Here is a 57,671-nt window from a genome sequence, read left to right on the forward strand (position 1 = left end):
CGCCCGGTTACATTCCGAACCCGGAAGCTAAGCCTTTCAGCGCCGATGGTACTGCAGGGGGGACCCTGTGGGAGAGTAGGACGCCGCCGAACAATTATTCCGGGAAAGCCCCGTGCCCTTGTGGCACGGGGCTTTTCTGCGTTCCAGGCCAGTTCTCCGAGCGGCCGGCTCGACCGGCCAGGACCGTACCCAGCGAAAGACGGCCGCTCGATGGCGACATCATGACCAGTTGACCGCGTGGGCCGGCCCTTGGCCGTGCCATGCGAGAGCCTCACCGCAGTCACGTCACCGCCCCGGAGCTTCTCCGCCAGGGGACGGTCCCGTAACTGCTGGTCACAGGCGGGTTGGCCCCGTTCACGAAAAGGCGGCCGCATGTTCCTCTCCGCTGCCTACGATGTGGGCATGCCATCGCCTGGGATCGCTCCGGAAAGCCGTCACGGGGTAAGTGGGGCCACTGGGCCGGCGCCTGCACGCGTGGATCGGATCCTCAGAGCACTGTCGTGGTGGTGGGCGTCGGCGCCTATCCTTCTGTTCGCCCCGGCGATCGCTCATGCGATGGGGTCGGACGTGCGGCGGGAGATCGGCTGGGTGCTCGGCCTGATGGCGCTGTTCACTGCCGCGCTCGCGCCGACAGCGGGCCTGGTGGTAGCTCAGGTCGGGGGCCGGCGAGAGGCGCGTGGACGATTCCTGGTCATGGCTGCGGTGTCCAGTGTGCCGATTCTCTTCTTCTTGTTCTTCGGAGTGCTGTTCCCTGAGTGCCCGGATGGTTACCACTGCTAAGGGCTGCCCTTTAGCTGCTGGTCATAGGCGTGATGATGTTGCCGGGTCTGGTGTGATCACGGCGTCAGGGCCGTCCTGGACAACCCCGTTCACTGGTCTGAACCCGCGCTGTCTGGAAGCTCGTGGCCGTACTGCGGCGCGAGGGTGCGGATGCGGTGCGCAAGGTCGGCCATGGAGCCTGCCGCTGGAAGGCCGGGCACTGCTGGTCGCGGCCTACTGGCGAACGAACTTCACGTTGCGCCAGCCCGCTCCGCCTTTCGGGGTGGTCCAAGTCGACAGCGGACCGCATCATCGACCACCTCGGGCTGACTTTCGTGCTCCAGCCCCGCAAACAGTTCGCCAAGGGCACCCTGCGCATCGTGGACGGGACCCTCGTCACCGGGGACCACGCGGTGGAGGAGCAGTCCAAGAACTACCGGTGCTGCACCAACCAGCAAGTCGTCATCGACGCCGAGACCCGGCTCGTCGTCGTGGTTGGTCGAGCGCTGCCGTCTTCGCCCTTGCGCCTGCGATGGGGCAAGGCGAGTCCCGTGCCGGGACAGCCGCCGTCTCCATTCGTGAGTGTTCTGTCGACGGCGGCCTTGGCGCCGGATTCCTCTGACGCCTTGCAGTCGTCCCGGTTCCCGGGGTCCGCGCCCGCCCGTGTCGAGCACGTCTTCGCCCGGATGAAGACCTGGAAGATCCTCCGCGACCGCAGCCTCAGGCGACGGTGTCCACCACGCCATGCCCGGTACGGCCCGCATGCACAACCTCACCCTCGCCGGTTGGGCGGGCGGATTGCACTGCGGCCGACCCTGCTCCCGGCAATTCGAAGGTCATTTACGGGAAAGCCCTTAGCCGGACGACCCCGCGGAGGACCTTTGCATCGGTGGCTCTGCTGACGCGGCCCGATGGAGCCACCCTGGCCCGACCTGACGGCGGATTCCCGACGACGGCCCATGAGGAGCATCCTCGGAATCGCCAGCGGGTCGGTCCAAGCGCGAGGCCATCGCTGCCTGGCCTTTGCACCGGCTCCCCCTACAGGCGGCCGGCTGCCTTCAGAGCGAGGTAGGCATCGGCCAGCGCGGGTGCGAGTTCGTTCGGCCCCGCATCGACGACGGTGACTCCGTGACGTCGGAGCAGGTCCGCGGTACGGCGGCGCTGAAGCTGTGTCTGCGTGCCGGCCGCAGCCTCGTAAGCAGCGTCGGCTGTGCCCCGCGCGCGGGCCATCGTGTCGACATGGGGGTCGGCGACGGCGGCCAGCAGCACCGTGTGGCGCTGGATGAGCCGGGGGAGCATGGGCAACAGGCCTTCCTCGACGGGAGCGGCCTCCAGACTCGTGAGCAGGACGATCAGAGAGCCCAGAGGAGCGTTTGCCATCGCTGCTGTGGCGAGACCGTGGGCGTCGGTCTCCACGAGTTCGGGCTCCAGCGTGGCCAATGCGCCGACCAGGGCCGGCAGCACGTCCCCCCGTGCAGTCCTGCCCTGAACCTGGGCGCGGACGCGGCGGTCGTAGGCGAGGAGGTTCACACGGTCGCCAGCGCGGGTGGCAAGGGCTGTGAGGAGCAGGGTCGCGTCCATGGCGGCGTCCAGCCGCGGCACGTCGCCCACCCTGCCCGCCGATGTGCGGCCGGTGTCGAGCACGACGAGGATGTGGCGGTCGCGCTCGGGACGCCAGGTGCGGACAGCGACCGCGGACTGGCGTGCGGTGGCCCGCCAGTCGATGGAGCGGGTGTCGTCCCCCGGTACGTAGGCGCGCAGGCTGTCGAACTCCGTGCCCTCTCCGCGGGTGAGCACACTGGTCCGGCCGTCGAGTTCACGCAGCCTGGCGAGTCGCGAAGGCAGATGTTTGCGGCTCGTGAAGGGAGGCAGGACCCGGACCGTCCAGGGCACACGGTGGTACCCCTGGCGGGCGGCGAGACCGAGCGGGCCGAACGACCGGACGGAGACGCGATCGGCCTGGCGGTCTCCTCGGCGGGACGGACGCAGCAGGGTGGCGAGACGGCGCCGCTCACCGGCCGGAACGGTGAATACGTGCCGGGACGCGACCTGTTCGGCTTCCGAGGACCAACTGCTGGGAGGCCAGGCGTCGCGGAGGTGGGCACGGAACCGGCGCCGGGACGGATTGGTTACGGTGAGTTGCACTGTCGCAGTGTCGCCGAGTCGAACGGATGTGTCACCGGATCGGGTGAACTGGAGCGTGCGTACTGGCGCGGCCAGGGCGTAGTCGCACAGAATTGCCAGTGAGAGCGGGACATTGACCGCGAGCATGCCCGTCCAGCTCGGGGCCAGGATGCCTACGGGGAGTGACCCCAATGCCGCCACCAGGGCGGCCCTACCGGTGAGGGCCATGGTCACCGCCTCACCGGGGGACGGGGACGTGGGCGAGGACAGTGGTGATGACGGAGTCGGCGGTGACTCCTTCCATCTCCGCTTCCGGCCGCAGCTGTATGCGATGACGGAGCGTGGGCAGTGCGAGGGCCTTCACGTCGTCCGGGGTGACGTAGTCCCGGCCGGTGAGCCAGGCCCATGCCCGCGCGGTGGAGAGCAGTGCGGTGGCACCTCGGGGGGAGGCGCCGAGGGTGAGCGAGGGGGATTCACGCGTGGCACGGCAGATATCCACGACATAGGCGGCGATCTCGGGTGAGACCGAGGTCTTGGCGACGGCGGTGCGGGCCGCTTCGAGCTCGGCCGGACCGGCCACGGGCTGTATACCCGCTGCCTTGAGGTCGCGGGGGTTGAATCCGTCCGCATGGCGGGTGAGCACGTTGATCTCGTCCTCGCGCGAGGGGAGAGGGACGGTCAGTTTGAGGAGGAAGCGGTCGAGTTGGGCCTCGGGCAGTGGATAGGTGCCCTCGTACTCGACGGGGTTCTGGGTGGCTGCGACCAGGAAGGGGTCGGGCAGGGGCCGGGGAGAGCCGTCGACGGTGACCTGACGTTCCTCCATGGCCTCCAGGAGGGAGGACTGGGTCTTGGGCGGGGTGCGGTTGATCTCGTCGGCGAGCAGGAGATTGGTGAACACCGGTCCCGGCTGGAAGGAGAACTCGGCGGTGCGGGCGTCGTAGACGAGTGAGCCCGTGACATCGCTCGGCATCAGATCGGGGGTGAACTGGACACGCTTGGTGTCGAGTGCGAGCGAGGCGGCCAGTGCGCGTACCAAGAGGGTTTTCGCGACTCCTGGTACGCCTTCGAGAAGGACATGGCCCCGGCAGAGGAGAGCGACGACCAGACCGGTGACGGCTGGATCCTGGCCGACCACTGCCTTGGCGATCTCGGAACGCAGGGCTTCCAGGGATGCGCGGGCGCTGTCGGAGTTCACCGGGACCACGGGGGTCCCTGCGACTGCCGCAGTCGCGGCCGCCTCCGGGATCGGGGCGCTCATGACGTGCGTACCTCTCTTTCGAGGGCGTCGAGTTGTTCGGTCAGGAGGACAAGTGCGGCGTCGTCGGCCGGTGCCGGGCCGAAGAGGAGAGTGCCGAAGTCGCCGCCGGGGGCGCCCAGGCGTGCGCTGACGGCAGGCAGCAGGACCGCGGGGGAGTCGGTGTCACGCGGGGACACTCCCAGGAGCGGAGAGATGCGGTTCCGCGTGGCGGAGCGCAGCGCGGATGCGGCACGGTCACGGGCGTCGGCCTTGCGGTAGAGGCGGGCTCGCCCTTCGGTGGATTCGGAGGCACGGATGGCCACCGGAAGCCGCTCGGTCACCAGCGGACCGAGACGGCGACCGCGCCAGACGGCGGCGAGGACGGCTGCGAGGGCGAGTTGGAGGGTGGCCCAGAGCCACCCGGAGGGGATGAGGCCGATGAAGTCGCTCTCGGTTCCGGCGTCATCGTCACCGCTGTCGTCCCGGTCTGCCGTACCCGTGCCGCCTCCGGCGGCGGAGGGATCATCGAGCGAGGGGAGGTACCAGACGAGATGCGGGTGGGAACCGAGCAGTTGAAGGCCCAGGGAGGCGTTGCCCTGCTGGTCGAGACGGTCGTTGTAGAGGATGTCGGGAGAGCCGAGCAGCACGGTGTCGCCGGCCGCGTGACCCGGCAGCACGAGGAGGGACGCGAGCCCGTCGGCCGGGTAGCAGGCGATGGCTTCGCGCTCGTCTGCCGCGTAGTGGATTCCGCCCATGTCGGTGGTTCCCGCGGCGCGGGCCGCGGGAAGTGCGCAGTGTGGGGGGCGGGCGGTCACGGGGCCGCGCGACTCCGGGCGTACGCCTGGGGCGAGCCGTCCCAGGGAGGGCTCGCCGGGGGCGATGAGGACGGTGCGGCCCGCCGAGCCGGCGGCTGTGGTGTGGAGGCGGCGCTGCTGGTGGGCCGTGAGCATGTCGGGACCCGTGACGAGCAGGGTGGTGTCGTGCCCGGTCGCGGCCGCGGCCTCGCCGAGGGTGGTGACGACGTCGACGGAAACGCCGCGGTCCTTGAGCAGTTCGGCGACTGCCCGGCTGCCTTGGGGGTCGGCGGAGCGGGGATCGAGCCGGCCGTGCCGGCCGTCGGAGCGGACAGCGGCGAACGCCACCCCGGCGACGAGGAGGACGAGGACGGCGAGCAGCAGGCCCCGGACGCGCACCCAGACCTGGTGGGGCGTGCGGGCCTCGGACGTGGTGGGAACGTCCGCGGTGACGGTCATCCGGTGGCTCCCCGGGCCGCGACGGTGGTCAGCAGGGGCTTGGCGGCCTGGAGATCCAGGTCGAGTGTGCACAGAGTCGTGTATGCGGCCTCGTCGGCGGTGCGGCCGCCGTATGTGACGTCGTCGAAGAGCCGGGCCGCTGTGCGGAGGCGGTCGGCGTGCGCGGGCATCAGCCGGCCTGCTTCGGAGGCCGCCTCGTCCGCGGTGCGGCCGGGGCGTGGGTCGAGGACCGCCCGGTCCTCCAGCGAGCGTACGAGGGCCCGCATCCGTTCCTGGACCGCTTCCGTCCAGCGTCGGTGTTCCGCGTGTGCGGCGGCCGCGGCGCGATGGTCTTCCGCGCTTCGGGTGGTGCTGTCGAAGAGCGTCTCCGGCGAGCGGGCCGTGCGCCGCGGTGTGCCGAGCCTCCACCACAGCGCGGCGCCCAGGGCCGCGAGGACCAGGACGAGTACGACGAGCCCGAGCGGCCCGCCGGGGGCGGCACCGGAGGCACCTGCGAAGAGGTCGCCGATCCACTCCCAGAAGCGGTCGAGGCCGCGCTCGAGGAGGTTCGGATCGTGCTCGTGGTACATCGGGTCGGACAGTTCGTCCCGTGCCGCCTCACGGGCGGGGAGGCGTGGAACGTCCACGGGTATGTCCTCCCCCGCCCGGATGAGTAGTCCTGCGGTGGTGCCCCCCGCCCCCGTCACCGCATCAGCTCCTGGGGGTGTCGTAGCCGGGCACGCCCGCGGCCCTGGCGAGGTCGAGGTCGAGCGCCTCGCGGCGGATGCGCTGGTCGATGTAGAGCAGAGCCATCACCCCGGCGGTGAAGGGGTAGGCGAGCGTCGAGATGATCACTTCGCCGATGCCCGTGATGATGAGGAAGGGCCAGCCGAACTCTGTCGAGCTGCTGTTCAGGAACTCGCTCAGACCGTCGCTGCCCACGGTCATGGCGATGATGCCGAAGGGGATGGCGATGATCAAGGTCAGGATGATGACCAGCAGGTAGGTGAGCGCCAGGATGCCGAACGTACGCCACCAGGCGCCCCTGACCAGCTTGGCGGACCGGCGCAGTGCGGTGAGTACGGACTGCCGCTCCAGCATCAGTGCGGGCGCCGCCAGCGTGAAGCGGATCATCAGCCAGAGCACGACGGCGCAGGACGCGATGAAGCCGAGGAAGGTCAGAAGGAGCCCGCCTGCCCCGTCACCCAGGGCCAGGCCCGGAAGCAGGCCCACCGCCATGATGGCGGCGCTCATCAGACTCAGCAGGAGGGTCAGTCCGAGCAGGGGGAGGAGCCGGGGACGTGCTTCGGACCAGGCGTCGGAGAGTGTCACGGTGCGGCCCAGCACGGAGCGGCTGATCACCACGGTGAGCACCGAGGTGGTGAACAGCGTGGCGATCATCGCGATGAGGGTGCTCGGGGCGCTGTTGACCAGCTGCGACTGGGCCGAGTCGGTCGCCTGGCGCAGAGCCTCCGCGCCTGTCGCGTTCGGATCGATCGACTTCTGCTCGGGCAGGAGGTAGCGCTGCACCAGGATCATCACGGTCTCGGCGATCACGGCGACGGTGAGGCTGATGCCGAGAACCGTGCGCCACTGGGAGCGCATGGTGGACACCGCGCCGTCGAGGATCTCGCCGACGCCCAAGGGGCGGAGCGGGATGACGCCGGGTTTCGCCGCCATGGGCGCGCGGCCCCATCCCTGTCCCTGCGGCGTGCCGCCCCAGCCAGGCGCAGGCGGGGGCGTGCCCGCGCCGTTGCCCGGGGCGCTCGGAGGGGACCACTGACCCGGAGGAGGCTGTGCGGGAGACCACTGTCCGGCGGGGCCGCTCCCGTCCACGGGCGAGGAGGGTTTGGGGATCCCCGTCTCCTGGCCGTCCGAGGGGGCGGATCCGGGCGAAGCCCAGCCCGGAGAGTCGTTCATCGTCGCTCCTTCACAGTCCTGTCCGCTCATCGGGGCGGCAGGTTGCCAGCCATCGTGCCACGCGCCGGTCCGGCGCGGGCCTGGCCCTGTATCTCGTTCTTGTCTTCGTGCCCCGGCGATTCAGCGGGCAGACTGGGCAGATGGCTGATCAGGACGCGCGCACGCCCGTTGATGCCGGGCCTCCGGCTCTCTCCGTACTCCGCTGGGAGGAGCCCCCGGAAGGACCCGCGGTGGTGCTCCTCGACCAGACGCGGCTGCCCGCCGAGGAGGCCGAGCTGGTCTGTTCCGACGTGCCTGCCCTGGTCCGGGCGATCCAGGCGCTGGCGGTGCGGGGTGCGCCCCTGCTGGGCATCGCCGGAGGCTACGGGGTGGCGCTGGCCGCCGCCCGGGGCGAGGACGTGGCCCGGGCAGCGGAGCTGCTGGAGCAGGCGCGCCCCACCGCCGTCAATCTCGGGTACGGGGCGCGGCGGGTGGCGCGGGGGTACCGGGCGGCCGTCGAGGGCGGCTCCGGTCCGGAGGCAGCCGCCGCGGCTGCCCTCTCCGAGGCGCGGGCTCTCCACGAGGAGGACGCGGCGGCCAGCGGCCGCATGGCGCAGTACGGTCTGGACCTGCTGGCGGAACTCCTGCCGGGAGGCGGGCACCGGCTGCTCACCCACTGCAACACCGGGGCGCTCGTGTCCGGTGGCGCGGGAACGGCGTTCGCGGTGGCTCTGAGGGCGCACCGGGAAGGCAGCCTGCGGCACCTGTGGGTGGACGAGACCCGGCCACTCCTCCAGGGCGCCCGGCTGACGGCGTACGAGGCGGGGCGGAACGGGATGCCGCACAGCTTGCTCACGGACAGCGCGGCGGGTTCGCTGTTCGCGGCGGGGGAGGTGGATGCCGTGCTCATCGGGGCGGACCGCATCGCGGCGGACGGCTCGGTGGCCAACAAGGTGGGGAGCTATCCGCTGGCGGTGCTCGCGAAGTACCACCACGTGCCGTTCGTCGTCGTGGCTCCGACGACGACGGTCGATCTGGAGACGCCGGACGGCACATCGATCGTCGTGGAGCAGCGCTCCGCGGCAGAAGTGACGGAGATCACATCCGTGTCGGCTGCTCCGGCCGGAGGTGCGGGGGGCGGGGCGGCCGTCGCACCCCCGGGAACCAAGGCGTACAACCCCGCATTCGACATCACGCCGCCCGAACTGGTCACGGCGATCGTCACGGAGGAGGGTGTCATTTCCCCGGTCACGGGGGTCGGACTGGCAGAACTGTGTGCCAGGTCATCGCAGGTAACGATTAGCTAATGGGATGATGTCGTTTATGAAAGGACGCGTCCTTGTCGTCGACGACGACACCGCACTGGCCGAGATGCTCGGCATCGTGTTGCGTGGAGAAGGTTTCGAGCCGTCGTTCGTAGCGGACGGCGACAAGGCACTGGCCGCATTTCGTGAGGCCAAGCCGGACCTGGTGCTGCTGGACCTCATGCTGCCCGGACGGGACGGCATCGAGGTCTGCCGGCTGATCAGGGCCGAGTCAGGTGTGCCGATCGTCATGCTCACTGCCAAGAGCGACACGGTGGATGTGGTGGTGGGCCTGGAGTCCGGGGCCGACGACTACATCGTCAAGCCGTTCAAACCGAAGGAGTTGGTTGCCCGGATCAGGGCGCGTTTGCGGAGGTCCGAAGAGCCCGCGCCGGAGCAGCTGGCGATCGGTGACCTGGTCATCGACGTGGCCGGCCACTCGGTGAAGCGGGAGGGGCAGTCCATCGCCCTCACTCCGCTGGAGTTCGACCTGCTGGTCGCTCTCGCCCGTAAGCCGTGGCAGGTGTTCACCCGTGAGGTGCTGCTCGAGCAGGTGTGGGGCTACCGTCACGCCGCCGACACCCGTCTGGTGAACGTCCACGTCCAGCGGCTGCGCTCGAAGGTGGAGAAGGACCCGGAACGGCCGGAGATCGTCGTGACCGTCCGTGGTGTCGGTTACAAGGCCGGACCGAGCTGATATGACCCTGGGCAGCGCTGCTCCGCCACCCGGGGAGCCCGGGACCCGTGCGGAGCGGGCTGCCGGTCAGGCTCGGAGGACCCCTCGTTTCGGCCGTGTGCCGCTGGGCGGCCGGTTGTTCAACGACCGGACGCCCGGCGGCCCCGTGCCGCGCCTGTTGATGCGGTGGATTCGCGGGCCGCTGCTCCCGGCCGTCCGGCTGTGGCGGCGGAACCTGCAGCTGCGCGTCGTCGCGGGAACCCTGCTGATGTCGATCGCCGTGGTGCTGCTCCTGGGCTTCGTCGTGATCGGGCAGGTCCGCAACGGTCTGCTCGAAGCGAAGAGCACGGCCGCGCAGACACAGGCGGCAGGCGGCTTCGCGGCCGCCCAGGCGAACGCGAACGCGCCGCTGGTCCCCGGGGACCAGAGCGAGGAGGGCGCCGACGGCGTGACGGCCAACACCTCCTGGCGCACCGAGCTCGTCGACCAGCTCGCCAGCGGCGGCACGAACGCCTTCAACGTGGTGGCCCTCAGTGCCGACTCCGTCGGACAGGGCACCAGCCGCGCCCCGCGCGGCTCGGGCAGCGTCGAGGCCTCGAGCATTCCGCAGCAGTTGCGGGACGACGTGGGCAACGGTGCCGGTGCCTTCCAGACGTACTCCTTGATCCGGTACTCGTACGGCAAGGACCCGGAGCCCGGCCTGGTCGTGGGCAAGCGGCTCTACGACGTCGACCACAATCCCTACGAGCTCTACTACCTCTTCCCGCTCACGCAGGAGGAGAAGTCACTGACCCTGGTCACGACGACACTGGCCACGGCAGGACTGTTCGTGGTCGTGCTGCTCGGTGCCATCGCCTGGTTCGTGGTGCGGCAGGTCGTCACCCCCGTGCGGATGGCGGCGGGGATCGCCGAGAGACTTTCCGCGGGCAGGCTCCAGGAGCGGATGAAGGTCACCGGTGAGGACGACATCGCCCGACTCGGTGAAGCCTTCAACAAGATGGCGCAGAGCCTGCAGCTGAAGATCCAGCAGCTGGAGGAGCTCTCCCGCATGCAGCGGCGTTTCGTCTCGGACGTCAGCCATGAGCTGCGTACCCCGCTGACGACCGTACGGATGGCCGCCGACGTCATCCACGAGGCACGTGTCGACTTCGACCCGGTCACGGCCCGGTCCGCGGAACTGCTGGGGGACCAGCTCGACCGCTTCGAGTCGCTGCTGTCCGACCTGCTGGAGATCAGCAGGTTCGACGCGGGTGCCGCGGCCCTGGAGGCCGAACCCATAGATCTCCGCGCGGTCGTCCGGCGGGTGATCGGCGGGGCCGAGCCGCTGGCGGAGCGCAAGGGCACCCGGATCCGGGTGGTCGGCGACGAACAGCCCGTGGTCGCGGAGGCCGACGCGCGCCGTGTCGAACGGGTCCTGCGCAATCTCGTCGTCAACGCCGTCGAGCACGGCGAGGGCCGGGACGTCATCGTGCACCTGGGCGTGGCCCAGGGCGCCGTGGCCGTGGCGGTCAGGGACTACGGCGTGGGGCTGAAGCCGGGCGAGGCGACCCGGGTCTTCAACCGCTTCTGGCGGGCGGACCCGGCGCGCGCCCGCACCACCGGCGGCACCGGCCTGGGGCTGTCGATCGCCGTCGAGGACGCCCGGCTGCACGGCGGCTGGCTGCAGGCCTGGGGCGAGCCCGGTGGCGGGTCGCAGTTCCGGCTGACCCTGCCGCGTACGGCGGACGAACCGCTGCGCGGGTCGCCGATACCGCTGGAGCCGGAGGACTCCCGCCGCAACCGGGAGGACCGCGAGCGTGCGGAGGCCGTGCCCGCGCCGGTGGCGGCCGACCACCGGCGGACATCGGTGCCGAGCCAGGGCGGTTCCACGGCCCGCTCGCACCTGAACGTGCCCGCCCACGGCCAGGCCGCGCCGCGTACGCCGGCATCGGTCCATCCGGCGGCCCTGCCGGGCAACGGCGCGCGTGTGGTGTCACGGCCGGCCGGGGGCACCGACCCGGAGACACAGGATCCCCAGCAGGAGGACACGACTCGTGGACACTGACCGCCGTCGGGGCGGCCACGGCCGGGCGGTGCGGTTGTCCGCGCTGCTCGGCTGCGGCGTCGTGGTGCTCGCCGGGTGCGGAGCGATGCCGGTCACCGGCGACGTGAAGGCGGTCGACGCCTCGCAGCCCGGCGACTCCCAGGTCCAGGTGTACGCCGTCCCGCCGAGGGAGGGTGCCGCGCCCATCGAGGTCGTCGACGGCTTCCTGGAGTCCATGACCAGCGACGACCCCGACTTCCGGACGACCCGGAAGTATCTGACGGCGGAGGCCGCCGACACCTGGCAGCCGAGCGAGGGCACCACGGTGCTCTCCAAGGCACCCAACCGCAACGGGCCCACGCTCCACGACAAGGCACGCAGGGCCGGCGAGACCACCTACACGCTGACCGGGGAGCAGGTGGCGGCGGTCGACGCCCAGAGTTCCTACCGGCCGCTGGCCCCGTCGGAGTACTCCCAGATGCTTCATCTGGTCCTGGAGAAGGGGGCGGACGGCAAGCAGGAGTGGCGCATCGACATCGTGCCCGACGGGCTGGTGCTCGGGCAGTCCGACTTCAAGCGCCTCTACCGGTCCGTGAACAAGTACTACTTCGCCGCCGGGCGCGCGGACGACGCGGCCCCACTGGTCGCCGACCCCGTCTACGTACGGAACCGTACGGATCCCGTGACCCGTATGGACACGGCGACCCAGACGGTACGGACGCTGCTGGAAGGGCCGTCGGACTGGCTGCGGCCGGTGGTCGACTCGAGCTTCCCCGCCGGAACGGCACTGGAGCGCGGGGTCACCTCGCTGGCGCCGGACGACCAGAACGTCCTGAAGGTGCCGCTGAACAAGAAGGCGGACAGGGTCGGGCAGGGGGCCTGCCGGATGATGGCGGCCCAGGTGCTCTTCACGCTGCGGGACCTGACGTCCGCCCGGGTGGGGCAGGTGGAGCTGCAGGGCGCGCGTGGGCCGCTGTGCTCCCTGGGTGCGGACGAGGCCGAGGAATTCGCCTCGGACAGCGGTTCCGACGGCCCCGACAGCCAGTACTTCGTCGATGAGAAGGGGCATGTGCGGCGCATCCCCGGGAGCAGCAAGGGCAGCGGAGAGCCGGAACCGGTGATCGGTCCGCTGGGCAGCGGGACGGTGGCCATGAGCGCCGTCGGAGTGGCCCGGGACGAGCAGCAGGCCGCCGCCGTCTCGGCGAACCAACAGCATCTGTACGTGTCCTCCCTCACCGAGGAGAGCGAGCCGGCCGCTCCCGTGGTGACGAGCCGGGCGAAGAAGGGCGCGGACCGGTTGTCCGCACCGAGCTGGGACGGCAGGGGCGATCTGTGGGTCGCCGACCGGAATCCTGCGGATCCCAGGCTGCTGCGGCTGGTGGACGGTACGGGCGAACCCCAGGAGGTCTCGGTGCCCGGCCTGAACGGCGGCCGGATCGAGGGGCTGCGGATGTCCGCGGACGGGGTGCGTATCGCCCTGCAGGTGTCGAGGGACGGGCACACGACGCTGAACATCGGCCGGGTCGAGCGCCATGGCTCGGGCGAGGCCGAGCAGGTCTCGGTGGAGGACCTGCGCCAGGCCGCGCCGCAGCTGGCCGACGTGACGGCTGTCTCCTGGTCCGGCCGCAGCCGCCTCGTGGTGGTCGGCAAGGAGGAGGGCGGTGTGCAGCAGGTGCGCTACGTGCAGGCCGACGGTTCGACGTCGTCCTCCGGAGTCCTGCCGGGCGTCAACCAGGTGACGACGATCGCGGCGGCCGACGACGAGCAGCTGCCCCTGATGGCGGACACCGAGGGCGACGGGATAGTGAAGCTGTCTCCGGGGGACAACTGGCAGACGGTGCTCAAGGAGGGCTCCTCGCTGGTCTACCCGGGCTGAGGCGGGCCCGCCGCGCGCCGGGAGCGCTGCCCGGGCCGTCACGCGCCGAGTGAACCCGGGCCGTCACGCGCGATGTGAACCCGGGCCGTCACGCGCCATGTGAACCCGCGCCGTCCACGGCGGGTTGTCCACAGGGCGTTCTCTCCGCTCTCCGGGTTTTCCACAGGGGTGGCCGGGTGTCCGGCGCACGAGCACAGTGGAACCGTGCGGGATTGGTGGCGGGAGATCGCGGGACTGGTGCTGCCGGTGGCCTGTGGGGGCTGCGGCAGGCCGCGCAGTGAGTTGTGCGAGGAGTGTGCCGCCGCGTTGGCGGCCGTGCCGCGCAGGGTGAGACCGGCACCCGAGCCGGCCGGGCTCCCCGTGGTCCACGCGGCGGCACCGTACGAGAACGCCGTACGCGCGATGCTGCTGGCCCACAAGGAGCGAGGGGTACTCGGCCTGGCCGGAGTGCTCGGCGGGGCGCTGGCGGCCTCAGTGCGGGCCGGAGCGGGGCATGCGGGGGACGAGGGGCCGCTGTTGCTGGTGCCCGTCCCGTCCGCACGGCGTGCCACGGCAGGGCGTGGTCACGATCCGGCGCGCAGGATCGCGCTCGCGGCGACGGCCGAGTTGAGGCGTGGGGGTGCCGGGGCCCGGGTGCTCGCGGTGCTGAGGCAGCGGCGTGCGGTGGCCGACCAGTCGGGGCTGGGGGCCAGGCAGCGTCACGCGAATCTGGCGGGCGCGCTGGCCGTGGCGGACGGCGGACGGAAGCTCCTCGACGGCGGCCGGGTCGTGCTGGTGGACGACCTGCTGACGACCGGCTCCTCGCTGGCGGAGGCGGCGCGCGCGGTCCGCGCGGCCGGCTGTGGAGGCGGTGCGGCGGAAGGCCTGCGGGCCGCGGTTGTCGCAGCTTCTCCGTCTGCTTTCGAATTAAACCGGAACTGACAGAAAACTTGCATCGTTGCAGGTAGTGAGTGGGCAAAGGAGCTCGATCGGAGGTACGCGTGAGTAGCGGGTGCCGACTGGGTGGTGGGCAGGCTATGTTCGGTTGTGAGGGACGGTGAATTCCTTACCTCGACGAATGCGCCACCAGGTTTCGGGCAGGTAACTCACCGGTACGCCAGAAGCATGGAAGTCGGTGGGGTGGAAACCCCGCCGACGGGGGAGGAGGAGGTGACAGCCACCGAGTCCGCGGCTCCGGCGATCACCGGGGCCTGGTGCAAAAGGGAGATGCTCCGCCACCGAAGCGGAGCGATCCGGGAACGGAGTTCTGCGTGGACATCGTCGTCAAGGGCCGCAAGACCGAGGTGCCCGAGCGGTTCCGCAAGCACGTGGCCGAGAAGCTGAAGCTGGACAAGATCCAGAAGTTCGACGGCAAGGTGATCAGCCTCGACGTCGAGGTGTCCAAGGAGCCGAATCCCCGTCAGGCCGACCGTGCGGCAAGGGTGGAGATCACGCTCCGCTCGCGTGGGCCGGTCATCCGGGCGGAAGCGGCGGCAGGCGACCCGTACGCAGCGCTGGACCTGGCCACCGACAAGCTCGACACGCAGCTGCGCAAGGAGCACGACAAGCGCTACAGCAGGCGTGGCAGCGGCAGGCTGTCCGCGGCCGAGGTCGGAGAGGTCGTGCCGGACGCGGCCTCGTTCAACGGGGACGGCGAACTCATCCCCGACGAGCCCGCGCCCGCTGTGCCCACCACGAAGATGGGCTCGCTCGAGGTGCAGGGCGAAGGACCGCTCGTGATGCGCGAGAAGACGCACGTCGCGGCACCCATGACACTCGACCAGGCGCTCTACGAGATGGAGCTGGTCGGACACGACTTCTATCTGTTCGTCGACTCCGAGACCAAGGAGCCCAGTGTCGTCTACCGGCGGCACGCGTACGACTACGGCGTCATCCACCTGAGGACCGACCCGCTGGCCTCCGACGAGGCGGGCGGCGCGGGCGGTGCGCTCGGGGGCTGACGACCACTGCTCACAGCCGGAACGCGGTGCCCCTGGAAGCGCCTGAAGCGCACCCAGGGGCATCACGTGCGACCGCGGGGGGACCGCCTCGGCGGCCGGGCATGAAAGCATGGCGTCCCAGGCCAATCAGTGCTCTGTGCGCTGCCGTTGGCGGACAGCCTGTGACCTCAGGCAGTGGCCTTCAGGGGGAGGAACGATGGCGGACACCTTCGGTCCCGTGCGCGGGACGAACGATGCCGACAGCGCTGCCGGTGCGGATTCCGTCGCGGACGACGGCAGTTCCCGCAAAGAGCCCATCAGGGTTCTCGTGGTGGACGACCATGCGCTCTTCCGTAGAGGCCTGGAGATCGTCCTTGCCCAGGAGGAGGACATCCAGGTCGTCGGGGAGGCCGGGGACGGGGCGGAGGCGGTCGACAAGGCCGCGGACCTGCTGCCCGACATCGTGCTGATGGACGTGCGGATGCCCAAGCGCGGGGGCATCGAGGCCTGCACCTCCATCAAGGAGGTGGCCCCCAGCGCGAAGATCATCATGCTGACGATCAGCGACGAGGAGGCCGACCTCTACGAGGCGATCAAGGCGGGCGCCACCGGTTACCTGCTCAAGGAGATCTCGACGGACGAGGTGGCCACCGCCATTCGCGCGGTCGCGGACGGCCAGTCACAGATCAGCCCGTCCATGGCCTCCAAGCTGCTCACCGAGTTCAAGTCGATGATCCAGCGCACCGACGAGCGCCGGCTCGTCCCCGCGCCGCGTCTCACCGAGCGGGAGCTGGAAGTGCTCAAACTCGTGGCGACGGGCATGAACAACCGCGATATCGCCAAGGAATTGTTCATCTCCGAGAACACGGTGAAGAACCACGTCCGCAATATCCTGGAGAAGCTCCAGCTGCACTCCCGGATGGAAGCCGTGGTCTATGCCATGCGGGAGAAGATCCTCGAGATCCGATAGCGGGGCACGAGGTCCGGCGCCCCGCCGGTGGACGCGGGGCCGGCGGCGACGGCCGCGTCCAGCGGCGAGGCGCGCGTGCCCACAGGATGGCGCGTGCCCGTGCCCGCACGGCGGCGTGTGCCCGCACGGGATCGGGCCTGGGCTCCGTCCCCGGCCGGGCCTCGCCCCGGGCAGGGGACATGAGGCCGGCCGCCGCCGGAACGGAACGCGGGGCCTCAGGCCAGGGCGCGGGCCACCTCCGCCATGAGGGGCTCGCGCAGCTCCGGGGCGTCCACGCGCTCCAGCCGCACATCGGTGCAGCCGACCCAGGAGGCCGCTTCCACGAGGGCGCCGGCCATCGGCACCACCGACGTCGCGCCGACCAGGGACACCTGGCGGGCGACCAGGGTGCTCCCCTCCCTGGCCGGATCGACCCGGCCCCGCAGCCTCCCGCCCGCCAGCAGCGGCATCGCGAAGTAGCCGTGGATCCGCTTCGGCTTGGGCACGTACGCCTCCAGGCGGTGGGTGAAGCCGAAGATCCGCTCCGTGCGCGCCCGCTCCCAGATCAGTGAGTCGAACGGCGAGAGCAGTGTCGTGCGGTGCCGCCCGCGCGGCTCCGAGGCCAGGGCCTCGGGGTCGGCCCAGGCCTGTTTCGCCCAGCCCCGCACGGAGACCGGGACCAGCCCGGAGTCCGCCACGACCGCGTCGAACTGCTCGGCCTTGAGCCGGTGGTAGTCGGCGATGTCCGTCCGGGTGCCGACCCCCAGCGACCTCCCCGCGAGGGCCACCAGACGGCGCAGGCACTCCGCGTCGTCCATGTCGTCGTGGAGCACGGCATCCGGGATCGCGCGCTCGGCCAGGTCGTAGACCCGCTTCCAGCCGCGCCGCTCGGTGCAGACCACTTCGCCGTACATCAGGGCCCGCTCGACGGCGACCTTGGAGGCCGACCAGTCCCACCACTCGCCGCCGTTCTTCGCGCCGCCGAGCTCCGTCGCCGTCAGCGGGCCCTCGGCCCGCAGCTGGGCGATCACCTTCTCGTACGCCCCGTCGGGCAGGTCGTGGTGCCAGTGCGGCCGGGAACGGTAGGCACGGCGGCGGAAGGCGAAGTGCGGCCACTCCTCGACCGGCAGGATGCACGCCGCGTGCGACCAGTACTCGAACGAGCGGCCCCCCGACCAGTAGGCCTCGTCGACCGTGCGGCGGCCGAGTGCGCCGAGGCGGGCGTACGGCACGAGCTCGTGGGACCGGGCCAGGACCGAGATGGTGTCGAGCTGGACCGCTCCGAGACGGCGCAGCACCCCGCGGACTCCGCCCCGGCGGTCCGGGGCGCCCAGGAGGCCCTGGGCGCGCAGGGCGATCCGGCGTGCCTGGTCGGCGGAGAGTTCCAGAACGGGCGGCGGCACAGACGTCATGCGTCGAACCCTAGAGGCCGCCACTGACACCGGGGGCCGGCCGATGGGGGTGGGTGCCGGGCAGGCCCAGATCGGCGGGGAGCAGCGCGCCGGTCCAGGTGTCACGCCGTATCCCCTTGTTGAACAGGGCCGACCGCTGATCACCCTCCATGCGGAAGCCGGCACGCAGGGCGACCGCCCGGGACGGCGTGTTACCGATCTCGGCACGCCACTCCAGGCGGTCCGCGGCGAGGGCGGTGAAGGCCCAGCGGGCGGCCGCGAGCAGCGCTTCCGTGGTGAAACCGGCGCCGCGGTGCTCCTTCCCGACCCAGTAACCCACCTCGTAGGTGCCCGGAGGGGCGCACCGGTTGACGCCGAGCGCACCGACGAGCGGCCCGCCGTCGCGCAGCAGCAACGCGTAGTTGTACATCGTGTCGTCCTGCCAGCCCGAGGGCGAGAGCTTCCGGGTGAAGAGCTCCGCGTCGGCACGGGTGTACGGGGACGGGACAACTGTCCAGCGCTGGATCTCGGGATCCTGGCAGGCTGTGTGCACCGCTTCGGCGTCCTCGGGCGCGAAGGGCCGCATGAGCAGGCGTTCAGTGGTCAGGGTGGTCGGCTCCATAGAGGGATTCTGGTGACGTGGAGCGCGGGATGCGAGCACTTTTCGGTGCTTCCCGGCACCTTCCGTCCCCTCCGGCCGTTGTCCTGGAAGGGTGCGGAGGGGAGAACGCGGCGACAGCCCTCCCGGCGTGGCGGGGTCCTCGCTTACGATGGCCGTTGCGGTGGGGCCCACCTGCCGTGCCCGCGCCAGAGTCCATCACACGACCCAGTGCCAGGCCCGACCGGCAAGGAGACCAGCCTCAGTGTCCGTCTTCAACAAGCTCATGCGTGCAGGCGAAGGCAAGATCCTGCGCAAACTGCACCGCATCGCGGACCAGGTCAGCTCCATCGAAGAGGACTTCGTCAACCTCTCCGACGCCGAGCTGCGGGCGCTCACCGACGAGTACAAGGAACGGTACGCGGACGGCGAGAGCCTGGACGACCTGCTTCCCGAAGCATTCGCGACCGTCCGTGAGGCGGCCAAGCGCGTCCTCGGACAGCGCCACTACGACGTCCAGATGATGGGCGGTGCCGCCCTGCACCTCGGCTATGTGGCCGAGATGAAGACCGGTGAGGGCAAGACCCTCGTCGGTACCCTGCCCGCGTATCTCAACGCGCTCTCCGGCAAGGGTGTGCACCTGATCACGGTCAACGACTACCTGGCCGAGCGCGACTCCGAGATGATGGGCCGGGTGCACAAGTTCCTCGGCCTCGAGGTCGGCTGCATCATCGCCAACATGACTCCGGCCCAGCGCCGTGAGCAGTACGCCTGCGACATCACGTACGGCACGAACAACGAGTTCGGGTTCGACTACCTCCGCGACAACATGGCGTGGTCCCAGGACGAGCTCGTCCAGCGCGGCCACAACTTCGCCATCGTCGACGAGGTCGACTCGATCCTCGTCGACGAGGCCCGCACGCCGCTGATCATCTCCGGCCCGGCGGACCAGGCCACCAAGTGGTACGGCGACTTCGCCAAGCTGGTCACGCGCCTCACCAGGGGTGAGGCGGGCAACCCGCTGAAGGGCATCGAGGAGACCGGCGACTACGAGGTCGACGAGAAGAAGCGGACCGTGGCCATCCACGAGCCCGGTGTCTCCAAGGTCGAGGACTGGCTCGGGATCGACAACCTCTACGAGTCGGTGAACACCCCGCTCGTCGGTTACCTGAACAACGCGATCAAGGCCAAGGAACTCTTCAAGAAGGACAAGGACTACGTCGTCATCGACGGCGAAGTCATGATCGTCGACGAGCACACCGGCCGTATCCTCGCCGGCCGCCGTTACAACGAGGGCATGCACCAGGCCATCGAGGCGAAGGAAGGGGTGGACATCAAGGACGAGAACCAGACGCTCGCCACGATCACCCTGCAGAACTTCTTCCGCCTGTACGGCAAGCTCTCCGGCATGACCGGTACGGCGATGACCGAGGCGGCGGAGTTCCACCAGATCTACAAGCTCGGTGTGGTGCCGATCCCGACCAACCGGCCCATGGTCCGGGCCGACCAGTCGGACCTGATCTACCGCACCGAGGTCGCGAAGTTCGCCGCGGTCGTCGACGACATCGCCGAGAAGCACGAGAAGGGGCAGCCGATCCTGGTCGGCACGACCTCCGTCGAGAAGTCCGAGTACCTCTCGCAGCAGCTCTCCAAGCGCGGTGTCCAGCACGAGGTCCTCAACGCCAAGCAGCACGACCGTGAGGCGACGATCGTCGCCCAGGCCGGACGCAAGGGTGCGGTCACGGTCGCCACGAACATGGCCGGCCGAGGCACGGACATCAAGCTCGGCGGCAACCCGGACGACCTCGCCGAGGCGGAGCTCCGCCAGCAGGGCCTCGACCCCGTGGAGCACGTCGAGCAGTGGGCGGCCGCCCTCCCCGCCGCGCTGGAGAAGGCCGAGCAGGCCGTCAAGGCGGAGTTCGAAGAGGTCAAGGACCTCGGCGGGCTCTACGTGCTGGGCACGGAGCGGCACGAGTCGCGCCGTATCGACAACCAGCTCCGCGGTCGTTCCGGCCGCCAGGGTGACCCGGGCGAGTCCCGGTTCTACCTGTCGCTGGGTGACGACCTGATGCGTCTGTTCAAGGCACAGATGGTCGAGCGCGTCATGTCGATGGCCAACGTCCCCGACGACGTCCCCATCGAGAACAAGATGGTGACCCGGGCGATCGCCTCCGCGCAGTCGCAGGTGGAGCAGCAGAACTTCGAGACGCGTAAGAACGTCCTGAAGTACGACGAGGTGCTCAACCGGCAGCGCGAGGTCATCTACGGCGAGCGCCGCCGCGTCCTGGAAGGGGAGGATCTGCAGGACCAGATCCGCCACTTCATGGACGACACGATCGACGACTACATCCGCCAGGAGACGGCGGAGGGCTTCGCCGAGGAGTGGGACCTCGACCGGCTGTGGGGCGCGTTCAAGCAGCTCTACCCGGTGAAGGTCACGGTCGAGGAGCTCGAGGAGGCCGCGGGCGACCTGGCCGGTGTGACCGCGGACTTCATCGCCGAATCGGTCAAGGACGACATCCACGAGCAGTACGCGGAGCGGGAGAAGACGCTCGGTTCGGACATCATGCGTGAGCTGGAGCGGCGCGTGGTGCTGTCCGTCCTGGACCGCAAGTGGCGTGAGCACCTCTACGAGATGGACTACCTCCAGGAGGGCATCGGCCTCCGTGCCATGGCGCAGAAGGACCCGCTGGTCGAGTACCAGCGCGAGGGCTTCGACATGTTCAACGCCATGATGGAGGGCATCAAGGAGGAGTCCGTCGGCTACCTGTTCAACCTGGAGGTCCAGGTCGAGCAGCAGGTCGAGGAGGTTCCGGTGCAGGAGGGCACCTCGCTCGAGAAGCAGGACGCACCGGTCGCCGCCGGCACGGGCCGCCCCGAGATCCGGGCCAAGGGCCTGGACGCGCCGCAGCGGCCGGACCGGCTGCACTTCTCCGCTCCCACGGTGGACGGTGAGGGCGGCGTCGTCGAGGGAGACTTCTCCAACGGTGACGGCGACGGCGCGCGGTCCGAGGGCGACGGGATGACGCGTGCGGAGCGCCGCAAGGCGCAGAAGAGCACGGGTGGCCGCCGCCGTAAGAAGTAGCGCGCGGAACGCTTGAGAAACGGCCTGGGCCGGACACCGCTCGGTGTCCGGCCCAGGCCGTTCGCGTGGGCCTCTCCCGGCCCTGGCCGGGCCGTGGGCCCGGGAGGGGCCCGTCGGGGCGCTGGGGCCGCCTGTGCGGCCTTGGCGGGTGCCGCCCTCGGCTGCTGGACGGGCAGGTTCCGCGCCCGCCCCGTCGTGCCGCGCCATCGGACGCTCCGGTGACGGCGACGAGGTGTGGCGCGCGGCGTACGAGGCGATCGCACCCGGCCTGGTCGCGTAGCAGCGGGACGTCATCGAGGCGTACACCACCACCCGGCTCAGCTGACCCGCCTCGCCCGGTCCAGATGCCGGGCGAGGTGCTGCTCCTTTCCGCGAACACCGGCCCAGCCCTGAACGAGTGCCTGCCGACGGGCACGAGCTGGACAACCGCTGCCGGTACCGGTGAACGAGGCCACGTGCGCTGTGGCCGTCCGGACGGTCTGTCCAGGGGCCCGCTGTGCGGGTGGTCCCGGGGCCGTCGCCGGCCCGTCCGGCTATCTGACGGCCGGGAGGCGTTCGCCGCCCAGGTCGATCGCCGCGCAGCGCCAGCGCAGGTCCTGACCTTGTTCCAGCCGGAAGGCCATGGCGCGGACCTGCTCGCCCGTGGCGATGCTGGCGAAGGCCTCGACCACGCCGGTGGCCGGCTGGCTGCCGTGACAGGTGCGTACGACCGGCCGCCTGGAGCCCGCGCCGAGGGGGGCGTCGGGGGCGAGTTCGGCGAGCTGGTCGTAGGCCTCGCCGATCGTGTGGCCGAGCATCCAGTGCACCGGGCGCTGGCCGCTGAGGACCGCCAGCAGGCGTTCCGCGAACCACTGGTGCGGCCGCAGGGGCCTCCGGGGCCGTTGCGTCGGTACGGTGCCCGGCCTGCTGCGGTCCCGTCGTCCGGCCGGCCTCGTCCTGTCCGTGCTCATGCTGATAGCCCCCGTGGCTGCTGTCGGAGCCCGGGCGAATACCGGGCGGTAACTTCTGCTGGGGATCTTCTACGGGGCCGGTCGCCGGGCCCGCAAGCGGCGAGGGGGCCGGGCGGGGTGCCGGGCGAGATCACCTATCCGGGTGGCAGGGCAGGTGCCGCAAGGGAAGGGCGAGGGTGACGGCCCTCGCGCGGTGGACGCCGGGGGGTGGATCGGCGACCCCGATGGGGGACGTCGCACGTATCCTGAGGGCGTCATCGACTACGAAAGCGGTCAGCCATGCGTGTGTACGTCCCCCTGACCCTCTCCGGTCTTGCCGCGGTGCACAAGGCGGGCGAGGTCGGCCCCGGGCCGCTGACCGCCTACGCCGTGACGCCCGGTCTGCGTGAGTGGTACGTCTCCGACGACATCGAGGAGCTGGAGTACGCGGCGCTCAACCGGGCCGCCTCCGCCTCACTGCGGCTGATCGCGGGCAGGCCGGACGAGGTCCGGCGCCGGGTCGTCGTCGCCCTCGACGTGCCGGACGGGGCCGCGGTCTCCGATCCCGGCCACATCCTGGACGCCTCCTCCCTCGGGGAGGTGCGGATCGCGGACCCGGTGGCGCTGGCGAAGGCCGCCGCCGTGCATGTGGACGCGGACGACGCCGAGAAGGACGTCGCCGCGGCGGCCACGGCGCTGGGGGCGGCGGACCAGGGCGACGACGACGCCCGGTTCACCGTGGACGGCGCGGAGGACCACGAGCTCCTGTGGTTCGGGATCCAGGAGATCCCCGGCCTGATCGGCTGAGTGCCTCGCCCGGGTGACTGTCGTACCCGGCGGGTATTTTTCTCCTCATGGCGACATCGGGGAAGCACCGCACACATCTGGTCTGGGACTGGAACGGCACACTGCTCGACGACATCTCCGCGGTCCTCGGTGCGACGAACGCAGCCTTCGCGGAGGTCGACCTGGCACCGCTCACGCTGGAGCAGTACCGCGAGACGTACTGCGTGCCGATACCCAAGTTCTACGAGCGGCTCATGGGCCGGCTGCCCACGCCCGCCGAGTGGGAGCGGATGGACGGTCTCTTCCACCGGCACTACACCGAGCAGCGGGTGACCTGCGAGCTGACCGAGGGCGTCGAGGAACTGCTGGTCCGGTGGAGCGCCGGCGGTCGCAGCCACTCGCTGCTGAGCATGTACGGCCATGAGCACCTGGTCCCGGTGGTGCGTGGATACGGCATCGAGCGTCATTTCCTGCGCGTCGACGGCCGCACCGGCCCCTCCGGCGGCAGCAAGGCGCAGCACATGGCGCGGCACTTCGAGGTCCTCGGGGGCATCGCCCCGGAATCCGCCGTGGTCATCGGTGACGCGGTGGACGACGCCGTGGCGGCGGCCCACGTGGGTGCGCGCGCGGTGCTCTACACCGGCGGTTCGCACAGTCGCGGCAGCCTGGAGGCGGCGGGGGTGCCCGTGGTCGACACCCTGGCCGAAGCCGTCGCACTCGCCGAACTCATGGCTGACTGAGGCGCCGGCCGGGCTCATGGCACGGCCCGGCGGTGAACGGGGCCGCGGAGCGGGCGCCGGGGACGGGCCGGAGGCCGGGCGGTCTGCGCAGATGCGCGTCCTCACGCGCGGGCGACCCCGTGCCTGCGCGTCCTCACGCGCGGGCGATCCCGTGCCTGGGCGTCCTTACGCGCGGGCGCGATCCCGTGCGATGTCCAGAGTGTCAAAGTTCGGGGGCTTCTTTTGTACATATGCGGCTCATGACGGTTGTGGGTGCAGGAGGGATAGCCTGGTGCGGTGATCAGCGCGATACGCCTCGGGGGCAGCGAAGCCCCCGGCCTGCGCCCGGAGTGCGACAGCACCCGGGCGATGCGTGATCTCCGCATCCCGGGCCGACTGCCGAAAATGGCCGATACGGTCCCGGGCATCTCCCCAGGCGGCATAGCGTCGACCCAGACCGGAAACCCCGCGTCGTGGCGTTACGTCGTCGTCTACACCTACGTCACGCAACGGCGCGCGACAGGAGCCAGAGGACATGCAGACCAAGCTGGACGAAGCCAAGGCCGAGCTGCTCGCACGGGCGGCCCGGGTAGCTGACAACAGTCCGGGCGGTGGTGTCGGCGGCCCGGGAGGCGGCCTCCGGGTACACCTTGCCGAAGGCACCGGAGCAGAGGACGGCACCGAGGCCGGCGGCGAAGAGCGGCCGGGCGGGGGCACCCTGCTCGCCTATCTCCAGCGCTACTACCTGCACACCGCTCCGGAGGACGTGAAGGACCGCGACCCGGTCGACGTCTTCGGGGCTGCCTCCTCCCACTACCGGCTGGCGGAGAACCGGCCGCAGGGCACCGCGAACGTCCGGGTGCACACCCCGACCGTGGAGGAGAACGGCTGGACGAGCAGCCACTCCGTCGTCGAGGTCGTCACCGACGACATGCCCTTCCTGGTCGATTCGGTCACGAACGAGCTGTCCCGGCAGGGCCGCGGCATCCATCTCGTGATCCACCCGCAGGTCATCGTCCGCCGTGACGTCGCCGGCAAGCTGATCGAGGTGTTCGGCGACGACCCGGCCAGGGGCGGCGGGAAGCGGTCCAAGGGCCGCAAGGAAGCCGTGGCCGAGCTGCCGCACGACGCGCTCGTCGAGTCGTGGATCCACGTCGAGATCGACCGGGAGACGGACCGCGCGGACCTGAAGCAGATCACCGCCGATCTGCTCCGTGTCCTGTCCGACGTCCGGGAGACCGTCGAGGACTGGGACAAGATGCGCGACGCCGCCCTGCGGATCGCCGACGACCTTCCCGCGGAGCCGCTCGACGAGCTGGCCGACGAGGAGGTCGGGGAGGCCCGTGAGCTGCTGCGCTGGCTCGCCGCCGACCACTTCACCTTCCTCGGCTACCGGGAGTACGAGCTCCGGGACTCCGACGCGCTGACGGCCGTCCCCGGCACCGGTCTCGGCATCCTGCGCTCCGACCCGAAGCACAGCGAGGACGAGGCGCACCCGGTGAGCCCCTCCTTCGACCGGCTGCCCGCGGATGCCCGGGCCAAGGCCAGGGAGCACAAGCTCCTCGTCCTGACGAAGGCGAACAGCAGGGCGACCGTGCACCGCCCCAGCTACCTGGACTACATCGGGGTGAAGAAGTTCGACGCCGAGGGCAATGTCGTCGGTGAGCGCCGCTTCCTCGGCCTGTTCTCCTCCGCCGCGTACACCGAGTCGGTGCGCCGGGTGCCCGTGGTGCGCCGCAAGGTCGCCGAGGTGCTGGAGGGCGCGGGCTTCACGCCCAACAGCCACGACGGCCGCGACCTGCTCCAGATCCTGGAGACGTACCCGCGCGACGAGCTCTTCCAGACGCCCGTCGACCAGCTGCGCTCGATCGTCACCTCGGTGCTGTACCTCCAGGAGCGCCGCCGGCTGCGGCTCTACCTGCGCCAGGACGAGTACGGGCGCTACTACTCCGCCCTCGTCTACCTGCCGCGCGACCGCTACACCACCGGCGTGAGGCTCCGCCTGATCGACATCCTCAAGGAGGAACTGGGCGGTACCAGCGTCGACTTCACGGCCTGGAACACCGAGTCGATCCTCTCCCGTCTCCACTTCGTCGTCAGGGTCCCGCCGGGCACCGAGCTGTCGCACCTCACCGACGCGGACGCGGACCGCATCGAGGCGCGCCTCGTCGAGGCCGCCCGCTCCTGGGCCGACGGCTTCCAGGAGGCGCTGAACGCCGAATGCGGCGAGGAGCGTGCCGCCGAGCTGCTGCGCCGTTACGGGCAGTCGTTCACCGAGGGCTACAAGGCCGACCACTCGCCGCGCGCCGCCGTGGCCGACCTGGTCCACCTCGAGGCGCTCAAGAGCGAGCGCAAGGACTTCGCGCTCAGCCTGTACGAGCCGGTCGGCGCCGCTCCCGACGAGCGTCGTTTCAAGATCTACCGGACCGGCGAGCAGGTCTCGCTCTCCGCGGTCCTTCCCGCACTCCAGCGTCTCGGGGTGGAGGTGGTCGACGAACGTCCGTACGAGCTGCGTTGCGCCGACCGCACGCACGCCTGGATCTACGACTTCGGACTGCGCCTGCCGAAGAGGGCCACCGGCAACGGGGACTACCTCGCCGACGACGCCAGGGACCGCTTCCAGGAGGCGTTCGCCGCCATCTGGACCGGCGAGGCGGAGAACGACGGCTTCAACTCCCTGGTCCTGGGCGCCGGACTCGACTGGCGTCAGGCGATGGTGCTGCGCGCGTACGCGAAGTACCTGCGCCAGGCGGGTTCGACCTTCAGCCAGGACTACATGGAGGACACCCTCCGCAACAACGTCCACACCACCCGGCTCCTGGTCTCCCTCTTCGAGGCCCGGATGTCCCCGACGCGTCAGAAGGCCGGCACGGAGCTGACGGACGGGCTGCTGGAGGAGCTGGACGGGGCTCTCGACCAGGTCGCCTCGCTGGACGAGGACCGGATCCTGCGGTCCTTCCTCACGGTCATCAAGGCCACGCTGCGGACCAACTACTTCCAGCTGGCCGACGACCACGAGCCGCACAACTACGTCTCGATGAAGTTCGACCCGCAGGCCATCCCGGACCTGCCCGCACCGCGGCCCGCGTACGAGATCTGGGTCTACTCGCCGCGCGTCGAGGGCGTCCACCTGCGCTTCGGCAAGGTCGCCCGCGGCGGTCTGCGCTGGTCGGACCGGCGGGAGGACTTCCGTACGGAGATCCTCGGCCTGGTCAAGGCGCAGATGGTCAAGAACACCGTGATCGTGCCGGTGGGCGCCAAGGGCGGCTTCGTCGCCAAGCAGCTGCCGGACCCGGCGGTGGACCGTGACGCCTGGCTCGCCGAGGGCATCGCCTGCTACAGGATCTTCATCTCGGCGCTGCTCGACATCACCGACAACATGGTGACCGGCGAGGTCGTGCACCCCGCCGAGGTCGTGCGCCACGACGAGGACGACACCTACCTCGTCGTCGCCGCCGACAAGGGGACCGCGAGCTTCTCCGACATCGCCAACGACGTCGCCGTGGCGTACGGCTTCTGGCTCGGCGACGCCTTCGCCTCCGGAGGCTCGGCCGGTTACGACCACAAGGGCATGGGCATCACCGCCCGCGGTGCCTGGGAGTCCGTGAAGCGGCACTTCCGCGAGCTGGGCCACGACACCCAGACCGAGGACTTCACCGTCGTCGGCGTCGGCGACATGTCCGGTGACGTGTTCGGCAACGGCATGCTGCTCTCCGAGCACATCCGGCTGGTCGCGGCCTTCGACCACCGGCACATCTTCATCGACCCGAACCCGGACGCCGCCACCTCGTACGCGGAGCGGCGCCGGCTCTTCGACCTGCCGCGCAGCTCCTGGGCGGACTACGACAAGGAGCTGCTGTCCGCGGGCGGTGGCATCCACCCGCGGTCGGCCAAGTCGATCCCGGTCAACGCGCACATCCGCGCGGCGCTCGGCATCGACTCCAAGGTCACCAAGATGACGCCCGCCGAGCTGATGCAGAACATCCTCAAGGCGTCGGTCGACCTCGTGTGGAACGGCGGCATCGGCACGTACATCAAGTCGACGGCCGAGTCGAACGGCGACGTCGGCGACAAGGCCAACGACTCGATCCGTGTCAACGGCGCGGACCTGCGGGCCCGTGTCGTGGGTGAGGGAGGCAACCTCGGCGCCACCCAGCTCGGCCGCATCGAGTTCGCCCGGGCCGGCGGCCGGATCAACACGGACGCGATCGACAACAGCGCCGGTGTGGACACCTCCGACCACGAGGTCAACATCAAGATCCTGCTCAACGGTCTGGTCCGAGAGGGCGACATGACCGTCAAGCAGCGCAACAAGGTGCTCGCGGAGATGACCGACGAGGTCGGAACGCTCGTGCTGCGCAACAACTACGCGCAGAACACCGCGCTCTCCAACGCCTGCGCCCAGGCGCCGTCACTCCTGCACGCACACCAGCGCTTCATGCGCAGGCTCGGCCGTGAGGGGCACCTGGACCGGGGGCTCGAGTTCCTGCCGAACGACCGCCAGATCCGCGAGCTGCTGAACCACGGCAAGGGGCTCAGCCAGCCGGAGCTGGCCGTGCTGCTCGCCTACACCAAGATCACGGCGGCCGAGGAGCTGATCTCCACCTGCCTGCCGGACGACGCGCATCTCCAGGGGCTGGTGCACGCCTACTTCCCGAAGCAGCTGAGCGAGAAGTTCCCCGAGGCGGTCGACGGGCACGCGCTGCGCCGCGAGATCATCACGACGGTGCTGGTCAACGACACGGTGAACACCGGCGGATCGACGTTCCTGCACCGGCTGCGCGAGGAGACCGGGGCGTCGCTGGAGGAGATCGTGCGGGCCCAGTTCGCCGCGCGTGAGATCTTCGGCCTCTCCGCCGTGTGGGACGCCGTGGAGGCGCTCGACAACACGGTGGCCGCCGATGTGCAGACCCGGATCCGGCTGCACTCGCGCCGGCTCGTCGAGCGCGGATCGCGCTGGCTCCTCGGCAACCGGCCCCAGCCGGTGGAGATCGCGGAGACCATCGGTTTCTTCCGCGACGGTGTCGAGCGCGTCTGGAACGAGCTGCCCAAGCTGCTCAGGGGCGCCGACATCGAGTGGTACCAGTCGATCCTCGACGAGCTCACCTCGGTGGGCGTCCCCGAGGAACTGGCGGTGCGGGTGGCCGGATTCTCCTCCGCCTTCCCGGCGCTGGACATCGTGGCGATCGCGGACCGGACGGGCAAGGACCCGCTGGCCGTCGCCGAGGTGTACTACGACCTCGCCGACCGGCTGGGGATCACACAGCTGATGGACCGGATCATCGAGCTGCCGCGGGCCGACCGCTGGCAGTCGATGGCCCGCGCCTCCATCCGCGAGGACCTGTACGCCGCGCACGCCGCGCTCACCTCGGACGTGCTGTCCGTCGGCAACGGGACGTCCTCGCCCGAGCAGCGGTTCAAGGCATGGGAGGAGAAGAACGCGGCGATCCTGGCGCGTTCGAGGGCCACCCTGGAGGAGATCCGCAGCTCCGAGTCCTTCGACCTGGCGAACCTGTCGGTGGCGATGAGGACCATGCGGACCCTGCTGCGTACGCACGCCTGATCCGGACCGGCCGGAACGGCCGGAACACGAAGCCGTCCGCGGGACGGGCCGAGAGGGCCCGTCCCGCGGACGGCTTCACCGCTTCACTTCTTGGGTTTCCCGGGCTTCGCGGGCCCGGTGAACTCCTCGTAGGCAGCCACGACCTCCTTGGCCGGGCCGTCCATCCGCAGGGTGCCCGCCTCGAGCCAGATCGCCCGGTCGCAGGTCTCGGTGATCGACCTGTTGCTGTGGCTGACGAGGAACACCGTGCCGGCCTCCTCGCGGAGTTCCATGATCCGGTCCTTGCTGCGCCGCTGGAACTTCGCGTCGCCGGTGGAGAGCGCCTCGTCGATCAGCAGGACGTCGTGGCTCTTGGCCGCCGCGATGGAGAAGCGCAGTCTGGCTCCCATGCCCGAGGAGTAGGTCCGCATGGGCAGGGTGATGAAGTCGCCCTTCTCGTTGATCCCGGAGAAGTCGACGATGTCCTGGTAGCGCTCGCGGATCTGCCGGCGGGTCATGCCCATGGCCAGACCGCCCAGCACGACGTTGCGCTCCCCGGTCAGATCGTTCATCAGGGCGGCGTTCACACCGAGCAGCGAGGGCTGCCCCTGGGTGTGGACCCGGCCCTGCGACGGGGGCAGCAGTCCCGCGATCGCCTTGAGGAGCGTCGACTTTCCGGAGCCGTTGGAGCCGATCAGGCCGATGGCCTCGCCCTTGTACGCGGCGAAGCTGACGCCCTTCACGGCGTGCACCTGGCGTGCGCCCCGGGGCTGCCGGCGCGAGACGATCCGGTTCAGGGCGGAGGTGGCGCTGCCCTTCCCGGTGCGCGCGCCGTTGACCGTGTAGGTGATGTGGACGTCGTCGACGACGACGGTGGGCACACGGGTGTCGAGGGTGTCAGCCACGTCCGTACCTCTCCTCGGCCTTCCAGAAGTAGACGAAACCGCCGATGCCGCAGACGAGGGCCCAGCCCGTGGCGATCGCCCACACGTGCGGGGGCAGTTGCGAGTCGGTGAAGCTGTCGATCAGGGCGAAGCGCATCAGGTCGATGTAGACCGCCGCCGGGTTGCACTCCAGGGCGAACAGGACGATCTGCGGGACCCGGTCGGTGGTGAGCAGGGTGTCGAGGCTCCACATGACGCCCGACGCGTACATCCAGGTGCGCAGGAGGAAGGGCGTCAGCTGGGCGATGTCGGGGGTCTTGGCCGCCAGCCGGGCCATGACCATCGAGATGCCGGTGTTGAAGAGCGCCTGCAGGGTGAGCGCGGGGACGGCCAGCAGCCAGGACGGCCGCGGGTACTGGCCGAAGGCGAGCAGGATCACGAAGAGCGCGCCCAGGGAGAACAGCAGCTGCTGGAGCTGCTGGATGGCCAGGGCGATCGGCAGGGAGGCGCGGGGGAAGTGCAGGGCCCTGACGAGTCCGGTGTTGCCGCTGATGGCACGGGTCCCGGCCGTGATCGAGCTGGCGGTGAAGGTCCAGATGAACACCCCGGTGACGAGGAAGGGCACGTAGTCGGGGACTCCGTGCTTGGTGTTCATCAGGACACCGAAGATGAAGTAGTAGACCGTCGCGTTGAGCAGCGGGGTCATGATCTGCCAGATCTGGCCGAGCTTCGCCTGGCTGTACTGCGCGGTCAGCTTGGCCGTGGCGAAGGCGGTGATGAAGTGCCGGCGCCCCCAGAGCTGCCGGACGTACGCGCCGAGTGACGGCCGGGCCCCGCTGACGGCCAGCCCGTGGCGGGCGGCGAGCGCGGCCAGCTCACCGGGTTCGTACACGGGGAGGTGTGCGGGGGGTGCGGTGTCCACCGGGGAAGGCGGGGCTGCTGTCTGGCTCACCACGGTCGCTTTCGACGAGGGGCGGGGGGATCACGGCGGAACGGTGTCCCGGCGGATGGGACGGCACCGTATCGTCGCAACGCTGACAGTAGGACGTTTGTGCGTCGCAACGCAACCGTTTCGTCGTTACGGTCTATCATTCGGGCCATGACCACCGAACGGCGAGCCGGGCGCCGCCCCCCGGCAGGTGCCGCGGTGCTGCGGGAGGACGTGACCGACGCGATCCGCGGCGCCGTCTTCGAGGAGCTGGCCGCCGTGGGATTCGCACGGATGTCGATCGAGGGCATCGCCCGGCGCGCGGGCGTGGGCAAGACGGCCGTCTACCGCCGCTGGAAGTCCAAGCTCCACCTCGTGCTGGACCTGGTCGCGGCCGTGGCCGCCCAGGGCATGCCGGCGCCCGCGACCGGTTCGCTGTACGGCGACGTGCGCGCCGTGCTGGAACTGGCCGCGTACGCCCTGCGTCACCCCGTCGCCTCGCAGGTGATCCCCGATCTGCTGGTGGAGGCCGCCCGCAACCCGGAGATCTCCGACGCCATCAAGGCCGCGCTGCTCGACCAGCAGCAGGGGGTGGCCGCCGTGGTCGTACGGGCGGCGGTGGAGCGGGGCGAGCTGCCGGAGGGCAGCGATCCCGACCGGGCGCTGGACCTCATCGTCGGGCCGCTGTACTGGCGCCTCGCCGTGGTCCGCGGCGGGCTGCCCAAGGGATATCTGGACGACCTCGCGGCGTCGGCCGTGCGGGCGCTCAAGGGCTGACGCGGCTCGGGGAGCCGGAGCCCTCGCGGAGGAGCCGGTCCACGACACGGCGGGCCGCACCGCCGTCGGCGGGGCCGCAGTGGTCCTGCCGGAAGCTCTCGTAGGCGTCCGCGTGGAGGTCCGCCGAAGCCGGTGTGGCCCGCAGGGCCCGGGCCACCTCCTGGGTGGTGACGAGCAGCGGCCCTGGGGCCCGGGTCTCGAAGTCCAGGCAGAAACCGCGCACGGTGTCCCGGTAGTGCTCCAGGTCGTAGGTGTGGAAGAGCATCGGGCGGCCGGTGTGCGCGAAGCCGAACGCGAGGCCCGAGTAGTCGGTGACCAGTACATCGGCGACCAGCAGGAGCTCGGTGGCGTCCGGGTGCGCGGACACGTCACGCAGGGCCGGGTGGGCCGGCACGCCGCCCGTCACCCGTGGATGCCGGCGGACCAGCACCGTGGTGCGGCCGTCCAGCGACCGCGCCAGCGAGGGCAGGTCGAGCGCCGGGTCCCAGCGGTACAGGGGGGAGGAGCCGCCGGGAGCACGCGTCGGCGGGTGCGCGAGGTGGTCGCGGTACGTCGGCGCGTACAGCACCACGCGATGGCCGTCCGGGACGCCCAGCGTCCGGCGCACCCGCCCGGCCGCCTCGTCCCTGCCGGGTGCGCACAGCAGGTCGTCGGCCGGACAGCCCGCTTCCAGCACCTCTCCGCCGTAGGCCAGGGCGCGGCGCAGGTGCGGGGTGGCGAAGGCGCTGGGGGAGACCAGCACCGACCACTGGGCGGAGCGGTGCGCCAGCGTGGCGAGGTGCTGGTGGTCGGCGTACAGGGTGCCGGTGAGGTCCAGGCCGAACCGGCCGAGCGGCGAGCCGTGCCAGGTCTGTACGACCGTCTGGTCCGGGCGGCGCTCGAACCAGGCGGGCAGCTGGCCGGCCGCGACGATCCGGCGGGCCCGCGCCAGCGTCTCGTACCAGGCGGTGCTGTGGGCCACGACGCCGGCGGCCGTGGCCGGGACACGGGCCGCGGCGCCCGCGGATCCGTCGGTGACCCAGAGGTGCTCGGCACCGGTGTGACGGCGCACGAGCTCGGCGTGCACGGCACGGGGGGATCCCTCCCCGGCGTAGAGCACGACGTCCCGCAGCGGCATCCGGCGCTGCGCCGGATAGTGCCCCGTCCGCAGACGGCCCTGGCGGTACGCGCTCCGCTCCGCGTCACCGAGCGGAGGCGCGCAGCGTACGGTCAGCCGGTCGCCGTGGCGGCGGTCGAGGCTGAAGCGGGCCCCCGTGTCGCTCACCGGCAGGAGGGCGGCGAGGGCCGCCCCCACGCGCACGGGGCGGCCGTCCAGCAGGACCTCCCAGTCGCCTTCACGGGGAGGCGGTGCCAGCACGGCGGCGAAGCGGGGGCCCTCCCGCTCCTCCGTGGGAACGGCCGCCGTCTCACCGAGGGTGCTGTGCCGCAGGACCAGGGAGCCGGTCCCGGTCCCCTCGACGCGCAGCCCGCCGTCCGGGGCGCGCCCGGCACGGTCCGCGAACGGCCCGCCGTCCGTCTCCACCACCAGGTGGCCCGCGGCGTCCGCGAACGCGGGCGGGGTGAGGTCCGGGGCGGCGGCCAGCGGGACGCGGACGCCGCCGGTCAGCAGGGAGACCTGCCACCGGCCCGCCGGCACCGGGGCGGCGGACCGGCGCGCGCCGGAGTCCGGGGCGGGCTCCGCCGAGAGGGCCGCGAGCGGGATCCGGGCGCCGAAGCCGTCCCCGCACCGCACCGGACAGACCTGCTCCGCCGCTCCCTCCCGGGTGAGGACCAGGGCCGTGGGCCGCGCGCTCCCGTACAGCCGGCCCGTCACCTCCAGGGCGCCCGCCTCGCGGGTGTGGCCGGTGGCCATGGCGGGCAGCCGGGTCACGGTCAGTTCCAGCCGGCCGTCCCGGTAGCCGAGCACCGCGCGCCGTCCTCCGCCCAGGTCGTGGACCAGGGGCTGAGCGGCGGCGGCCTCCACGGCGCGCAGCGCGGCCCGCCGTACGACGCCGTGTCCGGCCACCACCACGCCCACCTGCCAGGTGCCCGTCCCCAGCCGCCCCGGGTCGAGGACCAGGTCGAAGCCCGCGTGGTCGTAACGGTGCAGCTCCTGGCCCGAGTCGGCGGTGGCCCGGTCCGTCCGGAACGTCCGCACCGGCACGGCGCGCAGCCGTCTGCCGCCCGACTCCCGCACGAAGGCCGCCTTCAGGGAGTGCCGGGCGGACTCGGCCGGAAGATTGCGGATGTAGGCGTATCCGCGCAGCCTCAGCCTGCCGTCCTCGGCCCACGACGACTCCACGAGGCGGGCCACGGCGGGGAGATCACCCTTTCCGAGCCGCACGGGGACCCCTCCGCCGGCCACGAGGCCGGGGTGCGAGGCGCGCCGCCGGCCCGGTGGGCCCGACACGGTGAACGTGCCGCTCCCGTTGGCCCGTTCGAAGTCCAGGACCGCCAGCAGCTCGTCGGCCCTGCGCTCCCGCACCAGCCGCCAGCGGATGCGGGCCTCGGCCGGCAGCCCCGCCAGAGCCGCGTCGCCGGCCCGGTCGAGGAAGGCGCCCACGCCCTCCATGAAGGCCGAGCGGTAGGCGGGGCCGCCCATCGGCAGCCCTTCGAGGAAGTACACGAAGTCGTCGCGCAGGCACGAGATGTCGTAGCGCAGCCGCTGAGCGGCGCCGCGGTCCGCCAGGAACGCGCTGACCTGCTCGCACGCGGCGATCCGGTCCCGCACGCCCCGCACGTCCGTGCGCCGCCGGGTGATCGAGCCCTCCCGCACCCGCCAGTGGTAGACGTGCGCGTGCAGGACGTCCACCGACCCGGCGAGGTAGTGCGCCGGGATCATCACCGGGGTGTCCTCGTAGAGCCTGCCCACCGGGAAGGTGAAGGCGTGCCGGTCCCAGAAGGAGCGCCGGAAGACCTTGTTCCACGCGACGCGGTCGGCCAGCAGCCCGGGATCGCGCGTGATGTGGGTGCGGAGGCGGTCGGCGGTCAGCCAGCGGTACTGCCAGGCCTGCTGGGGTCCCTGCTCGCCCAGCCGCCACACGTTGCCCGTCACCAGGTCCGACCCCGTCGACTCCAGGGACGCCACCATCCGTTCGTACGCGTCGGGGACGAGGACGTCGTCGCTGTCGGCGAACGCCAGGTAAGGGACACCGGCCGTCGTGCGGGCGATCCCCGTGTTGCGGGCGGCGCTCAGCCCCGCGTTGGGCTGGTGGACACAGCGGAACCGCTCGTCCCGGGCCGCGAAGTCCTCGGCGATCCGGCGGCTCCCGTCCGTCGAACCGTCGTCGACGAGCACGACCTCGATGTCCCGCAGGGACTGACCGGCCAGCGAGGCGAGGCACTCCTCCAGGTAGTCCTCGACGTTGTGCACCGGGACGACGACGCTGAGGAGTGGCTTCATGCACGGCTCAACCCGGGTGGGCGCCCCGGGTCACGCCGCTGACCCGAACGGGTGAAGATCGCTGGGGCGGGCGGCGCGGTGCCCGATACGCTCGGCTGCCATGTTCCTGAGTGTCGTCGTGCCCGCCCACCGCGTTCAGGGGTACCTGAGGTCCGCCCTGGAGTCCGTGACCGAGCAGTCGCCGGGGGAGGGCGGGCCGGTGGACCTGGAGCTGATCGCCGTAGGCGCCCCCGGCGGCGGGCCGGTCCTCGCCATCGCCCGGGAGTGCGCCGCGCGAGACCCCCGGGTACGCGTGCTGGCCCTGGAGGGGCCCTGGGACGCCGGCGCGGCCCGCAACGCCGGCGCGGCGGCGGCGCGCGGGGCCTATCTGCTCTTCCTCGACGGGGACGACCTGCTCCTGCCGGGAGCGCTCGCGGACATCTCCGCACGGCTGGCCGAGGACCGGCCCGACGTGCTGCGCCTGGGCCACGACCAGGTCGACTGGTGGGGCGCGGTGCGGCCGGGCGACACGCTCCCGGCCGCCCGGAACCAGCTGTTCCGGCGTGCCTTCTGGGAGGCGCACGGGCTCCGCTTCACCGAGGGCCCGTACGGCGACGTCGTGCCCGTCCACCGTGCGGCCTTCCTCGCCGCCGACGCGGGCACCCTCGCCTCGCTCGACCGGATCCGCGTACGCCACCGGCTGCGCCGCACGGGTCCCTCCGTGACGCCGCCGGGCCGCGCGCACTTCGCCGTCGTCGGCGCGTACGAGCGGCTGGCGGCCGAGACCGGGGGAGATCCGCGGATCCCGGCCGCGCGCGCCGCCCACCTGGCGGCCGTGCTCGCCGATCCGGCCAAGGTCGCCCCGCGGGACCGTGCCGCGTTCTTCCGGGCGGCCGGGCTCCCCGGCCGGTACACCGCGCACCGCGCGCGCGAGGCCCTCCGCGCCGGGCGCACCCGGGCGCGCGGCGCCGCACGCGCGGGCCGGAAGTCGCTGCGCGCCCGCGTGATGGCGGCCGTCTACCGCGCCGACCTGCGCCGCCCGCTGGACCCCTGCCTCGCCGTCTACGGGGCGTACTGGAACAGGGGTGTCGCCTGCAACCCGGCCGCCGTCTACGCCAAGGCGCGTGAACTGGTCCCGCACATCCGCGGCGTATGGGTCGTCTCCTCCCGCCACCGCGACCGGATGCCGCCCGGTGTGCCGTACGTCATCGAGGGCTCCCGCGCCTACTGGCGGACCATGGCCACCGCGACGTACCTGGTCAACAACTCGAGCTTCCCCGGCGGCTTCACCAAGCGGCCCGGTCAGACCTACCTCCAGACCCACCACGGGACGCCGCTGAAGACGATGGGTCTGGACCAGCTCCCGTACCCCGCCCTCACCAACGGGGTCAGCTTCGAGCGGATCGTCACCCACACCGACCAGTGGGACTTCAGCCTCTCCGCCAACCCGCACAGCACCGAGACCTGGGACCGGGTCTACCCCTCCTCGTACGAGCAACTGCCCTACGGCTACCCGCGCAACGACGTGCTGTGCACCGCGACACCCGAGCTGACCCGCAGGATCCGTGCGGAGCTCGGCATCGCGCCCGGACCGACCGTGCTGCTCTACGCCCCCACCCACCGCGACTACCGCAAGGGCTTCGCCCCCCGCCTCGACCCGGAGCGCCTCACCCGTGACCTGGGGCCCGGCTGGGTGCTGCTGGTGCGCGCCCACTACTTCTACGGGGGTTCGGCCGGCACGGTCCCGGGGGGCCGGGTCGTCGACGTCACCGGACATCCCAGCGTCGAGGAACTCTGTCTGGCGTCCGACGCGTTGATCACCGACTACTCGTCCCTGATGTTCGACTACGCCTGTCTGGACCGGCCGGTCATCACCTATGCGCCCGACTGGGACGCCTACCGGGCCGCCCGCGGTACGTACGTCGACCTGCTGTCCGGCCGCCCCGGCGACACCCCGGGGGCCGTCGCCACCACGGAGGACGAACTGCTCGAGGTGCTGCGGAGCGGGGCCTGGAAGTCACCGGAGGCCGACGGGCTGCGCGCCGCGTTCCGGGACCGCTTCTGCCCCTGGGACGACGGGCGGGCGGCGGAGCGCGTGGTGCGCCGGGTCTTCCCGGTGCGCCCGGACTGAACCCCGGGGTCACTCGTACGGGGCGATTCCTCCGCACCTCGCCGTCGTTGTGCTCAACAGCGCGCGCACACCGCAACGTGGGGAGAAGCACATGCACCGGTCCGCCTACGAGCAGATGCGGCTCTGCGTCGAGGAGTACCTGCCCAAGGAGCGCAGGCACCGTGTGGTGGACCTCGGCTCGCGGATCTCCGGCAGGCAGACCCGCACCCACCGCGGCCTGCTGGCGGACCACGACATCGACTACGTCGGGGTCGACGTCCTCGACGGCCCCAACGTCGACGTGGTCATGACCCGGCCCTACCGGATCCCCGTGAGGTCCCGCAGCGCCGATGTGGTGCTGTCCGGCCAGGCGTTCGAGCACATCCCGTTCTTCTGGGTCTCGATGATGGAGATCGCCCGGGTGCTCAGGCCCGGTGGCCACGCCTTCATCACGGCGCCCTCGCGAGGCCACGTCCACGACGCGCAGGACTGCTGGCGCTACTACCCCGACGGCTTCCGGGCGTTGGCGGCCCACTCCCGCCTCGAACTCCGCGAGGCGTACACGGATTTCCCGCCCGCGAAGGGCATCCGGCACGACTACGGCTCCATCGACGCCGAGGCCGCCTACTGGGGCGACTCGGTGGGCGTCTTCCGCCGGCCGGGGCCCGACCGGCGGCCGGTCACCCGGCTGAAGAACACGCTGGCCGACCTCGCCGTGCGGGAGACCGCGGTGTGGTGGGCGAACCGGGCCGGCGGGGTGGACCGGGTTCCGCTGCCGCGCCCGCTGGACGGCAGGGAGCGGTGCGGGCGGCCGGGCAGCCGCCCCGCCCCATCAACTGCAGGTTGACGAAAGATGACATGAGCCGCAAAGCGTGCGTACTGTCCGGCCCCATGGCTTGGCGCAACGCCGTCAACGGCGTCCTTCAGCAACTCACCGGATACCAGCTCAGGCGCGCGACCCTGCCCGCTCCCCGCTCCGCCCCCGCGGAGCCTCCGGCGGTGAAGACGGCGGCGAAGACGGCGGCGAAGAGCGCCTCCGGCAAGCCGCAGTTCCCCGCGGACTACGACGACGAGGCCAAGGACATCATCCGCGCGGTCAAGCCGTACACGATGACCTCCCCGGAACGGCTCAACGCCTTCGTCCTCGCGACCCGGTACGTCGTCAAGCACGGCATCCCGGGCGACATCGTCGAGTGCGGTGTCTGGCGCGGCGGTTCCATGCAGGCCTGTGCGAAGACCCTGCTGTCGCTCGGCGAGACGGACCGGGGTCTCCACCTCTTCGACACCTACGAGGGGATGACCCCGCCCACCGCGGAGGACCTGCGGCGCGACGGCAGGCCGGCGCAGGAGCTGCTGGAGGCCCAGGGCAAGGACCGGCCCATCTGGGCCGTCGCCTCCCTGGAGGACGTGCGGGCCGGGTTCGAGCAGGTCCCGTACCCGGAGGACCGCATCCACTACGTGCGGGGCAAGGTCGAGGACACCGTCCCGGAGCAGGCGCCGGAGCAGATCGCCATCCTCCGGCTGGACACCGACTGGTACGCGTCGACCAAGCACGAGCTGGAGCACCTGTACGGGCGCCTGGTGAGCGGCGGGGTGCTGCTGATCGACGACTACGGCTACTGGCAGGGATCGCGCCAGGCCGTGGACGAGTTCCTCGAGGAGACCGGTGAGCGGCTCCTCCTGCTGCGCATGGACGAGGGCCGCATCGCCGTCAAACCCTGAGAGGCGCTGCCCGCCGAACACCACGCGGGCAGTGCCCTGTTGTGAGCCCCGTGCCTCCCCGGCACGGGGCTCGTTCCATACAGAGGAAGTCCGTTCATCCGTCCGGAAGGATCGTGCGCAGCGCCATGGCACCCCGTCTCACCGTCGTCGTCCCGCTCTACAACGTCGAGGAGTATCTCGGATCCTGCCTGGACTCGCTCGCCGGGCAGACCATGGCCGACCTGGAAGTCGTCATGATCGACGACGGTTCGACGGACGGCGGTGCCGCTGTGGCCGAGGAGTTCTGCCGGCAGGACCCGCGCTTCCGGCTGATCCGGCAGGAGAACGCGGGGCTCGGGGCGGCCCGCAACGCCGGCGCCGCACAGGCCCACCCGGACGCCGGGTTCCTCACGTTCGTCGACAGCGACGACGTCGTGCCGCCGGGCGCCTTCGCGAGGATGCTGGACGAACTGGACGCGTCGGGATCGGACTTCGCGACCGGCAACGTCCTCAGGCTCCGGGCGAACGGGGCGCTCGAACAGTCCCCCATGTTCCGCAAGCCGATGGAGAGGTCCCGCCGCGCCACCCACGTCACCCGGGACTGGATCCTGCTCGGCGACCGCATCGCCTGCAACAAGGTGTTCCGCAGGACCTTCTGGGACCGGCACGCCTTCGCCTTCCCGACCGGTGTCCTGTACGAGGACATCGCCGTGGTCCTGCCGGCCCACTTCCTCGCCCGGAGCGTCGACGTCGTGGAGGAGCCGGTCTACCACTGGCGGGACCGCGACGGATCGATCACCACCCGGCGCGCGGTGGCCCGGGGCATCCGCGACCGGGTCACGGCGGTCTCCGCCGTCAGCCGGTTCCTCGCGGACCGGGGCATGCCGGAGGCCAAGCGGCGCTATGACGCACACGCGCTCTCCGGCGACCTGTGGCTGTTCATCGAGGCGCTCCCCGACGGCGACGAGAGCTTCCACGAGGCGTTCCTCACCCACGCCAACGCCTTCGCCGACACGGTGGAACCCGCCGTCCTCGACGCCCTGCCCCTGCACCTGCGCGTCAAGTGGCGGCTCATCCGGGAGCGCAGGACGGCGGAGCTGCTCGCGCTCCTGGCCCACGAGGCCACCGACCGCGACACCTTCCACGTCCGGGGACTCCTGCGGCCCCGCGCCCAGTACCCCGGTGTCGGCACCCTCCCGCGCGGGGTCGCCGCACTGTCCGCCGAGGACCTCCCCGTGCACGCGCACCTCACCGATGCCGTGTGGCGGGACGGACTGCTGCACCTCAAGGGGTACGCGTACGTCCGCAACGCCCCCGGCGGATCCGCCGGCGCCGGGTGGCTGCGGTCCGGCCGCCGGCTGATCCCGCTCCGGCTGCGCAGGACGGTGACGGACGAGGCGGCGGCCGGATCGGGCCGCTCGCTGCACCGCTACGAACGGTCCGGCTTCGAGACCGTCGTCGACCCGCGCCGGCTCGTCACCCGGGCCACGGCGCGCGGCGCGCGGACCGTCTGGAAGCTGGAATCCGTCGTCCTCGGCGCGGGACGGGTCCGCCGGGGGCCTATGCGGCTGCTCGGCAACCCCGCGGCCCCCGCCGTGCGCTACACCGACGAGCGGACCCGGGTCGTCCCGCTGCTCTCCGGGAACAAACTGGAGCTGCGCGCCGAACGGATCGACGCCGTGCTCGCCGGCCACGGGCCCTCCGAGAGCGGGTCCGGGATCCGGATCGCGGTGCGGGTGCTCGGCGGCGACGCCCCCACGGCCCTGCGGATCCAGGAGTGGCGCACGAAGGAGACCCGGGAGTTCCCCCTGGCGGCCGAGGAGGGCACGGACGGCCGCACGGTCGTCGCCGAGGTGCCGCTGGTGACGTTCCGGGGCTCCGACGGCGACTGGGGGGTCCAACTCGTCTCCGGGACACGCCGGACGACGGTCGCGGCCCGCCCGGAGACCGACGTCGTGCGGTATCCGCTGCCGCACGGCCGTGAGGTCTGGGCGGCCGCCAACCCGTCCGGGGACCTGGTGCTCACCGACCGGGACGTGCGGCCCGTCGTCGGGCGCGTCACCTGGACGGACGACGCCGGGCCGGTCCTCGAAGGGACCTTCCCTGCCCTGCGGGACCGTCCGGTCGAGCTCGTCCTGAGGCACAGCGGCCACCAGGAGGAGAACACCTTCGCCGTGGAGCGCACGGACACCGGTTTCCGCACCGCGCTGACCCCCGGGGCCGTCGACGGGGCAGGAGGCGTGCTGCCGCTCGCCGAAGGCCGGTGGTACCTCTTCCTCAGGGAGCGGGGTGAGACGGATCCCGAGCGGTATCTGCCGCTGCGGGTGGTGCCCCAGCTGCACGCGGGACTGCCGGCCGGCCGTGAGTCGGGCGGACGCCGCTTCACCCTGGAGCGCCGCTTCCACGACCGGCTCTCCCTGCGGTCGGGCAGCGCCCTGGCGGTGGAGGACCGGGGGGCGTACGGGCAGCGACGACTGCGCGAGTCGTACATGCGCGTGCGCGGCGCGGAGCTGCGGGACGCGGTGCTGTACTCCAGCTTCGACGGGCGCCAGTACTCCGACTCGCCCCGCGCCGTCCACGAGGAGCTGGTCCGGCGCGGCACCGGCGCCGAGCACCTCTGGGTGGTGCGGGACCAGCAGGCCGCCGTGCCCGCCGGGGTCCGCGCGGTGGCCCTGCACAGCGCCGAGTGGCACGAGGCACTGGCCCGCAGCCGGTGGATCGTCACCAACACCCAGCTCCCCGAGTGGTTCGAGCGGGCCGAGGGCCAGTTCGTCGTCCAGACCTGGCACGGCACCCCGCTCAAGCGCATCGGCCGTGATCTGGCGGGCACGGCGTTCGCGGACGCCGCGTACATGGAATCCATGCCGCGGCGGGCCGCCCAGTGGAGCGTGCTCGTCTCCCCGAACAGCTTCTCCACGCCGATCCTGCGCCGCGCGTTCGGGCACACGGGCGAGGTGCTGGAGTGCGGCTACCCGCGCAACGACCTGCTGTACGCACCGGACCGGGCGAAGGTCGCCCGGTCCGTGCGGCAGTCGCTCGCCGTGCCCGAGGGCAGACGGATCGTCCTGTACGCCCCCACCTGGCGCGAGGACCGGCCCAAGCACGGCGGGCGGTACGGGCTCGATCTCCACCTGGACCTGGAGCAGGCGCGGAAGGCGCTCGGCGACGACCACGTCCTGCTGGTGCGCCGCCACTACCTGGTCGGCGGGAGCATCCCGGAGAGCGACTTCGTCCGCGACGTCTCGCGCCATCCCGACGTCGCCGAGCTGATGCTGATCAGCGACGTGCTGGTCACGGACTACTCGTCCCTGATGTTCGACTTCGCGCAGACAGGCCGGCCGATGCTCTTCCACACCTACGACCTGGAGCACTACCGCGACACCCTGCGCGGCTTCTGCTTCGACTTCGCGAACAGGGCGCCCGGCCCGCTGATCGCGGACTCGGCGGCCGTCGTCGAGGCGCTGCGCGACCCGGACGCCGCGACGGCGGGCCACCGCGAGGCGTACGCCCGCTTCCGTGAGTCCTTCTGCGACCTCGACGACGGGACGGCCTCGGCCCAGGTCGTGGACCGGATGCTGAAGGGGGCGCAGGCATGAGCACGCCCGACTTCAGCTGTGTGATCACCGCCGCGGAGGGCGGCGCGGACGCGCTGACGGCGTCCGTGGAGTCCGTGCTCGACCAGAGCCTGCGCGCCGTCGAGGCCCTCCTCGTCCTGCCCGCCGGCGCACCCGCCGCCCTGCGGACGGCGGCCGGGACGCTCGCCGGGCGCGCCCCGGAACGGGTCCGGGTGCTCGACCCCGGCACGGATTCGGTCGCCTCCCTGCGCAACGCCGGTCTGGACGCGGCCCGGGGCACGTACGTCCTCGTGCTCGACGTCGGCGAACGCCTCCAGCGCCACGCCTGCCGCAACCTCTGGGAGGCGGGCACCCGCACCCGCGCCGACCTGGTCGCCGGGCGCTGGAGCCGGCTCACCGGGGAGGGGGCGAAGGAACGGGAACCCTCCTGGCAGCAGACGCTGTTCACCCGCTCCCGCACGGTCGGGCGGTTCACCGAGGCGCCCGAACTCGCGGTGCACGACGCCCTGGTGACGGGGTTCTGCCTGCGACGGGCGGCGTTGGAGCGGCACGCGCTGCGCTACGACGAGGACCTCACCCACAGCGGGATCCTGTTCGGCGCCCTGGCGGCGGCGGTGGTGGGCCGGATCGCGCTCGTACGCCGCCGGATCGTCTCGGGGCGGGCCGTGCCCGACGCCGGCCGGGACCTCGCCGGGCTGGTGGAGGCGCACCGGCGGGTGTGCCACGTGCTGGTGGCCCAAGGGCTGGCGGAGCTGCGCGAGGAGCGGGACCGCGCCTTCCTGCGGGACCACCTCGTGCCGCTGGTGCGGAGCTTCCCGGAGCGGCCCGCCGCCGATCGCGCCCGGCTGGCGGAGACAGCGGCCCGGGTGCTGCCCGGCTCCGTCCCCGAAGCGGCTCTGCTCACGCTCCCGCCCGTCGAACGCGTCGCCGTCCGGCTGCTGGAGCGGGGGCACGCCGACGGAGTGCTCGGCGCGGCGTACGCGCTGCGCAGGAGGGGAGTCGTGGCGGCGCCCCTCGCGGTGGCGGACGACGGCCGGGTGTACTGGCAGGGAGGGCCCGACCCCGTCCTGGACGTGACCGAACTCGGCCACCAGTACCGGCCGTTCGGCGAACTGAAGCTGATGAACAGGCTCACCCGCTACGAGGCCGACGGCCACCGGGTGCTGCTGGCGGGCCGGCTCGTACTGCCCTCCCACACCGGGCCCGACCCGGACGGGCCGCTCACGGCCCACCTGGAGTTCCGCGTACGGGACGGCTCCCGCACCTTCCGGGCCCCGGTCGACTCGCTGCGACCCGACGCCACCGGCATCAGCTGGTCCACGCGCGCGGACCTCACCCGCCTCCTGCGCCCCCTCGGCGTCGGCGACACGGTGTGGGACGTGCGGATGGTGGTGGACGACGGGAGGACCCGCTCGGTGAGCGACCTCTTCGCGGCCCACGACCTCGTCGGCCCGGCGGACCGTTCGCCCGCCCTCCCCCGGCTGGGCAGGACGACCGGCGACACCTGGCAGCCCTACATCACGCTCCGGGACCACCTCGCGCTCCGGCTGGAGGCACGCGGGCGACCTGCCCGCACGGCCCGCCGGCTGGTCCACTACGCCACCCACTTCCGCCCCGCCCGGCAGGCCAGGCACCTGGCACGGGCCCTCGACAGGCGCCGGGACCGGCTGCACTCCAGGGGCTTCAAGGTCTCCGTCTACCGCTCCTGGCTCCTCCGTCTCCCCGTGCGCAAGGGGTCCGCGGTCTTCGAGAGCCACATGGGTACCTGCTACGGCGACAGCCCCCGGGCCGTCCACGAGGAGGTGCGCGCCCGCGGACTCCCGGTCCGCAGCGTCTGGTCGTACGCCGACTCCCCGGCCGGTTTCCCCGCCGACGCCCGGCTCGTGCGCCGCTGGTCCTGGCGCTACCTGTGGGCCCTGGCCCGGGCGGAGTACTGGGTGGACAACCAGGGGTTCCCGCTCCAGCTCGACAAGCCCTCCGGCACCACCTACCTGCAGACCTGGCACGGATCGGCGTACAAGCGCATGGGCTTCGACGAGACCCGGGTCCGCCTGCAGAACGCCCCGCAGCGCGAACGGCTCCAGCGGGCGGTGCACCGCTTCGACCACTTCCTCGTACGGTCCGGGCACGACGAGCGCACGCTGGCCCGCGCCTACCGGCTGCCGGAGAGGGTGCTGCTGCGCACCGGGTACCCCCGCAACGACGCCCTGCTCGCGGCGCGTGCCCGGGACGAGGCCGAGGGCCGCCTGCCCCGCCCGGCGCTCGCGGCCGAACTGGGCCTGCCCGACCACCGCAAGGTCGTCCTGTACGCCCCGACCTTCCGGGGCGGGCCGGGAAAGCGCAGGCGGCAGCGGCTCCTGCTGGACGCGGCGGCCTTCGCGGAACGCTTCGGCGACACGCACACACTGCTGGTGCGCGCGCACTACCTGGAGGCGGCGAGCCTGCCCGCCTGCCCGCCTGGGACCGTCGTGGACGTCTCACGCCACCACGACGTCAGCGAACTGCTGGCCCTGGCCGACGTCCTGGTCACCGACTACTCGTCGATCATGTTCGACTACGCCCTCCTGGACCGGCCGATCGTCCTGTTCGCCCCCGACCTCGACGCCTACGCCGCCGAGCGGGGCAGCTACTTCGACCTGCGGGAGAAGGCCCCGGGGCCCGTGGTGGCGACCGAGGAGGAGCTGTACTCGGTGCTGGACCGGCTGAAGGCCGCGGACACCGGATTCCAGGAGCGACGCGCCGCCTTCGCGGCCGAGTTCGGCGGGTACGACCGGGGGGACGCGGCCCGCTCGGTCGTCGACACCGTGTTCGCCCGCCACATCGTCCCGTCCCGCACGAAGCCCACCGGGGAGGCCGGCCGATGAGCCCGAGCCGTGACGTCTTCATCGTCTCCAACAGCACCGACGAACTGGGTGGTGTGACCGGCTGGATGCACCGGACCGCCCAGTTGTTCCAGGAGGCGGGCCACCGGGTGCACACCGTCGGCATCCACGCGGCCGAGCGGAAGATGGCCCTGCCCGACCCGGCCGGCTACCCGGTCACCGCCCTCTATCCGGCGCACCCCCCGACGCCCTGGGCGCCCAAGGGGCTCCGCGACCGCTTCCGGATCCCCGCGCGGCGTGCCGAGGCCGCTCGCGCGGCGCGGAAGCGGCGTGCCGTGGAGCAGCTCTCGGAGATCTTCCGGGGCGCCCGGCCCGGCGGGGTGGTGATCGTGAGCCAGGTCTGGGCGATGGAGTGGGTCGGCGAGGCGGACACCAGTGGTCTGCGGGTCGTCGGGATGAGCCACGAGTCCTACGACTACTCCCGGGCGAGCCACCGCTACCGCTGGATCAGGAACCACTACCCGTCGCTCGACCGCTGGCTCGTCCTCACGGAGGAGGACGCCGACAAGTGGGCGGGCGACGGGATGAACAACGTCGGCTTCATGCCCAACGCCCTGGCCGCCCTGCCGGAGGTGCCCTCGCCGCGCCGCGAGAAGTCGGTCGCGAGCATCGGCCGGCTCACCGACCAGAAGGGCGTCGACATGCTCCTGGACACCTGGGCGCTGGTGGCTCCGAAGCGCCCCGACTGGTGCCTGGACGTCTACGGCACGGGCGAGGACGAGGCGGATCTGAGGGCGCGGTGCACCGGCCTGGGACTCGACCCGTCGGTCCGGTGGCGGGGGCGCACGGACGACGTCCCCGGAGCGCTCGCCGCCTCCTCAGTCTTCGTCCAGTCCTCACGCGGCGAGGGCTTCCCGCTGGCGCTGCTGGAGGCGATGGCCAGCGGCGTGCCGTGTGCGGCGTTCGACTGTGCGCCGGGCGTACGGGAGATCGTGCGCGACGGCGAGGACGGACTGCTCGCTCCTGCCGGCGACATCGGCGCGCTCGCCGACCGGCTGCTCCGCCTCACCGGGAACCCCCGGCTGCGGGACGCGATGGGGGACCGGGCGCGGACCGGTGTCCAGCGGTTCTCCGAGGCGGAGGTCATGGGCCGCTGGGAAGAGCTGTTCGCGTTCCTGGAGCGCTGAAGTCCCCGGGGGCGCCCCGGGGCCCGCGCCGCCCCCCGGGCCTTAGGCGCTCTGGCGCCCGCCCCGCGCCGGGGCCCGGCCTCACCCGTTGGTGTACTCCCGCACCGGCACCTGCCGCGGCACGCCCGTCGGACCGCGACCCGTCAGAGGGGCGGGCAGCGGCAGGCCCGACGTGTCGTCCAGGAAGACCCGGCGCACCACCCGCTCCGCCGCGTGCCCGTCGTCGTACGGGCAGAACCGCGCCCGGAACGCCGCCCGGCGCTGTGCGGAGCGGGGCCCGCGCCAGTGGTCGGTGGCGAAGATCTCGTGCAGCTCCTCCTGGTCCCTGGCCACGGCCCCGGGTGGGAACGCCGCCGGGTCGAAGTACGTGCCGCGGGCGGCCTCGTAGGCATGGGCGTCCTCGAGGTGCAGGACGACGGGCCGGTCCAGGTTGACGTAGTCGAACATCAGCGACGAGTAGTCCGTGATCAGACCGTCGGAGGCGAGGCAGAGCTCCTCCACGGAGGGGTGGGCGCTGACGTCGATGATCCGGGGATGCCTGAGGTGGCCCGCGGTGGCACGGGCCGTCGCGTCCAGATAGTGGGAGCGGGCCAGGACCACGACGTGCGGGCCCAGGACGCGGACCAGCTGTTCCAGGTCCAGGGAGTGCTGCTGGGCGCGCCGGTAGTCGCGGTGGGTCGGCGCGTAGAGCAGGGCGGTGCTGCCGTCCGGGACGCCCAGGCGCTTGCGCAGACGGGCGGTCTCGGCGGGGCCCGTGCGGTGGAAGACGTCGTTGCGCGGGCTGCCGTACTCCAGCGTGGTGTAGCCGGACGGGTAGGTGCGCTCCCACACCAGGGTGGAGTGCTGGTTGGCCGAGAGCGAGAAGTCCCACTTGTCGACGTTGCTCAGCAGCCGGCCGAAGTCCATGGAGCCGGCCGCGGCGGGACGGTGCACGAGGTCGGTCCCCATGGTCTTCAGGGGCGTCCCGTGGTGGGTCTGGAGCAGGACCTGCCCGCGTCTCTTCACCAGCCTGCGGTCGAAGTTGACGTTGTTCACGAGGTACTTGGAGCGGGCCAGGGCCGTCCAGTACGCCGCCGTCCCCGGGTGCAGCACCCGGGTCGGCTCCGGCACCGTGTGCGCGTCCTCCGGGCGGCAGATCCACGAGGTGCGCAGTCCGGGCACGAGGGCCCTGGCCGTGGCCTCCAGGGCGGCGGGGCTGCAGGTGTAGCCGCGGTGCCAGTAGGCGGCGAACACGGCGTCCGTGCTCCGGACGGGCAGGCACAGCTGGACGCGGTAGTGCAGTTGGAGGGCCGCGCCGCGCGCCGCGCGGCGCACCGTCGTGGCCGCGCGACCGAGCCGCCCGCGCAGCCGCTGGGAGACCCAGAGGGCACGGTAGGTGCGGTGGGCGCCCAGCCGGAACAGCGCGTGCCGCAGCCGGGTGCGGCGGGGCACGGGGGCGCCGGGCGTGCGGTAGCGGCGGCAGTGCGCGCGGGCGCGGCGGAAGAACCGGGCACGTGTGCCGCGCGGCAGCCGGCCCCGGGAGGTGTAGAGGGTCGAGAAGTGGTCGAGCATCCGGCGGAACATCACCGGGCGCCACACGGCGAGTGCGGGGCGGGAGTCGATGAAGGCGAAGACGCGGTCGTACTGGTCGAACACGTCGAAGTGGCGGTGGGTGGTGGTCGACAGGATGTTGCCCCGCCGCCGCTGGCGGTATCCGACGCAGACCGTGTCCAGGACGGCGATCGATCCGGCCGCCATCAGCACCGGATAGGTCCAGGGGGTGTCCTCGTAGTAGCCGGGCGGGAAGGTGAAACCCTCCGCCTCGACGAACTCGCGGCGGTAGGCCTTGTTCCAGACGACCATCAGCACCTTGAGCAGCTCGGGGCGCTCCGTGAGCCGGAAGGAGGCGGGACCGGTCTCGGCCAGGTACCGGGAGAAGGTGTTGCGCACGCTCTCGCCGGACCAGTACGTACGGGCGTAGTCGTAGACCAGGACGTCCGGGCCGCCCGTGGCGTCGAGGCGGTCGGCGATGGCCTGGAGCGCCTCGGGGGCGAAGGTGTCGTCGCCGTCGAGGAAGAGCAGGTAGTCTCCGGTCGCCCGTTCCACTCCGGCGTTGCGGGCGGGGCCCAGGCCGGAGTTGTGCGGCAGGTGGACGACGGCGACGCGGGGGTCGCGGACGGCGTACTCGTCGGCGATCGGGCCGCAGGCGTCCGGTGAACAGTCGTCGACCACGATGATCTCGAGGTCCTTGAAGGACTGGTTCAGCACGGAGTCGAGACACGCGTGCAGATACGCCTGGACCCGGTACGCGGGCACGATGACACTGAACCGGGGCACAACACTTCCAGGGGTCGCTCGCGGGCGGGCAGGTGGCCCGCAAACGGCCGATGGAGTGACTTGGTTACGCCGGATGTGGCATCCGGGGGAAATACGAGGTAGGGCGGCCCGATCGCGAGTGAAAGGGCCGCCCTGGCGTTGACGAACGTATGTGCCGACTTGACGTCCGGATGTCCGGTGTTACTTGACGGCGCCCGCCATGACGCCGGAGACGAACTGCCTCTGGAAGGCGAAGAACACCGCCAGCGGGATCACCATCGACACGAAGGCGCCGGGCGCCAGCACGTCGATGTTGTTGCCGAACTGCCGGACCTGCTGCTGCAGGGCGACGGTGATCGGCGGGGACTCCGAGTCCGCGAAGATCAGCGCGACGAGCATGTCGTTCCACACCCAGAGGAACTGGAAGATCCCGAGCGAGGCGATCGCGGGCCCGCCCAGGGGCATCACGACCCGGGTGAACAGCCGGATCTCACCGGCGCCGTCCAGACGCGCGGCCTCCAGCAGTTCGCGCGGGATCTCCGCGAAGAAGTTCCGCAGCAGGAAGATGGCGAACGGCAGGCCGAACGCCGTGTGGAACATGATCACGCCGAAGGTGGTCTCGAAGATCCCGATGGTGCCGAAGAGCTCGGACACCGGGATGAGGGCGACCTGGACGGGGACGACGAGCAGTCCCACGACCAGCAGGAACCACCAGTCACGTCCGGGGAACTCCATCCAGGCGAAGGCGTATCCGGCGAGCGAGCCGATGACGACCACCAGGAAGGTCGACGGGACGGTGATCATGACCGTACTGAAGAGGGAGTCCGTGATCGTCGAATTGTCGAGCAGCCGCTGGTAGTTGTCGAAGGTCAGCTCGGAGGGCGCGGTGAGGACCTTCCACCAGCCGGTCGCCGCGATGTCCTCCGCCCCGCGCAGCGAGGAGAGGAGCAGTCCGATGGTCGGCATCAGCCAGAACAGGGCGACCAGGACGAGGAAGACCCGCATGGCACCGCCACCCGCCCGCGCGGCGATGCGCGCGCCGAGTGACTGCCGGGCCCCCGCCGCCGGTCCGGTCCGTCCGTCCTGTGCGGTCCGCGCGCCTTGTCCGGTCCCTGCGGCCTCGGTCGATGTCGTCACCGGCGTCCCTCCTTCCGCATCCGACGGATGTTGCTGTGTCCTTCCGGGGGGCGACCCCCGGACCCCCGGCAGGAGGCTGGTGCGGCGTCGTCCCGGAACATCACCGGCGTCCCTCCTTCCGCATCCGGCGGATGTTGAACAGCATCACCGGGATCACCAGCAGCAACAGGAGTACGGCGATCGCGCTGCCGACCCCGAGATCCGCGTCCGTGCCGAACGAGGAGCGGTAGAGCTGGAGGGCCAGGACGTTCGCGTCGTCCTGGGAGGAGCCCGGCGCGATGATGAAGACCAGGTCGAAGATCTTCAGGACGTTGATCATCAGGGTGACCAGGACCACCGCGAGCACGGGCGCCAGCATCGGCACCGTGATCCGGCGGAACACCTGCCACTCGTTGGCGCCGTCCACCCGGGCGGCTTCGAGGAGTTCGCGGGGCAGGCCCGCCAGACCGGCGGCGATCAGGACCATCGCGAATCCTGCCCACATCCAGACGTAGCTGCCGATGATTCCCGGTGTCACGAGGGACGGCCCGAGCCAGTCGACACCGTTGTACGGCTCTCGGAAGTTGTCCGCCGGGAGCCTCAGCAGGGACCCGTCGGCGGAGGCGGGCAGGGTGAACACCCCGTCCGCTCCGGCCGTCGCGGTGGCGACGACCCTGCCGTCCTTGACCGCTTCGACGGTGATGCCCTTGAGGCCGAGCTCCTTCGGATCGACGACGTTCGGCTTGCCGCCGCCGCCCTTGGTGAAGTCGAGCCAGGCCGTCCCGGTGATGCCCTCGCCGGACGCGGTGGCCGCCTTCGCGGGCTCCGCGTCGCCGGGCATCTTCGCCGGCACCACACCGACCAGCGGCAGGTTCACCGGTTCCCCGGCCCGCACCGCCTCCTTCGTCACGAAGGAACCGCCGCCGCCCGCCTTCAGCGGATGGACGGGCAGCGGATGCGCCTTCGGGAAGCCGGAGGACTGCGCGAACGTGTCGTGCACGCCGACGGCCACGGCGTTGGCGACACCGCGCTCGGGGGCCTGCTCGTACACCAGCCGGAAGATGATCCCGGCGGCCAGCATCGATATCGCCATCGGCATGAAGACGATCAGCTTGAACGCCGTACCCCACCGGATCCGCTCGGTGAGGACCGCGAAGATCAGCCCCAGCGCGGTGGCGACCGTCGGGGCGAACACCACCCAGATCGCGTTGTTCTTGACCGCCGTCCGGATGGTGTCGTCCGTGAACAGCGCCTTGTAGTTGTCCAGGCCCGCGAATCCGGTGCCGGACTGGTCGAGGAACGAGCGGTAGACGGAGTAGACGATGGGATAGACGACGAGGGAGCCGAGCAGCACCAGTGCGGGCAGCAGGAACGCCGCCGCGACCGCTCCGCGCGTGCCTCTCACGCTTCCCCGTGGGCGCTTTCCCGTGCCCGTGTCAGGTCGCTTGTCGGCGGGGGGCGCGGTTCCGGCGCCCCCCGCTGTCGCTGTGGTCATCCCGTCAGCTCGTGTACGCCTTGGCCGCGTCGGACTCCAGCTTCGCTTGAGTCCCCGCGACGTCCTTCGGGTTCTTCAGGAAGTCCTGGAGCGTCTTCCACTCGCCCTTGCCGGGCGTCCCGCCGAACGACTGCGGGGCCTGGTCGGACATGTCGAACCTGACGTCGTCACCGGCGTCGATCAGCGCCTCGGCCATCGTGCGCTGCACGTCGTTCGGGTACGCGGAGGTGTCCAGCGACTTGTTGGGCGAGATGAACCCGCCGGCCTCGGCCCAGATCTTCGCCGAGTCCTTGGAGGCCAGCCAGGTCAGCAGGGCCTGGGCGCCCTTGCTGTCCTTCAGCGCCACGGCGGCGTCCCCGCCCGTCACCACGGGGGAGTCCGCGCCGACCGCCGGGAACGGGAACACCTTGGCGTCCGTGCCGATCTTCGCCTTGGTCTGCGCGATGTTGATGGAGACGAAGTCGCCCTCGAAGACCATGGCGCCCTTGGGCTGGTCGCCGCCCGTGAACGTCTGTGTGACGGATGCCGGGAACTCGGTCTGCAGCGCGCCGTCCGCGCCGCCGGAGATCAGGCTCGGCTTGCCGAAGAGCTCGGCGAGGGTGGTCAGCGCGTCCTTGACGGACGGGTCCGTCCACTTGATCTCGTGCTTGGCCAGCTGGTCGTACTTCTCCGGGCCGGCCTGCGAGAGGTAGACGTTCTCGAACCAGTCGGTGAGTGTCCAGCCGTCCGCGCCGCCGACCGAGACCGGGGTGACACCGGAGGCGGAGACCGTCTCGGCGGTGGCCATGAAGTCCTTCCAGGTCTTCGGCTCGCTCGCGCCCGCGTTCTCGAACGCCTTGGCGTTGTACCAGACCAGGGACTTGTTGGCGGCCTTGAAGTAGACGCCGTACTGGGTGCCGTCGACCGCGCCGAGGTCCTGCCAGACCTGCGAGTAGTTCTGGCCCAGCTGGGCCCGCGCCTCGTTGCCTACCGGCTTGGCCCACTTCTTGGCCACGGCCTGCTGGATCGCGCCCACCTGCGGGATCATCGCGACGTCCGGGGGCTGGCCGCCCGCGATCTTCGTACCGAGGAAGTTGACGATCGGGTCCTGCGCCGGGACGAAGGTGACCGTGGCCCCCGTACGCTTCTCGAACTCGTCCAGCACCTTGGTGAAGTTGGCCTGCTCGGGTCCGGTCCAGACCGCGGCCACCGATATCTTCTCGCCGTCCAGCTTCGGCAGTGAGACGCTCGGCGCGCTGTCCTTGCCCCTGCCGACGTCGTCGCTCGGCTCGTCCTTGCCCGCGCCGTCATCGCTGCATCCGGTGAGGGCAAGCGCCCCGATCGCGGTGAACACCAGTGCGGCCCTACGCATGCGAAGGGTTGTGCGCATCCCTGCCCCGTCTCTCCTGCGCGCGTGTGCGCGGACCGGCACCAACGGTCGGACCCTGCGGTGCCGCTCACGTCCCACATCGTGCGGTTCACGTCGTCCGTGCGCACAGTCCTATGCCCGGCACTCCGGAGCCGCAATACCGCCGTCCGCGCCAACTACGTGATCGTGATGGGCTCGTGACGTCCTGCCAGGTGATGTCCGCACTCCCCCCGGCGCGGCCGTGTGGAGCGCTGCGCCGCGACGGCGAGGACTACGGAATCAGCGGAGGGAGCGGTTCCGCGTGCACCGAACGGGCGGCCCTCTCCAGGGCGCTGGCGAGCAGAGCCAGGTCGGTGGGTCCGTTGCCCAGTTCGCGGACCGGCCGGCGGGTCGGCGGATCGCCCATCCGCTCCCACTCCAGCGGTACGACGGTGGGGCGCAGGGTCGCCGTACGCGGGATACGTCCGGTGACCCGGCCGCCCTGGAACGGAGTGACCCGGCCGTCCGGATGGCCCAGCCGCCCCCGGCCCGGTGAAGCCTCGTCGGGCGAAGGGGGGACGACGGGCGGGTCGAGCACGATGCGCAGCCGCGCGCCGCGCGCCAGCTCCGTGTCCTCGGTGCGGTCCGGGCGGGCGGAAGAGGCCACCAGATGGACACCGAGACGCCCGCCGTCCCTGGCCACGGCCTCCAGCACCCGGACGACCGATCCCGCGGAGGGGCGGCCCGGACTGCCGAGCGCCGGGGCTACCAGGGCGTCGAAGTCGTCGGCCAGGACGACCAGCCGGGGGAGGGGGGAGGGGCCGGGGTCCACCGGCCGGGCCGAGGCCGGCCGCAGCCGGAGGGTGCCGCTGGCCGGCGACTCGATGTCGCCGCGCTGCTCGGCGGCGCCGGAGGGGCGGCGGCCGGTGAGCGCCTGCGACTCCTCGTGGTGCGCGTGCCAGGCGGCGAAGTCCAGCGTGCCGAGCAGCTCCGCCCGGCGCTTCAGCTCGCCGCCCAGCGCCTGGGCGAACTCGCGCATCCGCACGGGATCGGAGGCCACCAGGTGTGTGGACACGTGCGGCAGCTCCGTGCAGGGGCGCAGTCCCTCGCCGCGCTCCCCGTGCTCGCCGCCCGCCCCGTCGATGAGGAGGATGCCGAGCCGGTCGGGGCGGGCGGCTGAGGCCAGGGAGGCGGCGACGGCCCGCAGCAGCTCCGTACGGCCGCTGCCCGCGGGCCCCTCGACCAGCAGATGGGGTCCCTCGTCGGCCAGATCGACGGAGAGCGGGCCGCGGGGGCCCGCGCCGAGCACGACCACGGGCCGTCCCGCGTGACCGGAGGCGCCCGCGGGCGAGGAGGCCCCGCTGTCGCGGCGCTGGGTGCCGATCCGGGGGGAGCCTGTGCCCGCGGGGGCGTACGCCGAGGAGCCCGAGCCCGAGCTGGTCGGTCCGCCGCCGCGGAACGGCGTGTGTCCGGCGTCGGGGGACTCGCGCTGGGCGCCCACCCGGGGGCCGGTGCTCAGGGTGCGGCCGGAACTCGTCGTGCCCAGGTCCGCGGTGTCCGGCACGGCCTGCGCGCGCACCGTCGCGCCCGGCTGGTCCTCAGCGGTGGAGGCCCAGCGTGCCATCAGGGAGGCAGGGGTGGCCCTGGCCAGGCCCAGCTCGTCCAGCAGCCGGGCGGACGGCGGCAGGGCCGCCGCCATCGGCCGGCCGGGGAGCGTTGCCGTGCCCTCGTCGCGCAGCGGTGCGAGGGCACGGCCGAACCGCTCGGCCCAGGCCGGCGACACGGCGTCCACCGAGGCGACGGTGCCGTGGCCCGCCACCTGGCCGCCCGCCGTGCGCAGCACCCGCAGCGCGGTCGCCACGTCACCGCTCAGCATGGCGACGGCACCGCACTCGCGGAAGGCGATCGAGGCCCGGCACGCGGTGTCGTAGGTCGCGGCGACCGGCGAGGTCGGGGAGGCGGCGGGGGTCTCGGCCAGGCAGATCAGATGGATCCCGGCGGCGGCTCCGGCTCCGGCCAGGCCCGCCGTGGTCTCCCGCAGGGCGGCGGAGCCCGGATCGCCGTCCACGACCACCACGGTGTACGGCCCGCTGTGCCGGCGGGCCGCCTCGGCCACGGCGGACCGGTCGGCGCTGGCCCAGCCGGGCCCCAGCGGCCCGTCCTCCATCCGTCGCACCAGCTCCGCGGCGCGGGCGCCCGCCTGCTCCCGGTCGTACGCGAGGAGGAGGCGGCAGTCCTGGCCGTGCGTGGGGCGCAGATGGGGCAGCCAGCCGAGCCATGACCACTCGCGGCGCCGTTCGTCCAGGCTGCGGGCCCGGTCCGTGCTGATCAGCACGATCTCCAGGTCGAAGGGGGAGTGCAGCGCGGCGAGCTGTGCCACCGTCGAGCGGGCGAGCCCGGTCAGCCGGGCCCGGGGGCCCGCGAGGCCGAGCGAGCCGGCTTCCCGCAGTCCCACGGTGACCGGCACGGCGGGCAGGTCCGCCCGGTCCGCTGTCCCGAGCCGTACGACCAGGGCCTCGGGGTGTGCGGTGTCGCGCTCCCACAGCCGGGGGCCGGGGCCGAGAGCCGTCAGGAGCACGGTCGCGGGATCCGGCCAGGTCCCGGCCGGGGCGGAGGAGGAACGGAAGGGTGCGGAGGGGGCGTGCGGCGCGGAGGCCCGGCCGGGACCTGCCGCCTGGGGGGCACCGGCCGCCGCCCCCGGCGCCTGATCACCCTTGGAGCCCGTGAGCCGCCGCGCCCAGGCGCCTATGCCGCCTCGCCTGGGGGCCTCGCCCGGGTGGACCGCGGTGCCGCGGCCGTTGGTGACCTGTCCGGAGGGCTCGCCGGGGTGGGCGTCGTGGCCGGCCGGGCCGTCGTCGTACGGGCCGTAGGTGTCGTGTGTGCCGTGCCCCGGAGCTGCGGAGCCGTAGGCGTGGCCGTGCGCCTCGGCGCCGGCCGTGCCCGCGTCGGGCTCGCCGCCCGGCCGCTGGGCGCCGCCCGCCTCCGCGCGGGCCACCCGCAGATGTCCCTCGCCGTCCGGCGTCGTCACCAGCGTGGGCGTGCGTGACCCGGGGGTGAGCCGGAGCGTGGACTCGCCGAGCCGCAGCAGGGCGCCCGGGGCCAGCCGGACCGGGCGGTCGTGGACCTCCGCACCGTCGAGCGAGGTGCCGTTGGTGGAGCCCAGATCGGCGACCGACACCCGGCCGTCGTCGGAGACCGTCACCGCGCAGTGCAGGCGGGACACGTCGGGGTCGTCGAGCGGGACGTCGGCCTCGGACGAGCGGCCGATCCGGATCTGTCCGCCGTGCAGCAGGTGGACCCCGCCGGCGTCCGGTCCCGCGATCACGTGCAGCCGCGCCGGCACGGCGTCGTCAACCGCCTCGTCCTCGCCGGGTACCTGGAGCGAGAGAACCGTGCCGTCCACCAGGGGAGGCTCGCCGAGGGCGCAGCGCTGCGGGTCCAGCCGCTCGCGTCCCGCGTACAGGACAGTGGCGCCGCCGCCGAGGGAGCCCTCCGGGCCGGACACGGCCGCGGCGAGGCCGGAGGCGACGGCCGCGAGAGCCGTCCCGGCGGGGGCGGTCACGAGCACGTCGCAGGCGCGCGCCGGGGTCTGGCCGCTGCGCGGCGCGAGGACGGTCAGCCGGATCTGCATCGCCGTCAGCGGTCCCTTCTGCGCGGGGTGCCCGGCAGGGGAAATGCCCTGTGATTCCCCCCACCCGGCACGGACGCGTCGTCCGGTACAGGTCGTCACGGAACGTGAGGCTCGCCACCCCGCAGTTCTGTGCTGGAGGCATCCTCGCACCTGCGACTGACAACACGCCCGGGGGTGACCGCTTAGTGATCTTGAATGGCCGAGTGTGGGCGTAAAAGTGCCTGCTTGGTCCTGCCGAAGACGTGCTGCACACTCGTTCGGCAACCAACTCCTCCATGTCGGCGTCTTCCCGGTGTATTCCCCCGGCACGGCGGTGACACGACCGGAGGACGACCCGCCGGTACCCCGTACGGCGGCACTAGAGTGGGCCGGAACATCCGGGCGGGCCCGGGGACCGCGAGCACAACGACCAGCAGGGAGCGCGTGACGTGCGGCCAGTCGGCAGCAAGTACCTGCTCGAGGAGCCGCTCGGACGCGGCGCCACGGGCACCGTCTGGCGAGCCCGCCAGCGGGAGACCGCGGGCGCCGAGGCGGCCGTCGCCGGGCAGCCCGGCGAGACCGTCGCGATCAAGGTGCTCAAGGAGGAGCTCGCCAACGACGCGGACGTCGTGATGCGGTTCCTGCGCGAGCGCTCGGTGCTGCTGCGGCTCACCCACGCGAACATCGTGCGCACCCGGGACCTGGTCGTCGAGGGCGATCTCCTCGCCCTGGTGATGGACCTGATCGACGGCCCCGACCTGCACCGCTACCTCCGCGAGAACGGTCCGCTCACCCCGGTCGCCGCCTCGCTGCTCACCGCCCAGATCGCGGACGCGCTGGCCGCGAGCCACGCGGACGGCGTCGTGCACCGCGACCTGAAGCCGGCGAACGTGCTGCTCGACGAGCGCAACGGCGAGATGCGCCCGATGCTCACCGACTTCGGTATCGCGCGCCTCGCCGACTCCCCGGGGCTGACCCGGACCCACGAGTTCGTCGGCACGCCGGCCTACGTGGCGCCCGAGTCCGCCGAGGGCCGCCCGCAGACCTCCGCCGTCGACGTCTACGGCGCGGGCATCCTGCTGTACGAGCTGGTCACCGGCCGCCCGCCGTTCGCCGGGGGCACCGCGCTGGAGGTCCTGCACCGGCACCTCAGTGAGGAGCCCCGGCGCCCCAGCACCGTCCCGGAGCCGCTCTGGACGGTGATCGAGCGCTGCCTGCGCAAGGACCCGGACCAGCGGCCCAGCGCCGTGAACCTGGCCCGCGCGCTGCGCACCGTCGGGGCGGGCATCGGCGTGCACGCGAACTCGGCGCAGATCGCCGCCGCCGAGGGCGTGGGCGCCCTGCTCGCCCCCGACCCGGCGCCCGCGGCCGTCCCGGAGACCCCGGGCGCGGCCGACCCGACGCAGGTGCTGCCGAGCAACGCGGGTTCGTACGA

At 71.9% G+C, this 57,671-nt stretch carries 36 protein-coding genes, 1 rRNA gene and 1 pseudogene (1 of these 38 running past the window's edge); 22 read left to right on the forward strand and 16 right to left on the reverse strand.

The window, feature by feature from the left end; translation table 11 throughout:
* The 3 genes and pseudogenes from rrf to ACIRJR_RS28855 form a co-directional block, all read left to right on the forward strand.
* Positions 1–92: ribosomal RNA gene (gene rrf / locus ACIRJR_RS28845) — 5S ribosomal RNA — on the forward strand; the annotation flags it as partial.
* A 382-nt stretch (positions 93–474) separates the two neighbouring features.
* A complete protein-coding gene (locus ACIRJR_RS28850) occupies positions 475–780 on the forward strand; it encodes a hypothetical protein (protein ID WP_403785960.1) in 306 nt (101 codons plus the stop codon).
* Positions 781–832: 52 nt separating this feature from the next.
* Positions 833–1,617 (forward strand): annotated as a pseudogene (locus tag ACIRJR_RS28855) (transposase family protein).
* Positions 1,618–1,797: 180 nt separating this feature from the next.
* On the opposite strand, the gene ACIRJR_RS28860 reads toward ACIRJR_RS28855, so the two are convergent.
* Genes ACIRJR_RS28860 through ACIRJR_RS28880 form a run of 5 tightly spaced genes read right to left on the reverse strand, consistent with a single transcriptional unit; the run spans position 1,798 to position 7,272 of the window.
* On the reverse strand, positions 1,798–3,111 hold the full coding sequence (locus tag ACIRJR_RS28860; protein WP_403785962.1) for a DUF58 domain-containing protein: 1,314 nt from the start codon (positions 3,109–3,111) through the stop codon (positions 1,798–1,800).
* 10 nt (positions 3,112–3,121) lie between these two features.
* Positions 3,122–4,141, reverse strand: coding sequence for an AAA family ATPase (locus tag ACIRJR_RS28865; RefSeq protein WP_403785964.1), 1,020 nt, complete (start codon positions 4,139–4,141; stop codon positions 3,122–3,124).
* Positions 4,138–5,373 (reverse strand): DUF4350 domain-containing protein, encoded by a 1,236-nt coding sequence (locus tag ACIRJR_RS28870; RefSeq protein ID WP_403785966.1) that lies wholly within the window; start codon positions 5,371–5,373, stop codon positions 4,138–4,140. The genes ACIRJR_RS28865 and ACIRJR_RS28870 overlap by 4 nt, the downstream gene beginning before the upstream one ends.
* Positions 5,370–6,059: a DUF4129 domain-containing protein gene (locus ACIRJR_RS28875; protein ID WP_403785968.1), complete on the reverse strand. Its 690-nt coding sequence runs from the start codon at positions 6,057–6,059 to the stop codon at positions 5,370–5,372. Before ACIRJR_RS28875 ends, ACIRJR_RS28870 begins: the two co-directional genes overlap by 4 nt.
* Before the next feature lie 4 nt (positions 6,060–6,063).
* Positions 6,064–7,272, reverse strand: a complete 1,209-nt coding sequence (locus ACIRJR_RS28880) for a glycerophosphoryl diester phosphodiesterase membrane domain-containing protein (RefSeq protein WP_403785970.1) — start codon at positions 7,270–7,272, stop codon at positions 6,064–6,066.
* A 140-nt stretch (positions 7,273–7,412) separates the two neighbouring features.
* Here ACIRJR_RS28880 and mtnA point away from each other — a divergent pair, with 140 nt between their 5' ends.
* The 7 genes from mtnA to ACIRJR_RS28915 all read left to right on the forward strand — a co-directional run bounded on the left by mtnA (position 7,413) and on the right by ACIRJR_RS28915 (position 16,019).
* Positions 7,413–8,558, forward strand: coding sequence for an S-methyl-5-thioribose-1-phosphate isomerase (gene mtnA, locus ACIRJR_RS28885; RefSeq protein WP_403785972.1), 1,146 nt, complete (start codon positions 7,413–7,415; stop codon positions 8,556–8,558).
* A gap of 4 nt (positions 8,559–8,562) precedes the next feature.
* Positions 8,563–9,252 (forward strand): two-component system response regulator MtrA, encoded by a 690-nt coding sequence (mtrA, locus tag ACIRJR_RS28890; protein ID WP_187281934.1) that lies wholly within the window; start codon positions 8,563–8,565, stop codon positions 9,250–9,252.
* Between the two features lies 1 nt (position 9,253).
* Positions 9,254–11,275 carry an MtrAB system histidine kinase MtrB gene (mtrB, locus tag ACIRJR_RS28895; RefSeq protein ID WP_403785974.1) on the forward strand — a complete coding sequence of 674 codons (2,022 nt, stop codon included), beginning with the start codon at positions 9,254–9,256 and terminating at the stop codon, positions 11,273–11,275.
* A complete protein-coding gene (locus ACIRJR_RS28900) occupies positions 11,265–13,130 on the forward strand; it encodes an LpqB family beta-propeller domain-containing protein (RefSeq protein WP_403785976.1) in 1,866 nt (621 codons plus the stop codon). Before mtrB ends, ACIRJR_RS28900 begins: the two co-directional genes overlap by 11 nt.
* Positions 13,131–13,334: 204 nt before the next feature.
* Entirely contained in the window at positions 13,335–14,051 is a 717-nt protein-coding gene (locus tag ACIRJR_RS28905) for a ComF family protein (protein WP_403785978.1), read from the forward strand.
* 329 nt (positions 14,052–14,380) lie between these two features.
* The gene (gene hpf, locus ACIRJR_RS28910; RefSeq protein ID WP_403785980.1) at positions 14,381–15,070 is read left to right on the forward strand and encodes a ribosome hibernation-promoting factor, HPF/YfiA family; all 690 of its coding nucleotides are present in this window, start codon (positions 14,381–14,383) and stop codon (positions 15,068–15,070) included.
* A gap of 196 nt (positions 15,071–15,266) precedes the next feature.
* Entirely contained in the window at positions 15,267–16,019 is a 753-nt protein-coding gene (locus ACIRJR_RS28915; protein WP_099172962.1) for a response regulator transcription factor, read from the forward strand.
* A 215-nt stretch (positions 16,020–16,234) separates the two neighbouring features.
* Here ACIRJR_RS28915 and ACIRJR_RS28920 read toward each other — a convergent pair whose 3' ends face one another.
* The gene (locus tag ACIRJR_RS28920) at positions 16,235–17,410 is read right to left on the reverse strand and encodes a winged helix-turn-helix domain-containing protein (RefSeq protein WP_403785983.1); all 1,176 of its coding nucleotides are present in this window, start codon (positions 17,408–17,410) and stop codon (positions 16,235–16,237) included.
* A gap of 10 nt (positions 17,411–17,420) precedes the next feature.
* The gene (locus tag ACIRJR_RS28925) at positions 17,421–18,011 is read right to left on the reverse strand and encodes a GNAT family N-acetyltransferase (RefSeq protein WP_403785985.1); all 591 of its coding nucleotides are present in this window, start codon (positions 18,009–18,011) and stop codon (positions 17,421–17,423) included.
* A gap of 241 nt (positions 18,012–18,252) precedes the next feature.
* Between ACIRJR_RS28925 and secA the strand changes: the two genes are divergently transcribed.
* Positions 18,253–21,072, forward strand: coding sequence for a preprotein translocase subunit SecA (gene secA / locus ACIRJR_RS28930; protein ID WP_403785987.1), 2,820 nt, complete (start codon positions 18,253–18,255; stop codon positions 21,070–21,072).
* Between the two features lie 533 nt (positions 21,073–21,605).
* Here the strand turns inward: secA and ACIRJR_RS28935 are convergent.
* Positions 21,606–22,022, reverse strand: a complete 417-nt coding sequence (locus tag ACIRJR_RS28935; RefSeq protein ID WP_403785989.1) for an Rv3235 family protein — start codon at positions 22,020–22,022, stop codon at positions 21,606–21,608.
* Between the two features lie 279 nt (positions 22,023–22,301).
* Between ACIRJR_RS28935 and ACIRJR_RS28940 the strand changes: the two genes are divergently transcribed.
* The 3 genes from ACIRJR_RS28940 to ACIRJR_RS28950 all read left to right on the forward strand — a co-directional run bounded on the left by ACIRJR_RS28940 (position 22,302) and on the right by ACIRJR_RS28950 (position 29,069).
* Complete coding sequence (locus ACIRJR_RS28940; RefSeq protein WP_403785991.1) at positions 22,302–22,808, forward strand: DUF6912 family protein; 507 nt, start codon at positions 22,302–22,304, stop codon at positions 22,806–22,808.
* Between the two features lie 47 nt (positions 22,809–22,855).
* On the forward strand, positions 22,856–23,527 hold the full coding sequence (locus tag ACIRJR_RS28945; protein ID WP_403785993.1) for an HAD family hydrolase: 672 nt from the start codon (positions 22,856–22,858) through the stop codon (positions 23,525–23,527).
* A gap of 514 nt (positions 23,528–24,041) precedes the next feature.
* Positions 24,042–29,069, forward strand: a complete 5,028-nt coding sequence (locus ACIRJR_RS28950; RefSeq protein WP_403785995.1) for an NAD-glutamate dehydrogenase — start codon at positions 24,042–24,044, stop codon at positions 29,067–29,069.
* An 83-nt stretch (positions 29,070–29,152) separates the two neighbouring features.
* On the opposite strand, the gene ACIRJR_RS28955 is transcribed toward ACIRJR_RS28950, so the two are convergent.
* Together ACIRJR_RS28955 and ACIRJR_RS28960 are read right to left on the reverse strand one after the other, a co-directional pair.
* Positions 29,153–29,953 (reverse strand): ABC transporter ATP-binding protein, encoded by an 801-nt coding sequence (locus tag ACIRJR_RS28955; RefSeq protein WP_403785997.1) that lies wholly within the window; start codon positions 29,951–29,953, stop codon positions 29,153–29,155.
* The gene (locus tag ACIRJR_RS28960) at positions 29,946–30,887 is read right to left on the reverse strand and encodes an ABC transporter permease (protein WP_403785999.1); all 942 of its coding nucleotides are present in this window, start codon (positions 30,885–30,887) and stop codon (positions 29,946–29,948) included. The genes ACIRJR_RS28955 and ACIRJR_RS28960 overlap by 8 nt, the downstream gene beginning before the upstream one ends.
* 144 nt (positions 30,888–31,031) lie before the next feature.
* On the opposite strand from ACIRJR_RS28960, the gene ACIRJR_RS28965 reads away from it, so the two are divergent.
* A complete protein-coding gene (locus tag ACIRJR_RS28965) occupies positions 31,032–31,637 on the forward strand; it encodes a TetR/AcrR family transcriptional regulator (protein WP_403786001.1) in 606 nt (201 codons plus the stop codon).
* Here ACIRJR_RS28965 and ACIRJR_RS28970 read toward each other — a convergent pair.
* Positions 31,627–35,019 (reverse strand): CDP-glycerol glycerophosphotransferase family protein, encoded by a 3,393-nt coding sequence (locus ACIRJR_RS28970; protein ID WP_403786003.1) that lies wholly within the window; start codon positions 35,017–35,019, stop codon positions 31,627–31,629. The two genes, ACIRJR_RS28965 and ACIRJR_RS28970, sit on opposite strands and share 11 nt — an antisense overlap.
* Before the next feature lie 100 nt (positions 35,020–35,119).
* Between ACIRJR_RS28970 and ACIRJR_RS28975 the strand changes: the two genes are divergently transcribed.
* The 6 genes from ACIRJR_RS28975 to ACIRJR_RS29000 all read left to right on the forward strand — a co-directional run bounded on the left by ACIRJR_RS28975 (position 35,120) and on the right by ACIRJR_RS29000 (position 46,393).
* Positions 35,120–37,129: a CDP-glycerol glycerophosphotransferase family protein gene (locus ACIRJR_RS28975; RefSeq protein ID WP_403786005.1), complete on the forward strand. Its 2,010-nt coding sequence runs from the start codon at positions 35,120–35,122 to the stop codon at positions 37,127–37,129.
* A gap of 91 nt (positions 37,130–37,220) precedes the next feature.
* Entirely contained in the window at positions 37,221–37,955 is a 735-nt protein-coding gene (locus tag ACIRJR_RS28980) for a methyltransferase domain-containing protein (RefSeq protein WP_403786007.1), read from the forward strand.
* Between the two features lie 11 nt (positions 37,956–37,966).
* On the forward strand, positions 37,967–38,830 hold the full coding sequence (locus ACIRJR_RS28985; RefSeq protein WP_403786009.1) for a TylF/MycF/NovP-related O-methyltransferase: 864 nt from the start codon (positions 37,967–37,969) through the stop codon (positions 38,828–38,830).
* A 125-nt stretch (positions 38,831–38,955) separates the two neighbouring features.
* Positions 38,956–42,405: a CDP-glycerol glycerophosphotransferase family protein gene (locus tag ACIRJR_RS28990; protein ID WP_403786011.1), complete on the forward strand. Its 3,450-nt coding sequence runs from the start codon at positions 38,956–38,958 to the stop codon at positions 42,403–42,405.
* The gene (locus ACIRJR_RS28995) at positions 42,402–45,248 is read left to right on the forward strand and encodes a CDP-glycerol glycerophosphotransferase family protein (RefSeq protein WP_403786013.1); all 2,847 of its coding nucleotides are present in this window, start codon (positions 42,402–42,404) and stop codon (positions 45,246–45,248) included. Before ACIRJR_RS28990 ends, ACIRJR_RS28995 begins: the two co-directional genes overlap by 4 nt.
* Complete coding sequence (locus ACIRJR_RS29000; protein WP_403786015.1) at positions 45,245–46,393, forward strand: glycosyltransferase; 1,149 nt, start codon at positions 45,245–45,247, stop codon at positions 46,391–46,393. Before ACIRJR_RS28995 ends, ACIRJR_RS29000 begins: the two co-directional genes overlap by 4 nt.
* A gap of 81 nt (positions 46,394–46,474) precedes the next feature.
* Here ACIRJR_RS29000 and ACIRJR_RS29005 read toward each other — a convergent pair whose 3' ends face one another.
* The 5 genes from ACIRJR_RS29005 to ACIRJR_RS29025 form a co-directional block, all read right to left on the reverse strand.
* Entirely contained in the window at positions 46,475–48,709 is a 2,235-nt protein-coding gene (locus ACIRJR_RS29005; protein WP_403786017.1) for a CDP-glycerol glycerophosphotransferase family protein, read from the reverse strand.
* Between the two features lie 180 nt (positions 48,710–48,889).
* On the reverse strand, positions 48,890–49,720 hold the full coding sequence (locus ACIRJR_RS29010) for a carbohydrate ABC transporter permease (RefSeq protein ID WP_403786229.1): 831 nt from the start codon (positions 49,718–49,720) through the stop codon (positions 48,890–48,892).
* A 205-nt stretch (positions 49,721–49,925) separates the two neighbouring features.
* Positions 49,926–51,299, reverse strand: a complete 1,374-nt coding sequence (locus ACIRJR_RS29015; protein ID WP_403786019.1) for a carbohydrate ABC transporter permease — start codon at positions 51,297–51,299, stop codon at positions 49,926–49,928.
* A gap of 4 nt (positions 51,300–51,303) precedes the next feature.
* Positions 51,304–52,668, reverse strand: a complete 1,365-nt coding sequence (locus ACIRJR_RS29020; RefSeq protein WP_403786021.1) for an ABC transporter substrate-binding protein — start codon at positions 52,666–52,668, stop codon at positions 51,304–51,306.
* 250 nt (positions 52,669–52,918) lie between these two features.
* Positions 52,919–56,257: an FHA domain-containing protein gene (locus ACIRJR_RS29025; protein WP_403786023.1), complete on the reverse strand. Its 3,339-nt coding sequence runs from the start codon at positions 56,255–56,257 to the stop codon at positions 52,919–52,921.
* A gap of 428 nt (positions 56,258–56,685) precedes the next feature.
* Between ACIRJR_RS29025 and ACIRJR_RS29030 the strand changes: the two genes are divergently transcribed.
* A protein-coding gene (locus tag ACIRJR_RS29030) for a serine/threonine-protein kinase (protein ID WP_403786025.1) crosses the window boundary here: on the forward strand, positions 56,686–57,671 show its 5' portion. 664 nt of this gene lie beyond the right edge of the window; only the first 986 of its 1,650 coding nucleotides appear in the window; the start codon lies at positions 56,686–56,688; the stop codon falls past the right edge of the window.

It is taken from the genome of Streptomyces sp. NPDC102402 (genome assembly GCF_044765765.1).
Taxonomy (GTDB): Bacteria; Actinomycetota; Actinomycetes; order Streptomycetales; family Streptomycetaceae; genus Streptomyces.

Excerpts from the sequence above, each read along its gene's own strand:
- ACIRJR_RS28860 (WP_403785962.1), bottom strand. The coding sequence starts at position 3,111 with ATGGCCCTCACCGGTAGGGCCGCCCTGGTGGCGGCATTGGGGTCACTC.
- ACIRJR_RS28865 (WP_403785964.1), bottom strand. The coding sequence starts at position 4,141 with ATGAGCGCCCCGATCCCGGAGGCGGCCGCGACTGCGGCAGTCGCAGGG.
- ACIRJR_RS28870 (WP_403785966.1), bottom strand. The coding sequence starts at position 5,373 with ATGACCGTCACCGCGGACGTTCCCACCACGTCCGAGGCCCGCACGCCC.
- ACIRJR_RS28880 (WP_403785970.1), bottom strand. The coding sequence starts at position 7,272 with ATGAACGACTCTCCGGGCTGGGCTTCGCCCGGATCCGCCCCCTCGGAC.
- mtnA (WP_403785972.1), top strand. The coding sequence starts at position 7,413 with ATGGCTGATCAGGACGCGCGCACGCCCGTTGATGCCGGGCCTCCGGCT.
- mtrA (WP_187281934.1), top strand. The coding sequence starts at position 8,563 with ATGATGTCGTTTATGAAAGGACGCGTCCTTGTCGTCGACGACGACACC.
- mtrB (WP_403785974.1), top strand. The coding sequence starts at position 9,254 with ATGACCCTGGGCAGCGCTGCTCCGCCACCCGGGGAGCCCGGGACCCGT.
- ACIRJR_RS28915 (WP_099172962.1), top strand. The coding sequence starts at position 15,267 with ATGGCGGACACCTTCGGTCCCGTGCGCGGGACGAACGATGCCGACAGC.
- ACIRJR_RS28920 (WP_403785983.1), bottom strand. The coding sequence starts at position 17,410 with ATGACGTCTGTGCCGCCGCCCGTTCTGGAACTCTCCGCCGACCAGGCA.
- ACIRJR_RS28925 (WP_403785985.1), bottom strand. The coding sequence starts at position 18,011 with ATGGAGCCGACCACCCTGACCACTGAACGCCTGCTCATGCGGCCCTTC.
- ACIRJR_RS28935 (WP_403785989.1), bottom strand. The coding sequence starts at position 22,022 with ATGAGCACGGACAGGACGAGGCCGGCCGGACGACGGGACCGCAGCAGG.
- ACIRJR_RS28940 (WP_403785991.1), top strand. The coding sequence starts at position 22,302 with ATGCGTGTGTACGTCCCCCTGACCCTCTCCGGTCTTGCCGCGGTGCAC.
- ACIRJR_RS28945 (WP_403785993.1), top strand. The coding sequence starts at position 22,856 with ATGGCGACATCGGGGAAGCACCGCACACATCTGGTCTGGGACTGGAAC.
- ACIRJR_RS28950 (WP_403785995.1), top strand. The coding sequence starts at position 24,042 with ATGCAGACCAAGCTGGACGAAGCCAAGGCCGAGCTGCTCGCACGGGCG.
- ACIRJR_RS28965 (WP_403786001.1), top strand. The coding sequence starts at position 31,032 with ATGACCACCGAACGGCGAGCCGGGCGCCGCCCCCCGGCAGGTGCCGCG.
- ACIRJR_RS28970 (WP_403786003.1), bottom strand. The coding sequence starts at position 35,019 with ATGAAGCCACTCCTCAGCGTCGTCGTCCCGGTGCACAACGTCGAGGAC.
- ACIRJR_RS28975 (WP_403786005.1), top strand. The coding sequence starts at position 35,120 with ATGTTCCTGAGTGTCGTCGTGCCCGCCCACCGCGTTCAGGGGTACCTG.
- ACIRJR_RS28980 (WP_403786007.1), top strand. The coding sequence starts at position 37,221 with ATGCACCGGTCCGCCTACGAGCAGATGCGGCTCTGCGTCGAGGAGTAC.
- ACIRJR_RS28985 (WP_403786009.1), top strand. The coding sequence starts at position 37,967 with ATGAGCCGCAAAGCGTGCGTACTGTCCGGCCCCATGGCTTGGCGCAAC.
- ACIRJR_RS28990 (WP_403786011.1), top strand. The coding sequence starts at position 38,956 with ATGGCACCCCGTCTCACCGTCGTCGTCCCGCTCTACAACGTCGAGGAG.
- ACIRJR_RS28995 (WP_403786013.1), top strand. The coding sequence starts at position 42,402 with ATGAGCACGCCCGACTTCAGCTGTGTGATCACCGCCGCGGAGGGCGGC.
- ACIRJR_RS29000 (WP_403786015.1), top strand. The coding sequence starts at position 45,245 with ATGAGCCCGAGCCGTGACGTCTTCATCGTCTCCAACAGCACCGACGAA.
- ACIRJR_RS29015 (WP_403786019.1), bottom strand. The coding sequence starts at position 51,299 with ATGACCACAGCGACAGCGGGGGGCGCCGGAACCGCGCCCCCCGCCGAC.
- ACIRJR_RS29020 (WP_403786021.1), bottom strand. The coding sequence starts at position 52,668 with ATGCGCACAACCCTTCGCATGCGTAGGGCCGCACTGGTGTTCACCGCG.
- ACIRJR_RS29025 (WP_403786023.1), bottom strand. The coding sequence starts at position 56,257 with ATGCAGATCCGGCTGACCGTCCTCGCGCCGCGCAGCGGCCAGACCCCG.